49 protein-coding genes and 4 pseudogenes are annotated in these 55,966 nt (G+C 34.4%); 14 read left to right on the top strand and 39 right to left on the bottom strand.

Features of this window, described 5'->3' with window-relative positions; all coding sequences use genetic code 11:
• Positions 1 to 36: 36 nt before the first annotated feature.
• The 9 genes from AC3WJF_RS14650 to AC3WJF_RS14610 all read right to left on the bottom strand — a co-directional run bounded on the left by AC3WJF_RS14650 (position 37) and on the right by AC3WJF_RS14610 (position 11,369).
• Positions 37 to 600: an LOG family protein gene (locus tag AC3WJF_RS14650; RefSeq protein ID WP_492453424.1), complete on the bottom strand. Its 564-nt coding sequence runs from the start codon at positions 598 to 600 to the stop codon at positions 37 to 39.
• A gap of 686 nt (positions 601 to 1,286) precedes the next feature.
• A complete protein-coding gene (locus AC3WJF_RS14645; protein WP_492453422.1) occupies positions 1,287 to 2,258 on the bottom strand; it encodes an ABC transporter substrate-binding protein in 972 nt (323 codons plus the stop codon).
• Between the two features lie 589 nt (positions 2,259 to 2,847).
• Positions 2,848 to 3,690 carry an ABC transporter ATP-binding protein gene (locus AC3WJF_RS14640; RefSeq protein WP_492453420.1) on the bottom strand — a complete coding sequence of 281 codons (843 nt, stop codon included), beginning with the start codon at positions 3,688 to 3,690 and terminating at the stop codon, positions 2,848 to 2,850.
• An 80-nt stretch (positions 3,691 to 3,770) separates the two neighbouring features.
• Complete coding sequence (locus AC3WJF_RS14635; protein WP_492453418.1) at positions 3,771 to 4,805, bottom strand: FecCD family ABC transporter permease; 1,035 nt, start codon at positions 4,803 to 4,805, stop codon at positions 3,771 to 3,773.
• Positions 4,806 to 5,858 carry a FecCD family ABC transporter permease gene (locus AC3WJF_RS14630; RefSeq protein ID WP_492453416.1) on the bottom strand — a complete coding sequence of 351 codons (1,053 nt, stop codon included), beginning with the start codon at positions 5,856 to 5,858 and terminating at the stop codon, positions 4,806 to 4,808.
• Between the two features lie 295 nt (positions 5,859 to 6,153).
• Positions 6,154 to 7,149 carry an ABC transporter substrate-binding protein gene (locus AC3WJF_RS14625; RefSeq protein WP_492453414.1) on the bottom strand — a complete coding sequence of 332 codons (996 nt, stop codon included), beginning with the start codon at positions 7,147 to 7,149 and terminating at the stop codon, positions 6,154 to 6,156.
• A gap of 225 nt (positions 7,150 to 7,374) precedes the next feature.
• Positions 7,375 to 9,093 carry an ABC transporter ATP-binding protein gene (locus AC3WJF_RS14620; RefSeq protein WP_492453412.1) on the bottom strand — a complete coding sequence of 573 codons (1,719 nt, stop codon included), beginning with the start codon at positions 9,091 to 9,093 and terminating at the stop codon, positions 7,375 to 7,377.
• A gap of 116 nt (positions 9,094 to 9,209) precedes the next feature.
• A complete protein-coding gene (locus AC3WJF_RS14615) occupies positions 9,210 to 10,823 on the bottom strand; it encodes an AraC family transcriptional regulator (RefSeq protein ID WP_492453410.1) in 1,614 nt (537 codons plus the stop codon).
• Positions 10,824 to 10,901: 78 nt separating this feature from the next.
• Positions 10,902 to 11,369, bottom strand: a complete 468-nt coding sequence (locus AC3WJF_RS14610) for a flavodoxin (RefSeq protein ID WP_492453408.1) — start codon at positions 11,367 to 11,369, stop codon at positions 10,902 to 10,904.
• Positions 11,370 to 11,756: 387 nt separating this feature from the next.
• Here AC3WJF_RS14610 and AC3WJF_RS14605 point away from each other — a divergent pair, with 387 nt between their 5' ends.
• Both AC3WJF_RS14605 and AC3WJF_RS14600 read left to right on the top strand, forming a co-directional pair.
• Positions 11,757 to 12,167 carry a hypothetical protein gene (locus tag AC3WJF_RS14605; protein WP_492453406.1) on the top strand — a complete coding sequence of 137 codons (411 nt, stop codon included), beginning with the start codon at positions 11,757 to 11,759 and terminating at the stop codon, positions 12,165 to 12,167.
• A gap of 45 nt (positions 12,168 to 12,212) precedes the next feature.
• Positions 12,213 to 12,374 carry a Fur-regulated basic protein FbpA gene (locus tag AC3WJF_RS14600; RefSeq protein ID WP_492453404.1) on the top strand — a complete coding sequence of 54 codons (162 nt, stop codon included), beginning with the start codon at positions 12,213 to 12,215 and terminating at the stop codon, positions 12,372 to 12,374.
• Between the two features lie 273 nt (positions 12,375 to 12,647).
• Here the strand turns inward: AC3WJF_RS14600 and AC3WJF_RS14595 are convergent, their stop codons facing one another.
• The gene (locus AC3WJF_RS14595) at positions 12,648 to 13,628 is read right to left on the bottom strand and encodes a quinone oxidoreductase family protein (protein ID WP_492453402.1); all 981 of its coding nucleotides are present in this window, start codon (positions 13,626 to 13,628) and stop codon (positions 12,648 to 12,650) included.
• Between the two features lie 160 nt (positions 13,629 to 13,788).
• On the opposite strand from AC3WJF_RS14595, the gene AC3WJF_RS14590 reads away from it, so the two are divergent.
• Positions 13,789 to 14,238: a MarR family winged helix-turn-helix transcriptional regulator gene (locus tag AC3WJF_RS14590; RefSeq protein ID WP_492453400.1), complete on the top strand. Its 450-nt coding sequence runs from the start codon at positions 13,789 to 13,791 to the stop codon at positions 14,236 to 14,238.
• Positions 14,239 to 14,403: 165 nt separating this feature from the next.
• Here the strand turns inward: AC3WJF_RS14590 and AC3WJF_RS14585 are convergent.
• The 3 genes and pseudogenes from AC3WJF_RS14585 to AC3WJF_RS14575 all read right to left on the bottom strand — a co-directional run.
• Positions 14,404 to 14,721 (bottom strand): annotated as a pseudogene (locus AC3WJF_RS14585) (zinc ribbon domain-containing protein); the annotation flags it as partial.
• 334 nt (positions 14,722 to 15,055) lie between these two features.
• Positions 15,056 to 15,634 carry a class D sortase, LPxTATN-specific gene (gene srtD, locus AC3WJF_RS14580; RefSeq protein WP_492453398.1) on the bottom strand — a complete coding sequence of 193 codons (579 nt, stop codon included), beginning with the start codon at positions 15,632 to 15,634 and terminating at the stop codon, positions 15,056 to 15,058.
• Positions 15,627 to 18,752, bottom strand: coding sequence for an LPxTATN C-terminal sorting signal domain (locus tag AC3WJF_RS14575; protein WP_492453396.1), 3,126 nt, complete (start codon positions 18,750 to 18,752; stop codon positions 15,627 to 15,629). Before AC3WJF_RS14575 ends, srtD begins: the two co-directional genes overlap by 8 nt.
• 741 nt (positions 18,753 to 19,493) lie before the next feature.
• On the opposite strand from AC3WJF_RS14575, the gene AC3WJF_RS14570 reads away from it, so the two are divergent.
• The gene (locus AC3WJF_RS14570) at positions 19,494 to 20,033 is read left to right on the top strand and encodes a MerR family transcriptional regulator (RefSeq protein ID WP_492453394.1); all 540 of its coding nucleotides are present in this window, start codon (positions 19,494 to 19,496) and stop codon (positions 20,031 to 20,033) included.
• A gap of 186 nt (positions 20,034 to 20,219) precedes the next feature.
• Here AC3WJF_RS14570 and AC3WJF_RS14565 read toward each other — a convergent pair whose 3' ends face one another.
• Positions 20,220 to 20,810 carry a TetR/AcrR family transcriptional regulator gene (locus AC3WJF_RS14565; RefSeq protein WP_492453392.1) on the bottom strand — a complete coding sequence of 197 codons (591 nt, stop codon included), beginning with the start codon at positions 20,808 to 20,810 and terminating at the stop codon, positions 20,220 to 20,222.
• Positions 20,811 to 20,938: 128 nt separating this feature from the next.
• Between AC3WJF_RS14565 and AC3WJF_RS14560 the strand changes: the two genes are divergently transcribed.
• The gene (locus AC3WJF_RS14560; RefSeq protein ID WP_492453390.1) at positions 20,939 to 22,354 is read left to right on the top strand and encodes an MDR family MFS transporter; all 1,416 of its coding nucleotides are present in this window, start codon (positions 20,939 to 20,941) and stop codon (positions 22,352 to 22,354) included.
• Positions 22,355 to 22,591: 237 nt separating this feature from the next.
• Here the strand turns inward: AC3WJF_RS14560 and AC3WJF_RS14555 are convergent, their stop codons facing one another.
• From AC3WJF_RS14555 to AC3WJF_RS14545, 3 genes are all read right to left on the bottom strand, one after another.
• Positions 22,592 to 23,431, bottom strand: a complete 840-nt coding sequence (locus AC3WJF_RS14555; protein ID WP_492453388.1) for an oxidoreductase — start codon at positions 23,429 to 23,431, stop codon at positions 22,592 to 22,594.
• Positions 23,432 to 23,642: 211 nt separating this feature from the next.
• On the bottom strand, positions 23,643 to 24,320 hold the full coding sequence (locus AC3WJF_RS14550) for a TetR/AcrR family transcriptional regulator (RefSeq protein ID WP_492453386.1): 678 nt from the start codon (positions 24,318 to 24,320) through the stop codon (positions 23,643 to 23,645).
• An 871-nt stretch (positions 24,321 to 25,191) separates the two neighbouring features.
• Complete coding sequence (locus tag AC3WJF_RS14545; protein ID WP_492453384.1) at positions 25,192 to 25,788, bottom strand: TetR/AcrR family transcriptional regulator; 597 nt, start codon at positions 25,786 to 25,788, stop codon at positions 25,192 to 25,194.
• 281 nt (positions 25,789 to 26,069) lie between these two features.
• Between AC3WJF_RS14545 and AC3WJF_RS14540 the strand changes: the two genes are divergently transcribed.
• Positions 26,070 to 27,545 (top strand): MDR family MFS transporter, encoded by a 1,476-nt coding sequence (locus tag AC3WJF_RS14540; RefSeq protein ID WP_492453382.1) that lies wholly within the window; start codon positions 26,070 to 26,072, stop codon positions 27,543 to 27,545.
• A gap of 234 nt (positions 27,546 to 27,779) precedes the next feature.
• On the opposite strand, the gene AC3WJF_RS14535 is transcribed toward AC3WJF_RS14540, so the two are convergent.
• From AC3WJF_RS14535 to AC3WJF_RS14515, 5 genes are all read right to left on the bottom strand, one after another.
• The gene (locus AC3WJF_RS14535; RefSeq protein ID WP_492453380.1) at positions 27,780 to 28,826 is read right to left on the bottom strand and encodes a HAMP domain-containing sensor histidine kinase; all 1,047 of its coding nucleotides are present in this window, start codon (positions 28,824 to 28,826) and stop codon (positions 27,780 to 27,782) included.
• Positions 28,823 to 29,515 carry a response regulator transcription factor gene (locus tag AC3WJF_RS14530; RefSeq protein WP_492453377.1) on the bottom strand — a complete coding sequence of 231 codons (693 nt, stop codon included), beginning with the start codon at positions 29,513 to 29,515 and terminating at the stop codon, positions 28,823 to 28,825. The genes AC3WJF_RS14535 and AC3WJF_RS14530 overlap by 4 nt, the downstream gene beginning before the upstream one ends.
• Before the next feature lie 195 nt (positions 29,516 to 29,710).
• The gene (locus tag AC3WJF_RS14525) at positions 29,711 to 31,069 is read right to left on the bottom strand and encodes a transposase (protein WP_492453375.1); all 1,359 of its coding nucleotides are present in this window, start codon (positions 31,067 to 31,069) and stop codon (positions 29,711 to 29,713) included.
• Positions 31,070 to 31,197: 128 nt separating this feature from the next.
• Positions 31,198 to 31,623: a DoxX family membrane protein gene (locus AC3WJF_RS14520; protein WP_492453373.1), complete on the bottom strand. Its 426-nt coding sequence runs from the start codon at positions 31,621 to 31,623 to the stop codon at positions 31,198 to 31,200.
• A 29-nt stretch (positions 31,624 to 31,652) separates the two neighbouring features.
• On the bottom strand, positions 31,653 to 32,408 hold the full coding sequence (locus AC3WJF_RS14515) for a DM13 domain-containing protein (RefSeq protein WP_492453371.1): 756 nt from the start codon (positions 32,406 to 32,408) through the stop codon (positions 31,653 to 31,655).
• Positions 32,409 to 32,905: 497 nt separating this feature from the next.
• On the opposite strand from AC3WJF_RS14515, the gene AC3WJF_RS14510 reads away from it, so the two are divergent.
• The 4 genes from AC3WJF_RS14510 (at position 32,906) to AC3WJF_RS14495 (ending at position 34,850) form a co-directional block, all read left to right on the top strand.
• Positions 32,906 to 33,463 (top strand): hypothetical protein, encoded by a 558-nt coding sequence (locus AC3WJF_RS14510; RefSeq protein ID WP_492453369.1) that lies wholly within the window; start codon positions 32,906 to 32,908, stop codon positions 33,461 to 33,463.
• A 414-nt stretch (positions 33,464 to 33,877) separates the two neighbouring features.
• Entirely contained in the window at positions 33,878 to 34,033 is a 156-nt protein-coding gene (locus tag AC3WJF_RS14505; RefSeq protein WP_492453368.1) for a DUF1540 domain-containing protein, read from the top strand.
• A 295-nt stretch (positions 34,034 to 34,328) separates the two neighbouring features.
• Complete coding sequence (locus AC3WJF_RS14500) at positions 34,329 to 34,643, top strand: hypothetical protein (RefSeq protein ID WP_492453366.1); 315 nt, start codon at positions 34,329 to 34,331, stop codon at positions 34,641 to 34,643.
• Between the two features lie 36 nt (positions 34,644 to 34,679).
• Positions 34,680 to 34,850: a Fur-regulated basic protein FbpA gene (locus AC3WJF_RS14495; protein WP_492453364.1), complete on the top strand. Its 171-nt coding sequence runs from the start codon at positions 34,680 to 34,682 to the stop codon at positions 34,848 to 34,850.
• Between the two features lie 468 nt (positions 34,851 to 35,318).
• Here AC3WJF_RS14495 and AC3WJF_RS14490 read toward each other — a convergent pair whose 3' ends face one another.
• The 4 genes and pseudogenes from AC3WJF_RS14490 to AC3WJF_RS14475 form a co-directional block, all read right to left on the bottom strand.
• Positions 35,319 to 36,239: an iron-hydroxamate ABC transporter substrate-binding protein gene (locus tag AC3WJF_RS14490; RefSeq protein WP_492453362.1), complete on the bottom strand. Its 921-nt coding sequence runs from the start codon at positions 36,237 to 36,239 to the stop codon at positions 35,319 to 35,321.
• 379 nt (positions 36,240 to 36,618) lie between these two features.
• On the bottom strand, positions 36,619 to 37,113 hold the full coding sequence (locus AC3WJF_RS14485; RefSeq protein WP_492453360.1) for a VOC family protein: 495 nt from the start codon (positions 37,111 to 37,113) through the stop codon (positions 36,619 to 36,621).
• A gap of 41 nt (positions 37,114 to 37,154) precedes the next feature.
• Positions 37,155 to 37,871: pseudogene (locus tag AC3WJF_RS14480) on the bottom strand (SDR family NAD(P)-dependent oxidoreductase).
• A gap of 84 nt (positions 37,872 to 37,955) precedes the next feature.
• Positions 37,956 to 38,591 carry an FMN-dependent NADH-azoreductase gene (locus AC3WJF_RS14475; RefSeq protein ID WP_492453358.1) on the bottom strand — a complete coding sequence of 212 codons (636 nt, stop codon included), beginning with the start codon at positions 38,589 to 38,591 and terminating at the stop codon, positions 37,956 to 37,958.
• A gap of 165 nt (positions 38,592 to 38,756) precedes the next feature.
• On the opposite strand from AC3WJF_RS14475, the gene AC3WJF_RS14470 reads away from it, so the two are divergent.
• Complete coding sequence (locus AC3WJF_RS14470) at positions 38,757 to 39,329, top strand: TetR/AcrR family transcriptional regulator (RefSeq protein ID WP_492453356.1); 573 nt, start codon at positions 38,757 to 38,759, stop codon at positions 39,327 to 39,329.
• A 1,013-nt stretch (positions 39,330 to 40,342) separates the two neighbouring features.
• On the opposite strand, the gene AC3WJF_RS14465 is transcribed toward AC3WJF_RS14470, so the two are convergent.
• The gene (locus AC3WJF_RS14465) at positions 40,343 to 40,576 is read right to left on the bottom strand and encodes a hypothetical protein (RefSeq protein ID WP_492453354.1); all 234 of its coding nucleotides are present in this window, start codon (positions 40,574 to 40,576) and stop codon (positions 40,343 to 40,345) included.
• A 188-nt stretch (positions 40,577 to 40,764) separates the two neighbouring features.
• Here AC3WJF_RS14465 and AC3WJF_RS14460 point away from each other — a divergent pair, with 188 nt between their 5' ends.
• A complete protein-coding gene (locus AC3WJF_RS14460) occupies positions 40,765 to 40,944 on the top strand; it encodes a hypothetical protein (RefSeq protein WP_492453352.1) in 180 nt (59 codons plus the stop codon).
• An 893-nt stretch (positions 40,945 to 41,837) separates the two neighbouring features.
• On the opposite strand, the gene AC3WJF_RS14455 is transcribed toward AC3WJF_RS14460, so the two are convergent.
• The 4 genes from AC3WJF_RS14455 to AC3WJF_RS14440 form a co-directional block, all read right to left on the bottom strand.
• Positions 41,838 to 43,715 carry a hypothetical protein gene (locus AC3WJF_RS14455; RefSeq protein ID WP_492453350.1) on the bottom strand — a complete coding sequence of 626 codons (1,878 nt, stop codon included), beginning with the start codon at positions 43,713 to 43,715 and terminating at the stop codon, positions 41,838 to 41,840.
• A 2-nt stretch (positions 43,716 to 43,717) separates the two neighbouring features.
• Positions 43,718 to 43,909, bottom strand: coding sequence for an ATP-binding cassette domain-containing protein (locus AC3WJF_RS14450; RefSeq protein WP_492453348.1), 192 nt, complete (start codon positions 43,907 to 43,909; stop codon positions 43,718 to 43,720).
• Complete coding sequence (locus AC3WJF_RS14445; RefSeq protein WP_492453346.1) at positions 43,909 to 44,103, bottom strand: hypothetical protein; 195 nt, start codon at positions 44,101 to 44,103, stop codon at positions 43,909 to 43,911. Before AC3WJF_RS14445 ends, AC3WJF_RS14450 begins: the two co-directional genes overlap by 1 nt.
• A gap of 105 nt (positions 44,104 to 44,208) precedes the next feature.
• The gene (locus AC3WJF_RS14440) at positions 44,209 to 44,343 is read right to left on the bottom strand and encodes a hypothetical protein (protein WP_492453344.1); all 135 of its coding nucleotides are present in this window, start codon (positions 44,341 to 44,343) and stop codon (positions 44,209 to 44,211) included.
• A gap of 383 nt (positions 44,344 to 44,726) precedes the next feature.
• On the opposite strand from AC3WJF_RS14440, the pseudogene AC3WJF_RS14435 reads away from it, so the two are divergent.
• A pseudogene (locus AC3WJF_RS14435) lies at positions 44,727 to 45,868 on the top strand (IS110 family RNA-guided transposase).
• A gap of 364 nt (positions 45,869 to 46,232) precedes the next feature.
• On the opposite strand, the gene AC3WJF_RS14430 reads toward AC3WJF_RS14435, so the two are convergent.
• The 6 genes and pseudogenes from AC3WJF_RS14430 to AC3WJF_RS14405 form a co-directional block, all read right to left on the bottom strand.
• Positions 46,233 to 46,685: a YoqH family protein gene (locus AC3WJF_RS14430; RefSeq protein WP_492453342.1), complete on the bottom strand. Its 453-nt coding sequence runs from the start codon at positions 46,683 to 46,685 to the stop codon at positions 46,233 to 46,235.
• An 848-nt stretch (positions 46,686 to 47,533) separates the two neighbouring features.
• A pseudogene (locus AC3WJF_RS14425) lies at positions 47,534 to 47,713 on the bottom strand (recombinase family protein); the annotation flags it as partial.
• 116 nt (positions 47,714 to 47,829) lie between these two features.
• A complete protein-coding gene (locus AC3WJF_RS14420) occupies positions 47,830 to 48,492 on the bottom strand; it encodes an ABC transporter ATP-binding protein (protein WP_492453340.1) in 663 nt (220 codons plus the stop codon).
• Between the two features lie 14 nt (positions 48,493 to 48,506).
• Positions 48,507 to 49,286 (bottom strand): hypothetical protein, encoded by a 780-nt coding sequence (locus tag AC3WJF_RS14415; RefSeq protein WP_492453338.1) that lies wholly within the window; start codon positions 49,284 to 49,286, stop codon positions 48,507 to 48,509.
• A 795-nt stretch (positions 49,287 to 50,081) separates the two neighbouring features.
• Positions 50,082 to 50,846, bottom strand: coding sequence for a hypothetical protein (locus AC3WJF_RS14410; protein ID WP_492453336.1), 765 nt, complete (start codon positions 50,844 to 50,846; stop codon positions 50,082 to 50,084).
• A 61-nt stretch (positions 50,847 to 50,907) separates the two neighbouring features.
• A complete protein-coding gene (locus AC3WJF_RS14405; protein ID WP_492453334.1) occupies positions 50,908 to 51,309 on the bottom strand; it encodes a hypothetical protein in 402 nt (133 codons plus the stop codon).
• A 380-nt stretch (positions 51,310 to 51,689) separates the two neighbouring features.
• Between AC3WJF_RS14405 and AC3WJF_RS14400 the strand changes: the two genes are divergently transcribed.
• Positions 51,690 to 52,178 carry a hypothetical protein gene (locus AC3WJF_RS14400; RefSeq protein WP_492453333.1) on the top strand — a complete coding sequence of 163 codons (489 nt, stop codon included), beginning with the start codon at positions 51,690 to 51,692 and terminating at the stop codon, positions 52,176 to 52,178.
• 999 nt (positions 52,179 to 53,177) lie between these two features.
• On the opposite strand, the gene AC3WJF_RS14395 is transcribed toward AC3WJF_RS14400, so the two are convergent.
• Positions 53,178 to 53,624 (bottom strand): hypothetical protein, encoded by a 447-nt coding sequence (locus AC3WJF_RS14395; RefSeq protein ID WP_492453331.1) that lies wholly within the window; start codon positions 53,622 to 53,624, stop codon positions 53,178 to 53,180.
• Between the two features lie 315 nt (positions 53,625 to 53,939).
• Positions 53,940 to 55,966 (bottom strand): Eco57I restriction-modification methylase domain-containing protein (locus tag AC3WJF_RS14390; protein ID WP_492453329.1); only part of this gene is annotated, 2,027 nt, incomplete at its 5' end.

Genomic DNA, 55,966 nt, shown 5'->3' with positions numbered 1-55,966 from the left:
TTTCAGAAACGCAAGAACCGTCCCCTTGTTTCTTCATTACCATTTATGAATATATTTCCCTTGATAATTCAATAATTTTTCTAGAAGAATCTCTGAATTGTTATCTATTACAATCAGGTCCTTATAATCTTTTTTGACAAATCCTTGTTCGATCATATGATCAAATAATGTCATAATTGGAGAATAGTAATCATTGATATTAAGCAATGCACACGGCTTATCGTGATAGCCGAGCTGTGCCCATGTGAACACTTCAAACCATTCTTCCAGAGTACCTGTTCCTCCTGGAAGCGCTAGAAAGCCATCGGCATACTCGGCCATCAATGCCTTTCTTTCATGCATTGTCTTCACTACATGGAGTTCTGATAAATTCTGATGTGCAATTTCAACGTTCCGTAGTTTTTCCGGTATGACACCAATCACTTTTCCACCAGCATCCATAACAGCATCGGCAACTGCACCCATGCATCCGACTGTTGCTCCACCATAAACAAGGTCCAATCCGTTTTCAACTAAAAGCCGGCCGAGTTTCTTTACTTCCTGAACATAAATGGGATCCACACCTTCACTAGAACCACAATAAACAGCAATTGTTTTCATATTTATACCTCATCCTCATTTGAAGATTTTTTTCCTTGTCTATATTACCGCTATTATGCCAGATTGTCAGGTGAATTTCTAAAATTATGAAACAACATAGAACTCTGGTTATATTCCAGCATCCTCCACTCTTTAGGGATAATAGCAGTACTATCCACCATTAATTTTTTCTATAAAAAGTAAGTAGAGTATAAGGAAATAATTCGATATCTACCAGTATCTACTCCTATCCATTTGTAAATATATTGCAGTAAATATATCAACCACTAAACATCCAATTCTAAAATCTTCTGAAAAAATTAAAACGTATGGGGAATACATAATTGACATCGAAATTTATGTTAGGCAACATAAATAAGATAAAAGAGGAGCTAATTGATTATATTGAGAGGTCAATAGAAAATGAGTGGACAGAAGTAGAAATGAATTTTTTATAGGATGAAAATTTTAAAATAGGCATGGATACGTGTTATATCGTAAACACTCCATGCCTTTTCTTACGTCTCGTGTAGCTTTAAAAAATATAGATTGATAAAAAAACGTATTCAATCCATATATAACAACAAAGGAATACCGTTAATTTGAAAAAATTTTAATCAAAATGATGGTTTTTTATTTTAATAGATTTTAGTGTATCTAGACAAGTATACTTATATGTTTTTTTATATTTTCAATTGTAACCAACTTTATTTGGCTGTTATATTCTGAACTGCTTCATCTAATTGCTTTTTCATTGAGGTCGCATCCCCTAGTCCCCAAAAATTACTTACCTTGTAAACCTGATGATTTTTTACTGCAGGTAGGTTTCTCCAAATGTTGCTAGATTGAAGCTGGTTAGCCGTTTCCTTCGTCAACTTGCTATCATCATCCAATTCAATAAAGATATAATCAGCAGAAAAATCAGCTAGTGATTCCAAAGAAACCTGTTCAAATCCAAAATTTTCATCTTTATCTATAAGCTTTTGCAATTTTTGTGGAGGCATAAAACCAAGCTGTTTATAAAGTGTATAACCTCCATTACGAACTCCTGACACCCCTAAATCTTTGCCGGAAGCAATAAGAAGTAGCGCTGTTTTGTTTCCCTGAATATAAGGCTTAAGCTGCTCCTTCGCTGTTTTTGCAGATTTATTATAATTCTCCATCCATGTCTTTGCCTCTTTCTGTCTACCAAGTACATCAGCTAGAGAGTTCAAATGGGCAAATGGCTCATTTAACCAAAATTTTAATGAAACAGTTGGTGCAATCTTCGTTAACTGTTCCAATTCGGGCTTGTCACCTAAATCATCTGTAATAATAAGATCCGGCTGCAATGAAAGTAGCTTTTCTACATTAACCGGCCTATCGCCAATGTCCTGAGTACCTGCTAATTCATTTGGATAGGTATCCAACCAATATTTTGTCGTTGCTTCTGGCTTCACACCAAGTGCTAATAGATCGCCAATATATTGTATGGCGGCTATGTGCTTGGGTTGTGTTGGCAAGGTAATCTCTTTACCTGTATCATCCTTATATGTACGAGTCTTCGCCTCTGAACTTTCATGCTTCCCATTCTGTGTGTTGCTTGATTCTTCTTTATTTGACTGACAAGCTGCCAACATCAATATAAGCATTACAATAACAAGGCTAAATATCCCCGTTTTACTTTTTATCTTAATCATCATGGAACCTCACTTTTCAATTTATAATCATTATCAATAAAATAACTGTAATACACCTTCTTTTTAAGGAAAATGGACAATAGTTAATCTATTTTAAACAAATCGGTGCTTTGTTACATTTTTTATCCAATTTGATATGGAAAGCACAAAACTCCTACATTTTTGACAAACTGCTTTACCTTTTCAGCTCGCGTTATCGGACACACGTTCCTCTATTCTCTTGAAAACCTTTGTTTTCTCCCTGTTTGCGGACTCTCATTCTGCTATTGGGCAAAATCATCCAAAAATGTACCTCGTTTGCCTTAATAGCGGAACCTGGGTCCGATTAGCTCTTGAAAATCCACCTTTTGTCACAAATAAAGGATCTTCTGTCCGCATAGGGAATTACTCGAATTAACAAAGTGCCAAAGCAGAGCAGCTGCACAAGGCGCAAAAGCTAGACGTTAAACAAATTTTTCACAAAATTAAATTTTGCAATTTCCTTAACCCTTCCCAAGGTTAGATATTTGGAGCAATTTTCACTAAAAAAGTGAAGCTATCAATTTCTTTTCATCATCATTCAAGAACCTAGCAAAACTTATAAAGATCCTTATGAATAGGCGGCTACTCGTTCCCGTACCTTTGAGTTTGCATGATTTTCTACCTCATCCACCAGCTCATATGGAACGCATAGTGTACCACCTGTACGTGGATCTGTAATAATATCTGCTTCAATCGAAAATACCTCACGTAGTACCTCTGGAGTCACTACCTCCTTCGGTGTACCTGCACTCACCACGGTTCCAGATTTAATGGCTACGATATGATGAGCAAATCTTGTGGCGTGATTTAAATCATGAACCACCATAATAATTGTTCGATTTTCCTCTTCATTTAGCCTTTTCAACAGCTTCAGTACTTCAAGCTGGTGAGCCATATCTAGAAAAGTTGTTGGTTCATCCAGAAATAAGATACTTGTTTGCTGTGCAAGTGCCATCGCAATCCATGCCCGCTGGCGCTGCCCGCCTGACAATTGATCTACAGCACGATCATAGAAATCTCCCATCCCCGTTACTTTAATGGCCCAATGAATAATTTTACGATCTTCCTTTGTCATTGTGCCTAGTCCTTTCTGATGTGGATAGCGCCCGTACCCTACTAGCTCATACACGGTTAAACCATCTGGTGCCGTTGGATTCTGTGGTAAGATAGCCAACTCCTTCGCTACTTCTTTGGTTGACTTAGTATGAATCAATTCCCCGTCAAGCATGACACCACCATCCATTGGCTTCATAATTCGCGCCATTGTTTTCAAAATGGTGGACTTTCCTGACCCATTCGCACCTACTAAGGCCGTAATTTTCCCATTTGGTACCGTTAAATTTAATTTATCTACAATAATGTTCTCTCCATAGCCAATGGTTAGATCTTTTGTTAATAAACGATTAGTCATTTTTCCATTCCTCCTACGTATCTATCTTTAATCATGTGAAGCGAGGAAATACCGTTTGAAATAAACAGATTAAAGATAGATTAAGCTTTCGAACGAGCGAGCAGGTATAAAAAATAAGGTGCCCCTATCACTGCAACTACAATCCCTGCTGGTACCTCTGATGGCTGTAAAATAATCCGGCCAATTGTATCAGATAATAGAACGAGCAGAGCCCCAGCCAACGCAGACCCCGGAAGCAAATATTGATGTTTCGGTCCAATTAACCGACGAACAAGATGTGGGGCAATCAATCCGACAAATCCGATTCCTCCGCTAACAGAGACGGCGGACCCTGCCAATCCAACAGCTGCGGCAAGAAGAAGCAATCTCTCCCTTTCGATAGAGGATCCTAAACCAAGAGCAATCTGATCACCTAAATTTAATATATTTAAAACACGGGCCTTATAGCATACAATTGGCAATAAAATAATGATAAACGGAAGTAATGCGGTAACAAAACTCCAGTTGGATCCCCAAATACTTCCTGCCATCCATGTTGCCACAAATTGATACTGATCTGGAGTAAGACGCAAGGTCAACACGATGGTAAGTGCACTAATCCCAGCGGCAACCGCAATTCCTGTCATAATTAGCCGGGTAGGGGATAGACCTTCCCCTCTTTTTAGCGAAAGAACATATATTAACGCAGCAGTTAATCCCGAACCAATCCAAGCTAACAGTGGCAGCAACATAACTGAGCCAACCGTTGTCATAGGAGAAAAAGCAACATACAGCATGATGACTAACCCCGCTCCAGCATTAATCCCTAGTATCCCAGGATCTGCTAATGCATTTCTAGAAAGTCCTTGCATAATACATCCAGAAACTGCAAGCGCGGCTCCAACCAGAATCGAAATAACAATACGTGGTAGTCTGAAATCAAATAAAATTAATTGTTGCCTATCTGTACCCTGTCCGAATAGTGTTTTGATTAATTCAATCGGTGTTAAATGAATAAATCCTGTATTCATACTGATAATGAAAACGACAACAATTAAAACTGCAAAAAAAGTCATGGTCACGATACTTCTTTTTTTTCTCTTCGTTTCAGCAGGTGATAATTCAACTATTTCCATTTATAATCCTCTCCTTTCTTTCCGAGCAAGATAGAGGAAGGAAGGTACACCGAGTAATGCAATGAGAGCACCGATTGGTACTTCATACGGCGGACTAATCATTCTTGCAGCAAAATCCGCCCATAAAACTAATATACCCCCTAATACAGCTGAACAAGGGATAATATGCCGGTAATCTACTCCGACTAAATATCTCGTAATATGTGGAACAATCAGTCCAACAAATCCAACGGCACCAGCAACAGAAACAGACGATCCCGCTAAAATTAGTACAATAATGGTTCCTACAAGCTTAACTACTTTTGTTTTTTGTCCTAAACCGGACGCGATTTCCTCACCAAGACTTAGTAATGTAATCGATTTGGAAAGAAAAATGGCTGCAACTATCGAGACCATGCACCATGGAAGTATAATTTTCAACTCTCCCCACTTCGTCCCGGCAACTCCACCTGCATACCAAAAAGCCAGATCCTGCCCAATACGAAAGTATAAAGCGATACCTTCACTTAAAGCACTGAACAAAGCACTAACTGCCGCGCCTGCTAGCACAAGACGCAAAGGCGTTAACCCACCTTTTGCTAAGGAGCCAATACCAAACACAAGTCCTGCGCTACCTGCTGCACCAAGAAAGGAAAACATAATTAAGTACAAATATGGCAATCCTGGGAAAAAAGCAAAACAAAGCGCTAACGCAAATACACCTCCCGAATTCAAACCGAGTAATCCTGAATCTGCAAGTGGATTTCGAGTCATTCCCTGCATAATAGCGCCAGCAACTGCAAAGCTAGCACCCACTATTACGGCACCTAGTACCCTCGGAAGACGCAGTTCTCGGATGATCTGATGACTATTTAGATTCGGATTAAAATGGAAAACAGCATTCCAAACAGACGATAATTTAATATCTGCTGCACCAAAAGAAATAGCAAGAGCAATACTAAGGATTAAGACCGCTAATCCACCTGTCAGAATCAAAAAGGCAGCTAATGGACGTGAACGAATCTGAACTTCCTCTATCTCCATTTCTTCTAATTTAATTGCATTCATTCCCATTTTTTATTCACCTTTATATTTTGTATTGATGGAAATTTTACAGTATTTCGTTTCTGATAATGAATATGATTATCATTATCATTTGTATTTTTAATTATAAATGAAATGACTATTATTTTAAATACATCTACTTTGGTGAAATTTATTGCTTTTAGGAAAACAATGGACCGTTCCCTTCAACATCTATAATTGAGAAATATGACCATTATACAAACACTGAAACGTTTAAAAATAGAAAGAACATGTCTCTCTTTTTGAAACATGCTCTTCCTACATCATTAAAAAATTTCACCAACTACTCTCCAGTTACTGCCTTGACCACATCATCCATTTCCATGGATTCCGCAATTGGACCAGAAGACATCCAATGTCTAGCAGATACTTTGAATACGTGATTTTGCTTTACCGCAGGCATTGCTTTCCAAACCTGAAGCTTCTCGACTTCTGGCGCAGCAGCCTCTGCTTTTTGGTAATCCTCTTCAGTCGAAATAGAACCACCGTAAATGGTAAACACATAGTCAGCAGTAATGCTTGGTAGCATTTCCAAGGATGTATTGATTCCCCAATCGTCAGAAGACTCCTTTTGAAATTTCGCAATACTCTTATCCGGCTTTAATCCTAAATCGTGGTAGGCAAAATTGAAACTAGGGAAAAACACCTGCAGGTCTTTATCTGACGGACGCATGAAAATCATGGTTTTATCTGGACCAACTGCATTTATTATCTTTTCCTTCGCTTCCTTAGCCTTTTTATCACGTGCTTGAATTACATCTTCTGCCTTGCTTTCTATTCCTAAGACTTTTCCTAGCTCCTTAATGGTTGCTTTCCAAGCATCTGGTTCAAATGCGACCGTTGGGGCAATTTTGCTGAGTTCGTCATATCCTTTCTTATCAACGGAGTATGCCTGGACCAATATAAGATCCGGACTTGCTGCCAGGATTGCTTCTAGATTGGGTTTGAAGTCTGCACTATTGGACAATGAAATATTTAATTTTTTCAATCGATCATCCAAATAATATCCTTTAAAATCATACGCATACACCATTGGAATACCAAGTGATAGTGCGATATCCTCTAATCCAAAAACAGCAACACGTTTTGGGTGTCGTGGAATTTTAGTTTCTCCAAAAAAATGCTTTACAGTTGATGTCTGAGGCTCTTTTGATTGTGGAGACTTCTGAGTACTGCTTATATTTGAGTTGGCATTATTTCCACAAGCACCTAACAATACAGAAAATATTAATACAATTAGTAATAATCCCCGCAAATCAGCTAATTTATATACTTTCATGGTTACCTCCTTTAATTGAAAACGATTATCATTATCGATGAAAATATTATATATCATGATTACCTTGATAAGAATGTGAAATAATGCTTTTTTTATCGTAATATATAGCACAAAGTAATATCCCGATTAGGAATACCAAATAAAAAAACTTCAAGTTTTTTAAAAAGTATTTTCATACTCATTTTCAAACTTGAAGGTGTCTTTTTTATCGAATTTTTGAATCTACTATGATGAACCAAACTGTGCCTCATGAAGCGTATTATATACCCCTCCAGCTGCTATCAATTCTTGATGCTTTCCTTGTTCGGTGATGCCGTGTTCCGTCACGACCACGATCTTATCCGCATTCTTAATCGTCGTAAGCCGGTGCGCAATCACCAGTGTTGTTCGTCCAGCTGATAATTCAGCTAGTGATTGCTGTATCGCTTTTTCCGTCTCGGTATCGAGTGCAGAAGTAGCTTCATCCAATATGAGTATCGGTGGATTTTTAAGAAACATCCTGGCAATTGCGATCCGCTGCTTCTGTCCTCCTGATAGTTTCACCCCGCGTTCTCCAATGATCGTCTCGATTCCATCAGGTTGAGAACGGATAAATTTTTCCAACTGCGCCTGCCGAACGGCTTCCCATATTTCTGCATCCGATGCATTCAAATTGCCGTAAGCGATATTTTCACGGATAGTGCCTGAGAATAGGAAGACGTCCTGCTGCACAACGCCGATCTGCCCACGCAGGGAATCTAATTTCATTCGAGTAATATCGATACTGTCGACTGTAATCGTTCCGGAATCCGCTTCATAATAACGTGGGAGCATGCTGCATAAGGTTGTTTTACCAGCTCCAGAAGGGCCGACGAATGCGACGGTTTCTCCCGCTTGAATCTTCAAATCGATGTTTTTCAATACCTTGTCTTCATTTTCATAGCCGAACGTTACTTTGCTGAATTGGATCTCACCGCGTAGGGGACCCACTTCAATGGGGTTCGGGCAATCCTCGATATCCGGTTCAATCTCGAGCAGTTCCAGATAGCTTTTGAAGCCGGCCATTCCTTTGGGATAACTTTCGATCACGGAATTGATTTTGTTAATAGGACCTAAGAACACATTGGATAAAAGCAAGAATCCAACGAACTCTCCGCTCGTCATTCCCCCTTTTACTACAAACCAAGTACCGCAAACGAGCACGAATAAAATGACTAGCCGCATAAGAAAGTAGCTAGTGGACAAGTTTTGAGCTTGGATTTTATAGGAAATGAACTTAGTCTGCCGGTACTGTTCATTATTTTTGGTAAAACGCTCCGATTCGTATTTTTCGTTTGTAAAAGCTTGAACGACACGAATGCCGCCGATACTATCCTCCACTCTAGCATTAAATTCACCGATATCCTTGAACATCCGCACAAAAGCGGAGGTCATCTTCCGGTTGAAATAAAGAGACAGGTAAATGAGCCCTGGTATAATAACGACCGCAAGCAACGCCAGTTTCCAATTGATCAACAACATTAGAACAAAAGCACCGACAAGAGTCATTACAGCGATAAAAAAATCCTCTGGGCCGTGATGGGCAAGCTCCCCGATGTCCATCAAATTACTGGTCATACGAGCCATCAATTTCCCAGTTTTGTTATTGTCAAAGAAACGGAAAGACAACTTTTGTACGTGATTAAATAGCTTGCTTCTCATATCCGTTTCAATGTTAATGCCCAACTGATGCCCCCAATAAGTGACGATATATTGCAGTAGGCTATTGATAGCATATATCGCAAGTAGCCCTAAGCAGGCCCAAAAAATGAGCAGCCAATTCCCGCTCGGAAGAAGTTTATCTACAAACTTGTTGACCACAAGCGGGAAGAATAATTCCAATAGCCCTGATATAACAGCACAACAAAAATCAATCAAGAATAAAGTCTTATACGGTTTATAGTAAGAAAAGAATGTCCGTAGCACAAAGATACGCTCCTTCCTATATGAGTCGCAGGATTATTGATAATGATTATCATTGTTAAAAATTATATATTAGGCATGCAAGCGAAGGAATACGAAAAGATGCTGAGTTTTTCATTTTAAAAGGCACTAAATAATTGTTGCAATTCGTGCAACAATTGTTCATGCCGGTAAGCCGTGTACTCCATAATTGGTTCAGCGATCCATGCCGGACTTGATGTTTGATAGACATTGTGGTTACGGATAGACTTAAGATTTGTCCAAGCTCTGGATTTTTGAACTTGCATCCATAACTTCTGGGATTGAAGGTCCTTCATCACATGAACGAGCAGAACGTCCGCATCAAACTGTTCTAATTGCTCCACTTCTAAGAATTTGGTATATTCGATCTGTTCAACGCCTTTGGCGTATGCAACCTGCAAATCGTCATAAAGAACGGTTCCTGCCCTTCTTCCCCACACTCTAATTCCTTCGGGGCAAAAATTCAGAATAAGCAATGTGCCTTGTTTAACTGCAAAAGGAACACACTTGCGTACTGCTGCTACTTTTTCTTCGTAACGGGCCAGCCATTTTTCCCCTTCCTCTTCCCGATCGAGGAACTTTGCGGTCATTTGCAAATGCCTCCTCCAGTTGTCCTTATGCCAAGATAAGAACAATACTGGAGCAATCTGGCGAAGCTTCTCTTTCTCCTCTTCTGGTATCATCTCTTCCAAAGCAACAATCTTGTCCGGCTTCGCACGCCATAATGCCTCTCGGTTAAAATCATAGTCATGACTTAAAGGAACTTTGATATCGAAACGATATTTTTTTCTATATTCATCCGTCCATAATTGATCAATTGGAGCTGCATATGGGATAATTTGCAATGTCAGCAAATGACCAATATTAGGCCAACTATATGCGGCAATTTTGTCGTTTCGGTTCGCAATATAAATACTCGGAGAAATTCCAGTATATTTTTTAAACTGGCTGCTGAAATATTGTGAATCTTTATAACCGACTTTCTCCGCAATCTCGTATAGCGTACGTCCTTCCTCCAAGTATTGTTTCGCCCGGTTCATTCGGACCTCCTTGAGATATTCCATTGCGCTTTGCCCAAATCTTTCCTTAAAAGTTCTCATGAAGTAATAGCGGCTCATTCCCGCCATTCTCACTAGATTGTCGACTGTAAGAGCTTCTGGATAATGAAGCTCCATAAATTGGCGTACCTGATCAAGAGTATTCTCATTTTTCCTTTGTTTTTTGAATAACAAATGAAGCAGATCCTGAAATCCAGCTTCACTGGCAAATCGGTCTGCGGCATCGTCGGTGTACCAGTGATCGGTTATTTTCCGGCAAAGTGGTAGCAACCGCTCTGAGGAAAGAGTGGTGTTCATCTCCCATTCAATCCTGGAAAAATCTGGTTGAGAATCTGTTTCTTCCGACATTGAAAAATCAAAATAGAGCAAATACAATGTTTGCTCTTTAGCTGTGGGATACGTGAGCTCGACCCGCTGCCCAGGATGAATTATATATATCCTCTCTGGTGACAAGTTGTTCAAAATACCGTCTATCACAATATGTCCATGTCGGCTGGCTGAAGTAATCAGAATATATGCCGGACTTTCACTGTATAACAACTTATTACCATTGAAGTGCTCTTTCATCACAACAGCTTCTATCAGTCTGAAGCGTGTGTGTAGAAGAATGGATGATTCATATACTTTATTAGTAGTTTGTTGAGATTCGATCATTAAGCCGTCCTCCTTTAAGTTGTGATAATTTGACTTTGGTCCAGTTTATCACCTATTAATGTTGTAGCTAAGCCATCGCTAAATAAGCTCAGCTTCCTTCGTTTCTAACATCCATTCAAAAGCGGATTGGGCAAATTGCTGACACTCCATCACTTGTTCATCTGTTTCAGGAGTAAATTCCACTTTCAACTTTTGTACAAATACATGACAGCCTCTCTCCTCTAATTTTTCGGCAAATATATCTACTGCTCCGCAAAAATTAGGGTAAGCATAATCACCCGAACCAAAACATGCCACATATTTCTCCGTTAAATCTAAACTATCCAATTCTGCAAAAAAATCCTCCGCTTCATAAGGGAGATCTCCATCCCCCCATGTGTATGTCCCTATGAAAATACAGTCATAATCTAAAATGTTATTTCCTTCTATTTCATCAAGATATCCCATTTCTACTTCACACCCTGTCGAAAGGAGACCTTCTTTAAGGGTGTTTGCGATATCTTCTGTATTACCAGACATGCTTACAAATCCGATAAAAGCGTTCATCCTCATACCTCCCAATTGACAATCATTTTGATTTATATTTATAATAGTCGATAATGATAATCATTATCAATTAATTTCTATCTCCTTCTGAAGTTTTATCTGAGATTTGTTTACATACCGAAAAAAAGTAGGTGGTACAATAATGGAAATAACGATGATCGAGATATGTGACTGGTGTGGGTACATCAATGAAAAGATTCTTGTAGAAAATGATGATGACTATTATCAAACTACATGCCCTTGCTGTGGCCTGGACATTGTAGAAATCCATGAGATCTAGCGTTTAAATCCATTTTATTAAGGGGAAATAAGTTTAGAGAACAATAAGATAATTCTAGTAGAATCTCAATAACATTGCATTTCGCTTTTTTACGGGGAGGTAAAGGCATGATTCAGTATTTCATCGCACAAGAAACGTTTACACATCAAATTGACTGTTTTTGTCCTGGTAATATACACTTAACTACCTTAACTATTAATAAAATGGATATCATCGAAGTCACTAATGAACAAAGCTTCCCTTTTAATAACGGATGGTATGTTCTAGCTATAATCAATAACCAAGGGCATTTCTATATAGCCCTTGAAGATTTGGACCAATATTTTTGCCAAGGAAGACTCGTAACGGACTTTGACTTAGATTTGAAATTAAATTATTTGCAATTTCAAATAGATAAGGCTCTTGAAATAAGAGACGAAAAGCTATTTATAAATCATATAAAAGAATTAAAAGCATCTAATGAACTTAAGGTGAAATTGGAGAACTATTTAAATAACGAAGTCATGATTCAATATTAACAATTATCAGTTGTTCAAATTCACATATCTGAAGGAGCGATAAAGATGAACGATATTTCAGACAAAGTGATGGATAATGAAAAACAGCTAATTATTCGTCGGTTACTAAATGTGGAATTTTATAAATCATCTGATGATCGTCAGTTATATGAGCTAACATTGCAAAAATTAAAACATGAATTTTATAAATACGTGAAAAACATTTAGCAGGTAATTGAATTTAGAAATTCCTTAAATCGAAAATAAATTAATTATCCCTTTTCGAAAAAGCCAAAGATAGCGCTGTATCTTTGGCTTTTTCTCCTTTGGCAAGCTTTAATTCTGAACACATGATTATACGACCTGTAAATAATGAAGGAAATGATTAGGTACTTTATCATGTTCACCAGAAAAACTTTTTGGTGTTAAGATTTCCATATATTATTGCCGAGACTTTGCATTAAAATTAGTAATGAGCGTTTTAAATTCTCATTTATTTCATCAAATTGTAGGGACAAACACAATACGCTGGCTAGAATCAGCAGGCGCTTGCCAAGCTTCCTCAACTTTGGAAAGTGGGCATGGTACAGCGTTCACCTTTAGTTTGCCAGCTACAATAGCCTCAATAAGCGCCGGTAATTCACCTATATAATCAGCCGCTGAAACCGAACCGATGCCGCTGCCAATTAATTGCAGGTTAGTGGATCGGAGAGCGGCAGAAGGTATCTCAGCTGTAGAACCTGCTACTGAACCAATTTGGATCCAAGATAGAGCGCGACTTCGATCCGATCTTCTTGTCAATAATGAGACCATCGCATGTTCAGTTGGTTTCCCCCATAAATAGTCAATCACGACATCCACTTCAGATGCCACCTCTCCTAGACGATTGGCAGCCTCCTCTGGATCACCCTTAAGCGAGATGATATCGTCAGCACCTAACGTAGGAAGCATATTAAGGCGTTCCTGATCACGTCCAGCGCCGATGACTTGACTCGCACCGAGTAGTTTTGCAATTTGGACAGCCATCTGTCCTGAACTTCCTGTTGCCCCCAGTACAAGAACCTTTTGCCCTGGTTGGAAATTGATTCGACGGCGGAGAGCAACCCATGACGACATCGCTGGGTTCATCGCAGCCGCAATTAGAACCGCATCAGCCTCTTTCGGTACAGGTACGCTTCGTCGTAGGTCGATAACTGACTTCTCAGCCATTGTCCCATATGCAGTATCCAAATTGACGAAATAAACCATTTGCCCGTCTGAAAGCCGACCCACGCCATCAATTCCAGGAATCAGCGGTAACTGATCTGTACTTGTATAGTGAGAACCATTTGCCTTAGATCGAACAATAGGATGCAGTCCCGCAGCGAGAACATCAACAAGTCTTTCATTTTCTCCACACGGTTGTGGTGTGTCAAAAATATCATATTTTGGAGCTGCATCGAAAGAATGTACAACTGCTGCATACATATAAAAAACCTCCATTAGCGCCGTTGCGCATATAATTAGTACGTGATACAAACTATATTTTAGTTTGTATTACGTACTAAGTCAAGGACCAATGTGATACAATATCAAAAGAAAAAGGTGGAACGAGAGGATTAATGTCATTCGTTCAAATTTAGATAGATATGGAGTGAATCAATTGAACAGCGACCCTTTTAAAATACAAGATGATTTGACACTCGTGGATGGCTTGGTGCAACTGTCATTCTTAATTCATGAAATTCTAGGTCAAATGGGAGCTAAACATGATCTTTCAATTATTCAAATTCGATTACTAGGAATTTTGCGTGATCGTGAACCAAGCATGTTACAACTCGCACGTCATCTTAACCTCAACAAATCCAGTATTACGGGTCTCGTTGATCGTGCTGAACGCCACGGGCTTGTCGAGCGCATAGTCTCTCCAAATGACCGACGGGGATTTAATGTAAGAGTAACATCCAAAGGGCGTCAAATTATCCAAGTAGTTGGTGATGAGATCGAACAACAAATCCATGCTATCGTTGAAGGTTTAACTGAGAATGAGCGTTCCCAACTCATCTCCCTTGCCCGAAAGATCTTAGGCACTTTCACTACTTCTATTGACTGATCAAGTTGAGCAACTGATTTTAAAATTGGAAACATTGGATTCATGGAAGATAAAAAGCTTGCTGGATTAAAGCCAATGTTTCTATCGAATTGAACTACTCACCACTTAACACCCTTGATGGCTGTTTGAAGTGGGAGATTCCTAAGTACGGAAGCCTATCAGCTCCTAATGGATTAGGCTATCCCCGTTGTCCCCTAAGGTTAGAAGTCTTATAGCTTCATTTTTAAGATTTTGTTCTGCATTACTATCTCTATCATGATGTGTGCCACAAAAAGAGCAATCCCACTCACGAAGGTTAAGTTTCTTAACGTCTTTGTTTCGGTAACCACATCACGAACATTTCTGAGAACTGGCAAAGGTTTTAGACACAGCAACTACTGCTTTGCCATAACATTCTGCTTTGTACCCAAGCATGGTTCTGAATTGTGACCAAGATGCTTCACTAATCGCTTTGGCAAGATGCTGGTTTTTTAGCATATTCGATTGCCCCACTTTCCACAGGAATCTCTTACTTTCCGCTCCAATCAATAATTGACAAAATGAACAATGAGCTTTAACTTATCCAAATTTTTAATATAAATTCAATGAACTTCATTTTATTTTGCAGTTCTGAAATAAATACAATGTAAATTATTAATCATTGGAAGTCATATATAAAAATAGAACCCTTGCTATTGTAATTGTTAGCAAGGGTTCTTTTCGTTTTGGTTATAATAAAAAATCCAATGTTTTTCTTTATTATAGATAGATTAATTTAAACATCTCTTTTTTCAACAGCATTATTAAGATACTTTTTGATTAAGCAAAACGAGGCAGGCTATTTCTTCTTATAGGGCTTTGCAAAAATGATATACCGATCCGGAGCGTCACCAATATAACGAAATGGATAACACGTTGTAATAACGAGTTCCTCATTTGGTGAGGTCGAACGAATAATCGTTTTATCTGTTGCCTTTACAATTTTCGTTTTGTAACTTTTATAGATGAACGTTCCATACGGCAATTTCACGATAAAAAGGTCACCTATTTTTAAATTTGCAAATTTCCTAAAAACCGTATCTCGATGACCTGATAGTACAATTTGATTATGTTGGGTTGGAAAGGCAGATGATTGATAATGACCTACACCTTTTGCCAACTCGTTTGGATTAGCTCCCTCTATAATCGGTACCTCGATGTTAATACTTGGTATACTTAGCGTCCCAATTGCCTGACCGATTTTAGGGTTAAACCGAATGTTATCCTTGCTTTGAATCTTTTTAGAGTGCTGTAGAATATGTTGTGCTCGGTGGAGTGATTCCACTTCTATAACTTTATTTCGATAAATATTCCAACTGCTAATTCCTATAAAGATTATCCCTCCCACTAATAAAAGGAGGGACATTTTTTTAAGCATTTATAGATTTTTTCTTTCTCCAACTAACAACAAGTAAAGAAATTCCTGAAATTGCTAAAATGAAACCAAACAATAACATATTGTAATTGTTCGTTGCAGTATTAGGAAGTTGATTGTTACTCGCAGTCTTTCCTCCGTGACTTGGACTAACCTTTTCTCCACCATTACTTGAGCTATCGCTTCCACCTTTTACTGTGCTAGTATTTCCTCCGTTAGCTGGATTCGTATTTCCTCCATTACCTGGATTCGTGCTTCCTCCATTGCCTGGATCGGTACTTCCTCCATTGCCTGGATCGGTACTTTTAGTATCTAGTAATCGGACAGCATATGTGCTAAAGTGGTTTGTCATCGCTGTGATATTCCCATTCGAATATGAACTGTCGATTATTTCCCATTCATTGTTTTCATTATAATAATATACTGAAACTTTACTCGGATCTGTTACTTTCGTTGGATCAACTGAGAATGTCAAGGTTACAGGTGAATCAAAGTGTGAAATTACCTCACCGTTATTTGTAAGTGTAAAGTCATAAGTATTTCCTAATATTTCTTGATCCACTAAATCTGTGCGTTTTGTGATTGTAAGCTTAAGTTGTTCTGCCTTTACATTATCCATTGGCAATTTTAATTCTAGATCATCATTTTCAACAACAATGTTTGCATGCTTATTAATTAATTCTGAAACTTGATTTTTGGTAAGGTTTACCTCAATCGTTTTATTTCCCTTTGGGTTATCAATTTTGATATCCAATGAAGAATTTTCTTTAACTTGAGAAACCTGCTCATCATCTACTGTTATTATTGTTGTACCATCTGGATCGGTACTTCCTCCATTGCCTGGATCGGTGTTTCCTCCATTGCCTGGATCGGTGCTTCCTCCATTACCTGGATCGGTGCTTCCTCCATTACCTGGATCGGTGCTTCCTCCATTACCTGGAACCACTTCACTAAAATCATCCATTGAACGTGGTTTAAGTTGAAATGCATCTTTGAAAATCGATGAAATTCCAGTAATATTCACTTGGGTTCCTTCTGGATACTTTGCAATCCAGTTACTGTATCCAATTCCTGTGCGGCTATCGATACGAACATGCGTTCCTTGTTCTCCCTTAAACACATCGAATTCAAAGTTACCATTTTTATCAGGCTGTCCAACATTGCTAACCGTTACATTTTCTAAAGAAATTAATTGCCCTTGATTATCAGCTGAAACAGTTGATTGTACAGAAGGAGTTGGGACAGTAGCTTTTCCTTCATCTTCTATACTAACAATATCACTTAATTCCACTTCTCCACTATAAGTAGTTTTTATTGCTGATATTTTTATTTTATCCCCGATACTATAGTTTGGATCTTTTTGAAATACATACACACCTGCAGAATCATCTTGTAGATAGAAGCCTGCATCTCCCCACGCACCAGGCTTTGTAGTCACAACCCCTTCTACCGTTACCAAATCTCCATCTTTTGCATTTCTTGCTGCAGCAATTGAAACTTTATCTGGAACTGGTATTATATCTTTAGGAAGATCAACAGGATCTACATCACCAAGAGCAACAGTCTTTGTAAGAACATTATTACTACCTTGTTTTAGTCGTAAACTAGCTTCTACTGCTGCTGAATTCTTTACAATGACCTTTAAATCCTTAGTTGCATGTCCAGTTGCATCCGCTGTTACACTAAAATTACTGCTATAGCCAGGGGTCGTTGCTCCTTCAAACTGACCTACCTGTGTTCCTCCTGCTAAGTATAAACCTACTGAAAGACCAGATAATGTCGAATTAGGTAACAAGTTATCTACTACTACACGGATATTGAACTCTTTTCCGTTATTAGGAAGTTTATCCTGGTAAACCAATTTATATGTTGGATTTATTGCAGCTTGTTGCGTTGAACCAAATGATCCAGGTTTAAATGTTGAAGAATCATACCATTTATAGCCAGGGTCTGGAGCAGCCCAAGGTTCAGGTTGCGGTTCTGTTGAGTTTTCAGGTATTTCATAGTCATGTAGTTTAGTTTTTTCACTTAGTTCTAAATTAGGAATTTCATTGAATTTGGTATAATCTTCTTGTTTAGCTAACCATAATACAACATTTGTCAAATAGGTTGCATCTTGTCCTTCTGTCAAGAAACCATCAAATGTCGATTTCTTTTGACCATTATCTTCACGTAAATATTTTGGAGTTGAATCTTCTACTGGAGATGAATCGCCAATAAATGCAGCCTTCCCTTTCCCCACCTTAGAAATTGCCGCAAAAGCACCTTCAGCGATACCTCCATTATCGTAAACTCCATCATCAACTGCATTAGCCCATGCAGGTGGGTTCTCTGGTAAATATATTAATCCTTTTGCAATCGTAGGATCCATAATTGCAATAGTAGATCCTGCATGCATTTCAACCGTTGTAACACCTTTTGTAATACCGAAGGATTGTTCGGGACTTACAACCGTTTCTCCACTTGTAATATCACCGAGTGCATTATAACGAAAACGTACACCAAAGTTATCTGCTAACCAGTCTGAGCTAGTTACACCTTGCATTGCTGATGACGCTGCTTCTTCTGCGCTCATTCCTTTAGTTGGGTTATCCCATGCACCACGTCGATAGCCGTTAAATATCTCTCCTGCATCCCAGCGGTTCTTATTACGATCTGAGTTATAATGATCTGCTATAAAAAAGATACTACCGCCATTTTTCACATAATCAAGCATTGCTTGTTGTTCTGTTGCCTTAAAAGGAACATTCGATTCTCCTAAAACGAAAACATTATAATTTTTTAAATCATCGTAGGTAATTGGAGTTGTTTTTCTAAGTTCTTGAACGTCATATCCATTATCTGCTATTGCATTAGCAAAATCTGAAAAACCTCCATCAATAACCCAATCTGCTGCACCAGCTGTTTCCCCATGGGTATTGTCAAATAATACTTTCCCTTTTAATTCTGATCCTTTGTGCAGTATGAACGGAGCCGGGTCTGTTTGTGTTTCTGCCTTTACGTTGTTCCCAAGTATAGGGATAAACGTTTGGAACGGAATTCCTATCAATAGCACAAATAATATTTTCAACCATTTACTCGCTTTCAAATTCTCCCATCCTATCATTTTTAATTTAGGCATTATTTACCCTCATGTAGAATATCATGAATTAATAGTTTATTAATATAGTCTATGTAAAATTTTATTTAAGATTTTATTAATATTTTTATATAGTAAATTTTGGATGTGCTTTTATAAACAATTAAAAATACATCACTTTTCCCAAGCGTTTGTTACCGCTTTCATTTTTTCCCTGAAAAGGATTTGTTATGTAAATAAAATATATACAAAAAAGAGTTCTTCACATAGTATTTTTTTAAAATAGTTTCTTCTCCGTACTAATTAGTGACTTCCTTCCTCATGATTACTTTAATATTATGGATATTACCGAGTAAAATGGACGGAGTCGTCATTCAATCAGGTTCTAAAACTAGGTACTTATTCAAATATTAAAAGGAATGAACTCACATACATTAAAACTGCGAGCTATTCCTTTAAATATATTCTGCTAGTTTACTAGAAAGCAAATAAACGACAAAAGATACCGTTTAGGTGCTGGACCAACATTGTTTTCCACCTCTCTCCAACGGGAACATATATTCTATTTGTGCTGTATGGAAGAGAGTTTTGGCTACCGCCAACCGACATTCATCTCCCACTTATCGCCTGCGCTACACCCATCTCTCTATTGAAGAGGGAATCTTCTGTCGGAAAATGATAAACAAATGATAAAATATTTTTAAAAAACTATTGCACCTGACGTAACGTCAGGTTTTATAATTTACTTGTCGACAAACAAATCGTACGAAACGAGGTGAAAAGATGCCAAAAACCTCTTGGAAAATTGGTGAGCTTGCAAGCCAGTGTGGAATTACAGTAAGAACACTGCACCATTACCACCAAATTGGTCTATTAGTGCCATCTGAATATAGCGAAGTTGGTCATAGGCTTTACACAAAGGATGATGCATCAAAACTTCAGCAAATATTATCTCTAAAACAATTGGGATTTTCATTAGAAGAAATAAATAAATTTATAGTAAATCCTAATTATAATCCGAAACTCGAAATCATAAACGAACAGATAAAGGTAAAGGAAAAGCTGCGCAATGAACTTGAACAACTACAAACACTAATATCATTAAACCAAAATATAGATACAGACCAATTATTAAAAATAATGGAGTTGATCCGAATGAATGAAAGTAATTATTTAGCAACAGAGCTAATCGAAAAAATGCGAGCTTCCCTCAATAGCCTTACGGAAGAGAAAAAGTTAAAGCTGAAAAAGATGCTGCCACTCGTTGATGAGACAAAAAAACAGGCTTTACAGAAAATGCATGAAAGCGAATGTCATCAATAAAACGCTCCAAAAACCGGTCCAAAAAAGTGTAATTTTCGGACCGGTTTTTCTAATTCCCCCCCTAAAACTACTACATATAGTGGTTGACCTTCATCTTTTACCTTCTCAAACCAGGGGGCAGTTTCCAAAACTCCAGCGTAAATATTCAGAATACACAGATGAACGAACTAGAGAACCGTCCCCCGGTCATCCGTATAAATAAATTGGCATTAACACTTCATCTACCAATTGTATAATATACTCTTTCGTTACCTTTCCACCATTTGCAACATTCTCTACACGCAATACATCAAATGGCATAGTCATCTGTATTTTCGAAAACTCATGTTTAATTTCTCCACGTCTTTTTGCAAAATCTTGTACCTTCTTCATTATTTCAATGTTACCTTCTCGGGCTTGATTTATCCACGGTTGAAAGCCTTTATTGCTTTGACGTAATTCAAATAACACTGCACTTAAAACTTTTGAACCTACTGATTCAAAAAACTGTTGATAAAGCTCCATAGCAGCAACTAGATCAGCACGTAAACTACCCTTTTCTTCAAATAGGTCAACCAGTCTTCCTCCAATGGCTTGATTAGATTTGTACTTTACCAGTGCATGTAATAAATGAATAGGTGTTTCATAACGGCGATAGATGACCGTTCGACTTGTTTTTGCTAGTTTTGCAACGTTTTGAAATGTCATTTTCTCATATCCTGAAGTTTGAATAATTTCATTCGCAGCCTCTAGGATTGCAACTTCCAATTTTTCTCCCCGTTTTCGTTCATTCGCCACGACTATACCTCCAAATCTTTTCCTATAATTATTTTATCATATTTTAAGATACATATTGTACTTTAGTTATTTTGAGTGTATACTCAAAAATGAATTAAGATACAAAATGTACTTTATGGGAGGGGTTATTGAATATGAATGAAAAAGGTAAAGAGAAATTGCCAAAAGAACTAATAAATGTTGCACTCATTCTTGTACTCGGTGCAATTGCCCCAATGCTAGATACAACTATGGTGAATATAGCGGTGAACGCATTTGGAAAAGACTTTCATACATCACTTGATACTATTCAGTGGGTAATCACTGGATATGTCTTAGCAACAGGAATAGCAGTTCCTTTTTCCGGATGGTTAATCAATCGTTTTGATGGAAAGTATATTTATATTTTTGCACAATTTCTTTTTTTGATTAGTTCTATTCTCGCAGGGATTTCATGGAATATCGAAAGTCTTATTGTTTTTCGTCTTTTTCAAGGATTTAGTGCTGGACTAATTATTCCATTGTTAACAACACTATTAGTTCAGGCTGCTGGACAAAAAAACATGGGGAAATTGATGTCTATCGTTGGGATGCCAATTATTCTTGGACCTATACTTGGTCCAGTAATCGGGGGATTCTTTGTAGATTCTCTCTCTTGGCGATGGATTTTCTTTGTGAATGTTCCGATTGGATTGATTGCATTGTATTTCATCTACAAAAAGCTACCAAGTTATCCTCCTTCCAATAAACAGGCAAAACTTGATTGGATCGGCATATTATTGCTAGGTGGACTTTCAGGTAGCTTTATATATGGGATTACAAAAGCTGTATCGGGTTCTGGTTTCGATAATAATAAAACAATTGAATTTGTAGGTCTAGGGATTGTTTTATTAATTGCTTATGTCATTTACGCATTTACACATTCTAAAAAGGTTATTGTGCCTTTAAATTTATTTAGGTTCAAAAATTTCTCTGCATCTATTTGTGCATTATTCTTAGCAGGGATTGGGACTAATGGGCCTATGTTACTTTTACCTCTATTTTTTCAAAACATTCGAAACGATACAGTCATTCTTGCAGGTCTATCTCTAATACCTCAGGGATTAGGTCTGTTTATCGCAAGACCATTGATTGGAAAAATGATTGACAAAATCGGGGCAAAGATTGTTGTTATATTCGCTATTGTCATTACTTTTATTGGGACACTACCGTTTTTGTGGATTTCACAAAGCACAAACTATTGGGTGATTGCGATCGTTTTGCTCATTCGTGGAATTGGTGTAGGAGGTATTACTATTCCAGTGATGACAGATTCCTATACCGGCCTGTCTAAAAGTCAAATACCACAAGCTAGCATAGCAACTCGTATTATTCAAAATATCGGCGGAGCATTTGGATCAGCACTATTAGCAACTGTTGTAGCTAATCAAATGAATCATGCTGTTCCGAACATACCTAATCTGACATCAGCTTATCAATCCGGCTTTTTCGTTGCAACTGTTCTAACTGTTGTATTATTTATCCCAGCATTATTTCTAACCAATAAATTAAAAACAAAAATGTAATGAAAAATCCTAATTAATAAGTACGGAGGATCGGGAGGAATGCTGTGTACTGTGTTGCAGCTATTCCTCCCGATTTTATCTATAGAAAAGCATCCTCTAAGGCCCTCACAAACCCGTATTTTAGGGTAAATAAAAAGAATCTATTTTGAAAAAATGATCAAAATAGATTCTTTTTTTCTAGCATAATTAAGCTTCAGTTTTATAAAAAAGTTTGAACATTTTATATCGATTGCTCCTTTAATGTTGAACATCATCAAAATCGGCAGAAATACTGAGACTTTCCCAACGTTTTGTTTCATCAAGCTTTGCCCGATCGGTTGCATTGGCAAAGTTTACTGCATCAGAACCGAGCAAAAGGCGTAGCGGAGGATTTTCCTCATCAACAATTCTAATAATCGCTATTGCAGCCTTATCTGGGTCACCTTTCTCTTTGCCCGTATTTTGACGGATATGTGTCAACATACTACCTACGGTTTCTTTGTAATCCTCCTCAGGTTCCACCACTTTCATAGACGATCCGCCCCAATCTGTACGAAATCCTCCGGGCTCAATTAAGGTGACCTTCAATCCGATTGGAGCTACTTCTTTTGATAAAACTTCAGAGAAGCCTTCAACGGCAAACTTGGCGGTCTGATAAGGAGCCAAGCCTGGTGAACCGAAACGGCCGCCAATAGAGGAAAACTGTATAAAGTGACCGCTTCTCTGTTTGTGTAAAATAGGCAGAGCAGCTTTCGTAACGTTAATCACACCCCATAGGTTGGTTTCAATCTGGGTGCGGAAATCTTCAAAAGAGGTCTCTTCAATAGATGCTATATTGCTATACCCTGCATTGTTAACGACTACATCAAGTCTACCAAACGTTTTTATTGCAAAGTCAACAGCAGCTTTCGCTTGCTCCAAATTGGTCACATCTAGTTCAATGGTACGAACATTATCTCCGTAGCGTTCTACAAGATCATCAAGCTGTTCTGGATTCCTTGCAGTAGCAACCACCATGTCCCCATGTTTTAACACCGCTTCCGCGAGGCTACGGCCAAAACCACGTGAACTCCCTGTGATAAACCATACTTTTGACATGTAAATCTTCCTTTCACTTTTTTATATTTATCATTTCCCTTGTGATAACCCAGAGTTTTCATATTCAAATCCTGCCGTCATTATTAGTTTATAATTTCGGATTTATTCGATACATTTACATTTTTAAAACACATTGCTACATAATACTGAATATTTTTAATCGATTGTTCGATTAATTATAATTTTATAAAAAGGGCTTAGAGCCCTTTTATTATGTTTTAACTGCATTCCACGACATTTCAATCATCAAACGGATAGCATCCTCCGACATAGGGGCACCTTGTTTTACTAAAGTCTTTGCTAGGTGCGCAGCCGGGTGATAGCAATACGTGATAAGGATACTAGAAGCTGCTTGCCTGAGTTCTCCTTTCTTCACATAATTTGCGAAAATATCCCTTAATGGACCAAAAACGCTATCCAAATCTTCCTGACATAAATCATCAACTATTGGAGAATTTGAAAATTGCTCAATAAACAGAAAGTATTTCCTGTTTTCTTGTACAAAAGACACTACATTCCTAACTAGACAATCTACCACTTGCCGAGCAGGGAAATCTTGTTGAATACCTTGGATCATTGAAAGGTTTAATTTCTTCTTTACGTCTATATAGACTTTCTTTAACATGTCCTCCTTGTTCTCAAAATAAACGTAAATTGTTGAAGAAGAAACACCAGCCCTTTTCCCGATCTTCGACATTGTGATATTCGAAAATCCAATTTCATTCAGCAATTCAATTGTCGCCTCAAATATTGCTTCTTTTTTATTGTCGTCTCTCACTCTCATGAATTCTATAATAAACGAACATTCGATTAAAGTCAATCCTTTTTGACTTTCAGCTGCATCCCGTCGTTCTGAACGTTTGTTGAATATTCTTTCATCATTCACCATGACATCCCTCCATAAATTTAATTGCTAAACATTTACAAACAGGGAGTTCTCCGTTTATTTTAACTTATTGAAAAGGAGATTACATCATATGTCAAAGCAAAAACCAGCATCGCCCGTTATGGATTTACAAAATAGTGTTACCCCACATTTAGAAGAAGCGTTTATTCCTTATCAGAAGGCAATAAACGTATCCATGACTAAGAAGTGAATCGATCTGTGCGAAATAGTAACCCTTTCACTTGGAGATTCGTGGCACCGCTGTACATGGGGTCTACACCTAATCCAATCTACTTGTTACGTCGCTACAACTAATAATAAAAAAGACCGAAAGAATCAGGGTTTAACTTGATTTCCTTCGATCTAGCTAAAAATTTATTTGTTAACATAGATGTTGTATTAGACAAGACTTATTGGGATTTCCATAAGATTCATCTCTAGGCTTTAATCAATTATTTCGCAATACATTCACGGTACAACCGAGTTGTACGGAAACAATATCTGTTGGTTTGGAATAAAGTTCAATTAAAATCGTGCTACAAATGTTTATTTAACAACAGATGAAACCCATCCATTTTGAAAAAGTTTGACCAGATTGGGTGGGTATAATTTTGTGGAGGAAATATTTTTTATAAAAAAGTTTAATTAAAACTCACTAAGAATTCATTACCGAAAAAGAAAAAAACGGTACATCTATGGTTGTTGAATAACCTCACTGCATGTAAAATACTAGTATTGAATTTTAGAACAAGAGTTCTAAAAGTTTTTCCGTTTTTTTCTTTATATATATTAATGTCCCCTCTTCCAACATTATCAAACCAAATCTAAATATTACTCACGTGTCAGGCAGAAGGCCGAGCTTTGTCACTGTAAATTAGAAGTACTTTGCGAAATAATGTTCAAATAAATAGTCAATTTGGTCTTCTATAGGAATAGGGTTCCAAACAAGGGATACATTTTTTTTTAAAGCTATAAGAGACGGAAAAAAGATTGACGCATGAATTTGCATCATCATCATGGTGAGAATATCCGGATCTTTCTCACACGTAATTTCTGTTAACGTATCTTTAATTTTGGTGATTCCTATTGTTTTCATATAATTTTTATATTCAAATTGCGATTCAAATGTAATATTGCCCTTCCCAAGAAATTCTCGAGCGAGTTCAGGATACTTTATAACTGAATTTACAAATTGAACCATGAAGGTTTTTAACCTTTCCTTTGGAGGAATAGAAAGATTATCTAAAATGAGAAAAACTTCTCTATATGAAGCCAGTAACACTTTTAATGCTTCATTGATCAATTTATCCTTCGACCCAAAATAATAATTTATCAGTGCAAGATTTACGTTTGCTAATGCTGCGATTTTACGCGAAGTTACATTTTCTAAACCTTCTGTCTTGATTAATTCCAGTGCAGAATTCAGTATATTTCCTTTTGTTGTCAAGTCACATTCTGAGCTATTGGCCATCTTGCAACTCCCCTAATTCATATAATTAATAATGTTAAAGTAAATTTAAACTATGATTAATTTCACCATAATACGCTGTACTTTCTATGTCAAGTTTCCATTTTATTATTTTATGATTTGACATACCTATAATGAATTTTTTCTTGACAAATAGATGTTTAAGAAATAAATTATATTTAAACATTGTTTAAAACGATGTTTAAAACATCTTTTTAATTAATGCATGTATTACTATGATTCATTTTGATAACCAAAATATTATAAAAGGAGATTAATTTCGTATGTCAGAGGAATTTAATAATAATAATGAGACATTTTCCATTAAAACCATTATAGGACCACTTCTAGCTATCATTGTAGGTATGATAATGGTAATTCTTGATAGTACGGCGATGAATGTTGCGCTTCCTGGAATAGTGAAAGATTTTAAATCTGATGTTTCGACTATGCAATGGACCATAACAGGTTATACACTTGCATTATCAGCTGTCATTCCATTAGCTGGTTGGATGTCGGATCGATTTGGGGCAAAGAAGGTATTTTTAACTACCGTCACCTTGTTTACGCTTGGTTCCATTCTATGTTCTTTTGCACAAACCCCTGAACAGCTTATCATCTTTCGGATTATTCAAGGGCTAGGCGGAGGAATGGTTGCACCAATAGGAATGGCCATTATTTTCAAGCTTGCTCCTCCAGAAAAAATGGGGGCTGTCATGGGAACACTTGGACTTCCGATGTTATTAGCACCTGCACTTGGCCCTGTTTTATCAGGATATCTTGTAGAATACGTTACTTGGCACTGGATTTTCCTTATTAATTTACCAGTTGGAGTTATTGCAATTATTCTTGGAATGAAATTTTTACCGAAAGTAGATCGTAAGTCCGTTCCATCATTAGATTATTTAGGATTCATATTAGCACCTATTGCATTTGCAATGTTAGCCTATGGAGTGAGTGAAGGGGGCAAAAGTTGGTCTTCAAAGGAGACTCTTTCCGGATTAATTGTTGGTGGAGTTGCTCTCATTATTTTTATTTTCGTAGAACTTCGTCAAAAACAGCCTTTATTAGAGTTGAGAGTTTTTGGATCATCTCACTTTAGAAAAGGGATTGTGATTGCATGGATTTCCCAAATTGCTTTATTTGGGGTAATGATTGTTATCACGTTATTTTTACAAACAGTTAGAGGTTATGGTGCTTTTGATTCTGGATTAATTCTTCTTCCACAAGCTTTAGCATCAGGTGTTATGATGCCAATCGGAGGTCGTCTATACGATAAAATAGGTGCTCGTCCTTTAGCCGTAACTGGCTTATCTATTATTACTCTAGGTCTATTTATGCTTTCACGTATTTCTATGAATACAAGCACTGGATTTATCATTACATGTTTAGTGCTGATGGGTGCAGGAATGGGTCTATCTATGATGTCAATTAATACCCATGTCCTTCAATCCGCTCCAAGACATCTTGTTAGTCGTGTCACACCATTAACCACGTCGGCTCAACAAGTAATGGTTTCATTTGCGGTAGCAGGTATGACAGGGTTTCTAACTTCAAGAATAACTAATCATATGACCGAAACAGCTAACCCTATTGAAGCCTCCATTGCTGCATATAGCGATACTTTCCTTCTAGCTGCGGGAATCGCATTAGTTGGGGCACTTCTAGGAACCATCCTTAAAAGGCCAAACCAACAGCCTAATCAAGGGACAGATGATGAATCAAATAAAGAAAATGCCGCAATGATGACAGGGCATTAGTACTTTAACAAACGAGGGCGTTAAAGAAAGAGCAACAAAATAATCAAACATATTTATAAATAACAGTGTAATAAAAATTAAAAAAGCTATTATTTTGATCAATCTTTATTCAAAATAATAGCTTTTTAATATGCAGTAAATCAAGAGTTTAGTTTATATTCAAAAGTTTATTACTACTGTGTATCTAATAATACAAGACTTCACCAAAACGGAAATCCCCAAAATATATATTTCTTAACGAACTTCTTCTAACAATATAGGCAAACTAAGTGTAAATGTACTACCTTTTCCCACTTCACTATTAACAAAAATATCCCCTCCGAGTTTTTTTGCGACTTCTTGAGAAATAAAAAGCCCTAGACCTGTACCGCCGTATATAGGATTACGTGATTTTTCTACGCGATACATCCGTTCGTATATATTGCTCTGTTCTTCTTCTGGAATACCTATTCCAAAGTCTTGAATAGAAATTTGAAGACGTTCATTATCTATATTTCCGGTAATTTTTATCGGTGTTCCTGGAGGTGAATATTTCAAAGCATTTCCAATTAAATTATATAAAATACGATTGATACCTTCTTCGTCTGAATAAATAAAAGAAATTTTATCGTCTATTTCGATCAAAATATCTCTATTCTCATTTTTGAATTGCACTTGAAAACTATTTAATATTTCTACCAATATTTGGTCGATCCATATTTTATTTTGTGCAGATTTTATCTTTTGGTTTTCTTGTGTAATAGTTAAATCTAATAATTCATCCGTTAATCGATTTAAGCGCATTACTTGAGTGCGAATAGATTCTAAGTAGGTGGGCATTTCGATATCACTGACTAAATGATCCATAATAGCATCAATTTGTGAACGAATGGAGGTAATGGGCGTTTTAATATCATGTGATAATTGTGAAACCATCGTGTTTTTCTCGTTTTCAGATTTCTTTATTTGCTTGAATGATTTTTCTAGTTGTTCTGTCATATAATTAAAATCTTTAGCAAGTTCAGCTAATTCTTTGGGTGAATGAATATCTGTTATTTGTTCAAATTGACCTGTAGCTAGCTTATTGCTATGACTGCTTAATTTTCTAATGGAATGAAGAGTAGGTAAAAATAATAAGTAACTTACAATAAAAGAAAGGATGCACGCGACAATCATTATGAAAGTTACTATATAAGCGATATTTGATTTCAACACCATATATTTCACACTAAAAAACACGATGAAAATAACCAACATTAAAGCTAATCCATAGGACAACATAATGATAGAACGTAATTTCAAGGTCCACCCACCTCTAGCTTATACCCCAGCCCCCAAATAGTTTTAATAATGGGATATGGTTTGCCACCTGATGCTTTTTCAAGCTTTTCCCGCAAATGATGGATATGGACATTCAATGTATTGGCATCTTCATAGTAATCGGAGCCCCAAACTTTTCCAAAAAGCTCTGATTTAGAATAAACTCTTTCCTGGTCAATTGCCAATATCCATAAAATATCAAATTCTTTAAGGGTTAAATCCAGTGTATTTTCAAATAGAGTAGCTGCACGTTTTTCATAATCGATCTGTAATGAACCTCTATTAATGATAGAATTGCTGCCCTTATTGATTCGGCGTAAAATATTTTTGACTCTCAAAACTAATTCTCGTGGGCTGAAGGGCTTTGTGATATAATCTTCAGCACCAAGTGTCAAGGAATATAAACGGTCTTTCTCCTGTGTTTTTGCGCTGATAAATAAGAATGGAATTTCTTGATCTGAATCTAGTATTTTTAATATAAAATCATACCCGTCCACTTCAGGCATCATAATATCTGTTATAACTAGGTGAATTTGATACTGTTGACAAATGTCAAATGCTTCAGCACCATTTGTTGCGATTAACACTGTGAAATTCTCTTTTTCAAGATAACGCTTTGATACATCTAAAATGGTAGGCTCGTCGTCTACAATAAGAATTGTTCTTTTCATTAGGTTCACCTCTGTTGATCCAACATACTATCCTTTCAGTTGAAAGGGGTGAAACAGATTTATGAAAAAATAGTTCTGTTTCACCCTGATGATTCATCTAACACAATTATGCACTTTTTTATTAACTGAGTTACTTTCATAATTGTCTTTTTGAATTATTAATCTGACAGAATTTTTAACACCATTTTTTTAAAATTAGGCAGCCAATTTCATTTCTTTCATTTGTTTGTTGATTCGATCTACAGCCAGTTTTGTTGAATTGTATATAAGAGTAATTAAATCAAAATGAACTTTTGCCTTTTTGCCAGTTCGGTATCGAACATTTTTTAATTGGAAGAATTCTTTTAAATACGCATTCACTCGTTCAACTGCAGTTCTTTGTTTATATAGTTTCTTCCAAGTTTCAGAGCCACGTCCTGGAGCTGAATATCTTCGAATATCGGTATCAATCTTTACCTTATAAACCTTCTGGCAAAGAGAATCATTTGCTAAGGGGCAAGTTTCACACTCTTTTGGTCTGACATACTTTAATGATCGATACTTTTCATCGAAACTATCATATCGATAGGAATGTTCTCTCACACAAGTCGGGGCAAAATGCTCATCAAAGCCAATCTCTTCACCTTCATTACGCTTATTATAGGCAATGATTCCATAAGCTTTCATATTCAGAAGTTGTTGATAGATTGGCACATAATCATAACCAGCGTCCATAAGACCGTAACGAATGGGTAGAGAAGGAAGCCTTTCTTGAATCCCTTTAAGGAGTGGAATGGCTGCTTTTCCATCGTTCAAACTAGCAGAAGTCATCATGGATTGTAAGATATACTGACTGTTTGTTCCCACTGCTAGATGTGCCTTGAAGCCGAACCAAAAGGTATTTTTACCTTCGCTATTTTTCTTAATGCCCCAATTAGGCTCCAACGGAGCCTCAGTTCGTAAGGTCTTTAAGCTAATGGGTAATTGGGCTTCTATCGTCTTTTCGTAAATTGATTTTTGACTTTCTCTTTCTTGTACTTCTAATTGAAAGGCTTCTTGTTCAGCCTTTGGTTTGCGTCCACGCTTTTTGGGTTCATGAGTTGGCTTCTTTTCTTGTGGAGTGGAACGATCTCTAGATTCAAAATGAGTCGCATCTATTGCCACAGTTTCATCGCAAACAAACCCTTCTTGAATGGCTTGAAGGAGTAAAGAATTCTGAACCGACTCAAGGGCAGTAGAATCACTTAATTTAGTAGTAAGACGAGAAAAGGAAGCTTCGGACGGAATTCGATCCGAAAATAGAAAGCCACAATCCAAACGAAACATAAAATCCTGAGTAAGGCGTTTAATTAAATCTTTAATTGTTGGTATTCTTTCAAGAATACGAGCTACCAGTGCATAAATCATGGCAGGATAATTAAGTTCTGTCGGTGCACCGTAAACAGACTTCTTATTAACTGCAAATAATAATGGTTCAATGTGAAGAGTAGAAAAGACCGCTTCAAAACGTTTAGATGGTTCCAATTCATAAAAATCCTGCATGTCAAACAGGCTTCCTTGTCGTATAATAGACATGGGAGTCAACCTCATTTCCATTCTTGTTTTTGTTTGTTTGGTCACTTACATTATACAAGAATTTGGGGAGGTACTCCTTTTTTCATGCCCTGAATCGCATGAGGGACAAGGGATTGGAATTATGAAATTCATTCAACTAAATAAAAATATAAGTTTGTTACACTGAAATAGGAAGTATATTTATTTCCTAACAATAAGATGATCGCTATAGATAGCTGAACTGGATAAATATAAATCATATTAGATAGCCAGTAGTTAAGATTCATAAAGATGGCACATAAAATAGCTGGAAGTGTTAATATCCCTAAAATTAAGCCTATACCAGCTAATGTTTCACCCCAAGGAATCAAAAGATTAAAAAGGCTCATGTTTCGTTCCACGAAATGCACCATAAAGAATTTAAACCACTCAGGTGTTAAAGTATTACTTACTACAGCTTCTGGGAGTCCAGACATGGTAAAATGAGCTTGTAATTTAAAGACACCTTGTTGTAGCCAACTAACTCCAAGTCCTATTCTGATCAGTAAAAAGAGATACTTGAATAATTTGTTCAATTTACATTTCCTCGCATAAAAATCAAATTTTACATTAATTTAGCAGAGCCAAATATTACATGGGCTTTGTTACAATAAATAACCACCGTATTAAACCCTGTTGTATCGATGCCATTTAATGAGAAAGTTTGATCTGTATTTTCTAAATCAATTTTTGCAATTGATTTACCCGAGGCAATATCACCGTCTTTTGTTAAATATACATGTAGATCTGGACCTTTATCTGTTTTAAAGTTTGATAACATTAATTTTCCATTATTGATGGTGGCTGTTCCTGAAACCATTTTTTCATTTTCTCCACTAAACTGCCCAGTTACAGACATCATAGCTTGGTCCTTAATCATTGCTTGACCGAAAGTAACTTGAGCTTTGTTACAATAGATGACCACAGTATTATACCCTGTTGTATCAATATCATTTAATGAAAAAGTTTGATCTGTATTTTCTAAATCAATTTTTGCAATTGATTTACCCAAGGCAATATCACCGTCTTTTGTTAAATATATATGTAGATCTGGACCTTTATCTGTTTTAAAGTTTGATAACATTAGCTTTCCATTACTTATGGTGGCTGTTCCTGAAACCATTTTTCCGTTTTCCCCCATAAAACTACCTGAAAGTGTAGAAGTTGAGTCATTCTTTGAAATACTTGTTGTCATAGTCATGGATGAAGTCTCTTGCTTAGTTTTCCCAGAGCTAATTGTCATCTCATTATTCCCACAAGCTGCTAAAGCAAAAGCCATTGTTAAAACGAGTAATAACATGCCTAAAAATTTTTTCTTCATTTAAATCACTCCTAATTTATTATTAATGATTATTACGGTTATCAATATAACAAATAGAGTTAATCCCATAATTATTTATTTCTTAAGTAAGTCTTAAGTATCTCGTAATTCGTATTAAGAAAACGGAAAAGTTGTAGGAATATCAATTGACAAATCAGCTTATTCTAAAGAAAAAAACGAAAGTAAATTCAACGAAATAATTGATTTGATTATATGAGCGATAAAAAAAAGACACTCACAAAGAATGTCTTTTATTCATCATTTAACATATTGTGGCGTGATATATTTCTTAATATGTGTGCCATCAAGTTTAATCAAGTTCAGGAAAATGTAGATAAAAAGGATGCTTTCATCAAAAAATCATTTATCGGTTATTAGTTGATACCTTTTGAGGGAATTGTAAAATGCCGTATTAAAACCGACAACCATCGAAAATGGATAATATTCATTTAAAGGGTAAAAATAGAATGATATTCTAAAAAAGGAAAGGGATCATTATGATTACTGATAAACAAATACTTAACAAGGCGGAAGACCTAAATGGGTTAATTGAAGCCCAATGGATTAATCAAATTTTCCTATCCCCGGCTTGGATATTCCAAATAGTTTTTATTCTCCTCACATATATCTTGTTTTTCTATCTTGTAGACAAAAAACGAATTACTGAAATACTTCTATATGGCTCTTTAGTTGCTGTCGCATTTGTTGTATATGATTCTGTTGGCGAACAATTTAATTACTGGGCAACCCTGAAGGATGTATTACCCATAAATGTTAACTTTTTTTTGGGTGACGCTACAATTGTTCCCTTATACGCCATGTTGGTTTATCAATACACTTTCTCTTGGAAACGTTATTTAATTTGGATTGCGGTTTGGGGAGGGGTGTTAGCTTTTGGATATTATAACTTGGTGTTAAAATATCTTAACGTATTTGTTTACATAAAGAAATTTTCTGTAGCAATTGATTTTTCCCTTTTTCTAATTGTGGGTATTATTGCTAGGTGGATTGTAGTTTCTCTTTTAAATTTAGAAAAAAGAAGGAGAGTAAGTTAAGATTTTGCAACAATCTGTCCCGATTGTGGAATAAGAAAAAATCCTGCATTAAAAAATTAACACAGGATTTTCAATCAAACTTTATTATAAATTGTCAATCTTTATTTTAAATAATCAAATTTCGAAATTATATATCAAAAAAGTTCTTTACTTATATCTCATACATCTACTTATACGTAGAACTAACAAATTAACAAATTCGTTTTATTAAAAGCCCATAGTTAGTTCTTACGAGGGGGTCTGTTTTGGTGTATAGTTCTTTGATTTATATCCCACTATATCTAGTAATCTATGAAAATGCTGATTGTTAGATTTTTTTAAGCCGGCTTGTATCGAATTTGTTTGCTTTTTCTAATAAAGTTTGTATCAACTTTATTTACTTTGTTAAAGCTATTTTCTAGGAGGTGATTAATTTTGGCTAAGGATGTTTTATGCGAAGTAAACAATTGTAAATTTTGGGATAATGGGAACAAATGCACAGCAGATGCCATTTATGTAGTCAGTCATAAAGGAAAACATGCTTCTAATACTGAAGAAACCGACTGCAAGACATTTATTCCCGAAGCGTAGTTTTTTATTGAATCTGAAGGGATAATCAACATAGGGATTATCCCTTTACTATTTATAGTATTGATAATAATTATCAATTTCATTCAATATTTTTTAATATGAAAAACAGATAATTATTTTCTATTTTCTACCCATTTATAAAGACATTCAAGTTGATTCTCAAAAACTTGCATTACGCTTTATTCCGAGGAGGTAAAGGCATGATTCAATATTTCATCGCACAAGAACGTTTACACATCAAATTGACTGTTTTTGTCCAGGTAATATACACTCAACTACCTTAACTATTAATAAAATGGATATAATCGAAGTCACTAATGAACAAAGTTTCCCTTTTAATAACGGATGGTATCTTCTAGCTATAATCAATAACCAAGGGCATTTTTATATAGCCCTTGAAGATTTAGACCAATATTTTTGCCCAGGGAGACCTGTAACGGACTTTGACTTAGATTTGAAATTAAATTATTTACAATATCAAATAGATAAGGCTCTTGAAGTAAGAGACGAAGAACAATTTATAAATCATACAAAAAAATTAAAAGAATCTAGTGACCTTAAGGTGAAATTGGAGAACTATATAAATAACGAAGTCATGAATCACTATTAACAATTATCAGGTGTTCAAAATCACATATCTGAAGGAGTGATAAAGATAAACAATATTTTAGACAAAGTGATGGATAATGAAAAACAGCTACTTATTCAGCCGTTACTAAATGTGGAATTTTATAAATCATCTGATGATCGTCAGTTATATGAATTAACATTGCAAGAATTAAAACGTGAATTCAATAAATACTTGAAAAACATTTAGTAGGCAATTGAATTTGTAAAATTCCTTAATCGAAAATACATTAATATCCCTTTTCGAAAAAGCCAAAGACAGCGCTGTATCTTTTACTTTTTCTCCTTTGGAAAGTGTAAATTCTGAACACATGATTTTACGACCAGTTAATAATGAAGGAGATTACGGTTGACAGAAAAGTAAATATTTTGGATTGTAATTTAAAATAAAGTTTTATTATAAATACCTCACAAGAAAAAAAGTTAGATTAAAATGGATTCTTTTTTAGTATATTTAAGTTTCGTTTTTATAAAAAAAGTTGAAAACTTAATAAAACTTATTTGAAATATCTTTTTAATACTCACTTTTTTAATAATAAATTGAGAAAGGAATTTAATCCTCTCTCAATCCTTATTCATCAATTTATCGAATTTCTTTTAATGCACCGCTCCATAAAATCAGTTGATCTAACATATCATTTACAACACGATTATGTACCTATTGTAAAAAATGTTCTTTGAAGAAATTTAATTGATAGTCTAAAGTTAATGGATCATTAAACATAAATGTATAACCATTTGCTTCAAATGCATGATTGTTCTTCACGGCAGGTATGTCTTTATAGGATTTAGTATTTTGATACGAGTTATCTTGATCACTATATTTACTAATAACTAAATAGTCACCAACATATTTAGGTAATACTTCTGTAGAAATCATACTATATCCTTCTTTACTTGTAGCTTTTTTAACATTATCAGGCATTTTTAACTTCATTGCTTGATAAAGAACCTCTGTTCCTCTTCCCCAACCACTACCAAGGATACCCATACTTTTATCATAGCTTTCCATTACTGTAACAGTTGCATTTGTACCAATTTTTGCTTTTATTTCTTCACCAATCGTATTAGCGCGTTTTTTAAAATTAGTAACCCAATTTTGAGCTTCTGTTTCTTTGTTTACTAGTTTACCAATTTCTAAAATCTGCGTTAGGTAATCCACTTTATTATAAGTGAATGTAACTGTAGGAGCTATTTGTTTAAATTTGTCTAAATTTTTATTGTCACTTGATCCAATGATTAAATCTGGCTTTAATTCAATAACCTTTTCTACATTTTCATCAGAAACAGTAGGTACATCTTTTAACTTTTCGTTTAATAACGGACTCTTCTTTGACCATTCCTCAACCCCAACAATATTCACACCAAAGGATAATAAATCTCCTGCATAGTCAGACAATAAAACTACTCTTTTAGGATGAGCGGGAACTTTAATAGGGCCATTTTCTGACTGGTATGTAATCATTTCATTTCCGCCCTTTTTACTTTCTCCTCCAACTGTCTTTTCCGTTTCCTGCTTTGCACATGCACTAATAATTAATGAAATCAACAGAATAATTGGAATTATAACTTTCTTCATTTTTTTGTACCTCCTTTAATAGAAATTCGCAATTAAATGAGATTGATAATCATTTTCAATTATTAAATTACCTTGTTATTATTTTTTTGTCAATACCTCTACATAAAAACTCCCTAATCTCACTTTCTGTAGTAAAACCATTTTAAAAAATATATGGGGCATTTTTGGCAAATGCCTTCTGAAATAATGTACCCCCATCAGTAGTCAAGCCAGTTATTATTCTGATCCTTTCTATTGAACATGGGATTGAAAGGTTGTTGAGAAAAAAGGAAAAAGACCAGCCTCATATTAAAGCCAGCCTAGGTTAAGAATTATTTTTGTTCAACTAAAGCTATCAGTTTGTATAAGATGAAAGGATCTGCAATTGTTTTTAGTGCCTTCACGAAATTGAGAGTCTACTACTCAGGATTTTGAATATATTTGCTAACTCAGTTGAATGAAGAGGGATATGACCAATTAACTCTTCCGGTGTTAAATCTCGTGTGAACTCTATTAGATTTCCATCAGGATCATAAATGTAGAAAGATTCGTTTACCATATGATCTGCAATCATACTAATTGGATAGTTATTGTCAACAACGACACGAAAATGTTTAGATAATTCCTGACGAGTGGGCACTAGAATGGCGTAATGATCTAGTCCAGTCTCGTTCTTTGCACGTTTTATTGCATGTTCTATTTCGGTTAGTATTAGCAAAGGATGATTTTCAGGTGTCCCAAGAATTGCAGACTTCTCATACCTTTTTAAAATTGAAAAGCCTACTATAGAATGATAAAACTTAATTGCTTGTTCAAGGTTTCCGGTATTTAACGAAACATAGCCGATATGTTTATTCTGACCTATTGTTTCATAAGATGAACTTTTATGTTGCATAGACCATCACTCCTTTTGTCAGGAACAATTAAACATATATATTAGTGTTTACGTTCCACCAAATAATGTAAAGGTTCATCCGAAGCAGCAGTGTCCCCAAGAATAAGCTCAGATGAATACTCTCCGATATTCTCTGGATTAAACCAATTATTTCGAGCAATTCCATATTTAATTCTTTCACGAGTACGAATTGGTCCAATAATAATTTCGTAAATACGAGGACCTTGTTGTGATTGTTCAGATGCTAAAGTTAATATAAGTGATTTTTTTGCTGCTTTTGTTAAACCAATCAAACCTGCTCCGGGATAGGGACGATCTGCACTTAGTCCACTTAGATGGATCAAAGCTCCACTTTCTTTTAGAAGAGGAACCAATATCCTCATGGCACGAAAATGACTAGTAAGATTATCTTTAATAGCTTGATCCCACATTTCATCTGTAATGTTGATGAGTGGAATCCCGGTTTTACCCCAAGCTCCAGTAGTAATAATTGCACCATCGAATTGCCCAAACTGATTTGCAAGCTGATTTTGTATTATTTTACTCTCTTTATCAGGTTGATCTATGTTAACAGCTTAAGGAATAAACTCACCATTTTGGATATCAGACACATAGTTAGCTAATCCCTTTGCCTTTTCTTCTGTCCTACTAAGAGCTACAACGGTTGCACCATTTTGAAGCAATTGTCTTGTAATTCCTTCACCAATCCCCCCTGTTGCTCCTAGTACAATTATCTTTTTACCAGTAAGATCTTTCATAAAGACTCATCCTTTCTATAATAAAGTTTATATTTAAAAGCAAGTACATAAAGGGGGCGAAGTATACCCCCGCATTATCAATAATTAAAAATTTAGCTTCACTAGGTCATCTGCTGCTTCTGATACCTTTTTTAGTCCTTCTTCGATAATTTCTTCACTTTTATCACGCATTGCATTATGCCCTTCAATGATGACTTCATCCATAATCTCCATACCAAACATACCGTTAAACGTATTTTTCATATATGTTACTGCCATTTCAATCGGTGCTCTTTCTGGTGTGCTGTAAATTCCTCCACGTGCATTTAATAAGATTACTTTTTTGTCGGTCATAAGTTGAATTAACTTACCCTCCGGACTGTATTTAAAAGAAAAGCCTGCCGCAGCAACATAGTCAACAAATGTTTGTAACTTGGCTGGAATGGTAAAATTCCATAATGGAAATGCAAATACGATTACCATCGCTTCTTCAAGGGCATCCATTGCTTTTTGTTTAGCAACTAGAATACGCTGTTCAATATCCGATAATTCAATACCATTTTGTTTTTTATGCACTGCACTGAAGAAATCTTGCCCAAAAGAGGGCATATCTTCTTCAAACACATCGTAAACTTTTATATTTAAATGATCAGCATCCTTGATTCTTTCTATAAAGGTCTCATACATTTTGCTTGATATACCTTCTGGTCGATTATTTGCTTTCACGACTAAAATATTCATTTTAATTCCTCCTAATTTTCTATGCGCGTGTATTCTATACAACACTTGTTGTATAATTGAATTGTATTCTTCAATTAAATTTCATTCAACCGATTAATTTTTAAATTCGTTGGATATCCAACAGATGAAGAAAATTGTCTAAAAACTAGTAAAAGGAGAGTCAACATGGGAGGAACAAAACTTGATCCACGAATTATTAGAACACGTAAATTAATTATGGATGCCTTTATCCTATTATCACAAATAAAAGATTTTGATAACATTACGGTTAAGGATATTACGGAAAAAGCTACGGTAAATCGAGCGACCTTCTATTATCATTTCACAGATAAGTATGATCTTTTAGAGCAAGTAATAAATGAAGACATGATACCAAAAGTTATCGGACAAATTAGCGATCACACTGAAATTAACGAAGAAACAATTATAAAAATTTTCATTTCAATTACTGAATTTCAAAACTCTACTAAATCTCAATGTATGAAAAGCTTTGAAGCCTTCAAATCCAATATAGAAATAACGATAAAAAAAGAACTAGAACAATTTTTCTACAAGCGATTATTAGAAAAAAAGATAGGTTACAGTGAAGAAGAATTAAAAATAGTAGCTGTTATGTTAAGTTGGGGGATATATGGAGCAACAATTAATTGGCAATATCATAGTAATGCGACTGCAGAAGAATATATAAGAAAAGCGTTACCATTCATTACGAAGGGAATGGGGGTTTATAGTAAATAGTTGAGGCAATAGCAGAAGACAGAGTACGCTAGATATGAAGGGTATTAGAATTCGATTAGCGTTAATACAAGGATAATATCCAACTTTGTATTATTAGTTTTTTTGGCTAACATTCGGAAATTCTTTCTCGTAATATGCCTAAAAATGTTGATTTTCTATGTAGCTTTATAAAAAGATTGAACAAAAATAGCCCTGTAATCGCTAATTTATTAATGCAACTAGCTTTTTGTTTTTGCAAAAAAGATTGATCAAATTGGTTGCTTTTCAGAAGAATTAAGTTTCGTTTTTATAAAAAAGTTTGATCATTTCATAATAGAGTTTCTCACCAATCACGCCCGATCAATAAGAACAACTTCAAAATTATGTATAAATATTAGTTTTTATCCAGATTGTTTTTGAAAAATTATTCAAAAACATTAATAAACATGCTGCCAACATACATTAGTTAAATGCCAGAAACTTCTATTCCTCCTTTTAAAGTAAAAGTAATCCTTCATTTATAGCTAATGTGTTTTCAGTTAAGGTAACTGATGTTTTGTTCACTTCTAAATTCTCAATTGTATCAATTAATATCTCTAAATTCTTAATAGTTAATTTGGACGCAACATTTTCATTACCATGCATAACCTGATTACGTATTTTTCTATATGCATTTAAGTAGTTGGTTAAGTTTTGACTGGTATAATTTTTATAAACTGTATGAATGCTAGTGGTTGTTGTATCACTAGTATGATATCTAATTAAGCACTCAAAAGTAATAAACAGGTGCATAAAACTGCTCAAGATGTTATTCCCTTTAAACAATAAATAACTTAAATATAATGATTGTTTCCAAAAAGGAGCTGTATTTAGACAACCTGTAATTCTTAATTCTGCAACAAAAGGATTTGTGTCTGCAATAATATCTATATCTATTGGTTCTCCATCTATTACAAAGTTATAGTTTATATAATAATTAAAAGGTTCTATCGTGAGTGATTCAATTGTTAAGTTTGTATAATTTTGACCAGTACTTAAACACTCTCAATATTATATTCCTCTTCTTCTACCAAAAAGCCATACCTTGGAGTACATTCGACCTCATCAATAAACAATAAGTTGGAAAGTTTTATTTTTTCAGTCCATTTAAATCTAAAGTCATTATAACGAATAAATTTTTCATAACCGTATATGTCCATATAAAACTTATGGACTTTTTCTACAGTTTCTAAGAGAGATAGTAATTCTTTAAACTTTTTTGATAACATTTTTTAGCTTCCCATTTAAATTATATGAAATATTCGTTTAAAGAGATGGTGAATGATTTTAACATCTTGTATTCAAAAAAAATCCAAATATATATTATAATGGAAACTAGCGATAACTGATTCCGCCCCAAATGTACAGAATATTCAAAGACAACTAGAGGGATATAGCTAATATAAGGAGGAATACAATGAAATATGTTAAATTTGCAATTCTTACAATCATTGTTATGGCCATTAAATTTAAAATTTCTTTTGTTGTTGCAAATAAATTCAACATACATTTAATTGATTCAATTTTTATTGTAGGGTACTTTTCTTCTTTTTTTCTATCTTTTTCTCAAGCACAGGAGGAATATTTACAAATTTAAGCGATATGAAAGTTGCAACGAGTTTATCAGGAATAGAGAACAAATATAAATTCAAAAGAACATTTGGCTCGTTAAGTGTAAATTGCTTTAATCTTGGTTCCATTTTATTTTTCCTAATCGGGTTGGTTGTAGCGTTTAGTCTTTAGAACATTAGGATAATAAAAAAATGCGTTGATTCAAAAATAGAACTCTATTTATCAATATCCCTCTTTAAATAGATAAAATTCAGATACATTATTCAGGTTTCGTGATAAGAAATGAAATCAACACTTTACACGTAGAAACGTGTTACTTTATCTTTTATAAATAATATCTTCCCAAGTATAGACTCTTTTCGCTATCACAATTTGGTGGGCTATAAAAATTTCTGTAACCTTTAATTGTCTACTTTTTCATTAAATTCTATTTTTTCCATAAACGTGCGCAACTTAGAATGCCATCTTGAATGTAAACTTCAGGGACTAAGTTTCGAAAAGACACTAAGATTATTACAGATTTAAAGTTTCCTTAATGCTTTTATTTTGTCATCCATACTTTTGAATGTCCTGCAGAGAAACAAGGCCATCAAGAAAATCCTGAACACTCTCTGTTTAAATAGAGCGTTCAGGTTTCTTTGGATTTTAATATTTTAGAAATCAAAATTCCATTGATAATACCAATAAATCACCAGTATAGTAGCAAATCTTTTTACAGCAACATCAGTAATTATAAAATTAGCTGCGTTTTGCGATCGTCTCGCAGTCATAATGAAAGATAGAATATCTTAACGGTATATACAAGACGGCTTCATCGCTTTTCACGTAATATTTCTACAGCTAACACTATACAAAAGGTACTACTAAAAGGAAATACTTTCAGGTATTTTTGCAAATAGAGAACTGTTTAGTCTCAACTTAAGCATGCTTCTCTCTTCTTCTAAGTACTAACTCTCCAATCGCCAACAAAAACACAATGAAAGTTAATAGCACAATTACTCCATGAATCCAGTTTAATTGAGTCTGCTCTAAAATGATCGCTAATTCCCCATTGATAATTTTAAACGGATTGAAGTACGTAAACGGAGACAGGTAGGCAAGTTGATTTACAAGCTGTGTACTTGTAAAATATCCAGCTAGGATGACTGTAGTTGTGACTGCATAAACAGACAAGATATTTTTACAAAATAGCGCAACTACATTTACTAAAATAATGGTAAAAATCATCACGAGTGTAAATAGCAGTGCTGATTGCAATAAGTATTTCCCCAAGGGAATAAACTGAAATCCTCTTCCTTTCTCTACATACTGAAGAATGGGATATTGCCAATCACCGAATCGGTTGCAAATGGTACCAGTCAACACCAATAAGCACATCATTCCAAAGGAACCGAGACTAGAGAACACTAAACCTTGAATCAGTTTACCTGAAAAAATTTGCCTAACCGAAAGTGGCTGCGTTCTTAGAAACTGTAATGTGTTCTTCTTCCCACATTCACCAGCAAGACCTGCCCCGAATAGGAAGAGAGCTAGTGCTATTAACACTAAATCTAGATGATATTGAAAAAAATGATATAAAGTAAATAAGCCGCTGTTATCCAGCTTTTCATTGGCTTTTAACCACTTCTCCCCTGACTGATTTTTGCCCAAGTAGGAGTAGATGGTAGGCACATAGTCTCCTGATATAACCGGTTGGATGTGGCGCTTTAGGAGCCACTTCTTTTCCGCAATCCCAATTTCGACTGACAATGTTCCTAAATCCTTTCTAGTATCATTCACGATCATTTCGGAGTCAAACTCTTGATTGGCCCAGCGATTTTGGAAGAGTTGATAGGATAATAGCAATTGCCATTCTCCGTTGGTAAATGCTGACTTAGCTGCTTTCGCTTTTTCAAGCCCCTCTTTTAAAAAGGACAAACTCTTACTAAGTTGATGATCATCCGTTTGATTTGACTTCTTTGTCTCATCCATTGCCATTTGTAAGGATGGAATAGCCTCTTTTTCTGTGTTCATAATATACTGATTCAATTCTTTAACATAATGTTGTTTCTTTTCTGCGGTCTGTACAGACAACATGTAATACCCAATGACAATCATTAGACAAAGGAGCACCAGTGTATATCGTAGCAAGCCCCTGCGCCAGCTCTTCTGTACCTCAAACACAATAATTTCCCATACGAGTGATAGTTTCACTCTGCGTACTGGATAGCCGAAGGGCTTTTTATAATCGGAAAATGAAAAGCCCGCCAAGGATGTGGAAGGCACCCAAATGGTTAGACCTACCAAAGCAAGTCCGCACAACAAAGGAGCTAAAGTTACTGCCCCTGTTGAGTGTAAGAGCCATTCTTGGAACTGAAGTACGCTAAAGGGATTCCATGAACTGCTACCGTTTGTGAAGGTTCCAACAAATACAACTAAACTGGTCATAACTAATGCAAGGAAGGTATTTTTCAGCCACTTACTCACAAATAGCAGGATGCCAAATACGAAAATCATTACCGTAGCAAAAAGCGCACAAGATCTGTATATATAGGAAGCAGTTGTAATGATTGACCATTTCTCACTTATTTTAATCATTTGAGGGTAATTCCATAACCAAGCATGTGACCCAAAAGCCCATGAACCGAGCAGAGACAGTACGATGACGACTGCTATGTAAACAACAGCAACTGTTAGTAAGCTTGCATACTTACCAACTAGTATTTTCCACTCTGCCAATGGCTGCGTGTGAAGAAATCGCCACGTTTGATGCTCGTGTTCCATTGTAAAAGAGTGACCAAACAGAAAGACCAACAATCCTAGACCCGCAAATGCACTTCTCCCTTGTCAGGCTTGATTAGGTTGGTAATGATGTTGAGTAGCGTGGATTTTCCTGAACCATTGGGTCCCACGAGAGCTACAATTCCGGGGGTTACCATTTCAAATGTGACCCCTTTTAGCACCTTATCACGTTTGTAAGATTTATGTATCTGGTTGACTGATAAAATCATTAGTTCACATCCTCTTGGTAAACGTATTCGTCAAAGATAAAAAAGTTTATATGGTCCATCTTTTTAATAATAAATCGATTGCCTTCATATTCTCCGCATCTAATGTTTAAAGAAACGATAAATTCATAAATTCCATCATAGTAATCTTGGTCAGAAATCTCATCTTCTAAAAATGAATCTATAAAATTTTTCATTTTATTTCTCTCCCTAATACTTGCACGTCTTTTCTAAATATTTCACTATAATTGCAAAAAATCCTTCTTTCACTAACCTCCCGTTTGTACAATATGGATCTCGAATTATTTATTAGCTAATAAAGATAATAAATCAATTACATCATCAAGCCTAAAGGCAATCCATCCTAAACTAATTGCTATAATTACCAAAGTAAGTGTTTTAATATTTTCTAAGACATTTTTATCATTTAAATTCATAATAACCCCTTAATGAAAAAGAAATATTTTATAGATTAAATGATAATTCTCAAAGGTGTAATAAATTTCCTTCTTCAACAAGCTTGCCCCTTTACTTCAATAAGAAACACTCATGATTTTACACTCACACCCCGGCATGAAAATAATTTCAATGCTGGGGTTTTTATTTTTGTCCATTTTTCCATACTGGTTAATGCTATGGAAAGTAATGTTTACGTGGCTTTTTGTGGTGGTTCAACCCTGTATAAGAAACTGTTTGGAATTTGCCTTGTGGACACCCCTATGTCGACTCTTCAACTCCTGAAGATGATCACGTACAGAAAAATGCTGTTTGACCAAGCTTATTCCACTTTCCGTAGACATTATTTTGGAGGTTTTTCTATATGGACATTTTATTAACTCATTGTGCTGGAATGGATGTTCATCAAAAAGAGATTGTTGTTTGTGCCTTAACTGGCTCTAATGATGAAGTCATCCAAAAAGAAATCAAGACTTTTTCAACCCTAACCAAAAGTCTTTTTGAATTATTGAAATGGTTAGAGGAAAGAGAAATCACTCACATTGCCATGGAAAGTACGGGCATCTATTGGAAACCAGTCTTTAATATCCTTGAAGGATATTTTGACATTACCATTGCCAATGCCCAACGAATCAAAAATGTTCCTGGTCGTAAGACTGATGTTTCCGATGCGGAATGGATTGCCAAACTTCTTCGTCATGGTTTAATTGAGAAAAGTTTTGTTCCCTCGCAAGACCTTCGAGAGTTACGTGATTTAACTCGATTACGAAAGAAATGGATTGGTAACTTAACTGCGGAAAAAAACAGAATTTCGAAAGTACTTGAGTGTTCTAACATAAAACTTGGCTCCGTTATCTCTGATATCTTTGGAGTCTCAGGTCGTAGACTTTTAAATCAGCTGGTGGAAAAAGGGTATCTTGATAAAACAGATGTCGATGATAATATACATCATTCACTTCGGAAAAAAGCAGATACTATATCTGAATCCCTTTTTGGAACTCTAAATGAACATCAAATGTTTATGATCAAAAGCTCATGGAATCATATAGAGTACATGGAAAAATCTATACAAGAACTGGAAACCCGCATTGAGACAATTCTAAGTTCTTACCAAGGAGAAAAAGAAATTCTATTATCCATACCTGGTGTTAAAGACCATACGGCAGCTTGTATTATTGCAGAAATCGGAACAGACATGAGCCAATTTCCTTCGTCTAGACATTTAGCTTCTTGGGCCGGTGTATCACCCGGAAATAATGAAAGTGCTGGTAAAAAAAAAGTTCTAAAAGTGTGCCGGGAAACCCACATATAAAATCAGCCCTATGTGAGGTCGCCTGGGCAATATCAAGGTCGAAAAACACCTCAATGGCGAATGTTTTTTGGTCTCTTTCTGCAAGGCGGGGTAAGAAAAAAGCTTTACAGGCTATAGCACACAAAATTCTAAGAATTATTTATACCTTATTTCTCAATAAGCAACACTTCTCTGAACCATCTATTGCCAGTTAGTCATCCAACATTACAATATTCCTCAAGGTTATGATTTTTTTAAAAGTAGAGATCCTACCCTCTATTTAGTGTTGTCTTTTTTCTAAAAAATCACGTTTAAGAAGCTTCTCAAGCTCCAAATCTCATGTTCGCCCATTTAATTTGCACACGTATCGTATCTACTCAAAACCCTTTACCAGTACTCGCCCATTTTATTTTCACAGAAAAAAGCCACCAAATTGACAGCTGGATCTTTAAGTGTAAATCTTCACAAAGTTTTCTTAGTAGAAACCTTTCTTGAAAAGTTGGTGTAATGCTAGTTCTAATAATAAAAAAACATTACCTCATTGTTGAAGTAATGTACCTTTGTACCTTAGCTTTAATGTTACTTACACTTATTGATATTGCCTTTTAATATAGGTGGTCCCAATTTTTCATTCTTTGTATTTGAGAGACGAACTTGCACTTTTATATTTTCCATCTTTGCTGTTATTTCATCAAATCTTCCTGCCCAAGTCGGACTATCTATTTCTGGAGTAGGATAAAGTCTAAAACGCCAACTTATTTCACTTGGCTTAAAGGCGAATCCTTCATAACTTTCGTAATCACCAAAAGAAGATGGTTCAGGAAGGTGAACTCCTAGAATACTTATGTTAGTTCGTTCGAAACTGGGCGGACGCAACCGTACCTTATAAATTAATGCTGTGCCCTTTGCATTTTCAAGTTTCTTATCTAATGTTTCTAAGACCATACTACAAGGAAAAACTGCTGCTTTTGATTGTAAAGGATAAATACAAAAAGCTGAGACGATAAATATGCCTAAAATAAATTGTTTCATATTGCACCTCCTACAATTCTTTTTAGTTAATTTCCCCTCTTTATCAACTAAATATTATGAATGCTAATTGAACAAAACTACCCTATAGTTACAGAAAAAAATTCTGCAAAAACAGGATTTAAATCAGACATAGTTGGAAATAACCAAACTTTGTTTTAAATGGTCAATCTTTTTCATAAAACTACATGTGACACATTATATAATAGTTAATCTATGCTTTTTTTAGTATGTTTTACACCATTTGTATTTAATAACTTATACGAAAGAAAAAATTAATGCATATTACCATTGTTAAACGAACAATATTGAATCAGTAGACTAATTATATTATTTAAATACACTAATAATATTTAACCGTTTATAAAAAACACTGATATTCTTTTCCCCTGATTTATAAAAAAGGCCGAAGGGCATCCGGGCTTTCACCTGGTTTTCCTTCGACCTATTTCAAACCTTTTTATTTAAGGATTTACATAGATGTTTCAGTACATTGATTTTAAATTTACAGTAGTGAACTTTAATGTAAAGTAGTGAACTTTAATGTATCTAGACAACTACAATATCTGTGTGAAGATAATAAAGTTGTTTAATTTTGATACGTTGAATGCGCATGGATTTGTTAGTAAATGCAAAACGTTTTAAAATATAGTTGTTTAAATTTACTTCAATAATTAATCTCAACTCAGAATTTTTGATAATAAAGTTGTTTAAAAAAATGTAATCTGTTACTTTTACTCCAAATCGTACTCATTGAGTATTTAAAAACAGCTAATATAGGGTTAATATCAGCTTCCATACAACCAGTGGCAAAGTAATCTACCAACATTCGTTACTCTTGCCCTTATCGATTACTTGGTAGCCCCATTATCTTTTAATTTCCGGTACAATGTCATTCTTGAGATTACGGCTTTTTCTGAAGATTCCGTGCGACTCAGCCCTTAATCCATAAGATATAAAGCGTAACTAACCTTTTCTTCGTCGGTTTTTGGCCCACCCGGATGTTTTCCTCGTTTTCTCGCTTTTACTATGAGATATAAAATTCAGATAAACGCAAGAAAGAAATTAAAGTGATATATTGTTTTTGGTGTACGTTATAAAAAAACTCGTGTAGTCAGCTTTAGGAACCACTGCATAAAGAATAATTCTATTTAACATCTTGACGTGGAGACGCTTGTAAATCAATAGAACCATTATCCATTTTATAAACATAATCGCAGAGTAGATTAATATCTTCCGAATTATGACTGGATAATAAAAAGGTTACTCCCTTTGAATTTAATTCTAATATTAGTTTTCTAATATCGACTACTCCTTGTTCGTCAAGTCCATTCATCGGTTCATCTAATATAACTAGTTTTGGATTTTCCATTATAGCTTGTGCGATTCCTAATCTTTGTTTCATACCTAAAGAATATTTCTTTACTGGTTTACTATCATTAGGATCTAACCCAACTAACTTAATAACGTTTTTTACTTCTTCATCAGAAATAAGATTTTTAATTGAGGATAACATCTTTAAATTTTTAAACCCAGTATAATGAGGCAGAAAACCAGGAGTATCTAATAAAATTCCAAAATCTTTAGGAAAAGAACCATTTATAATATCCTCTCCAAACACCTGAATTTTGCCTTTTGTTGGAGAAATTAAACCACTTATTACTTTAAATAAAATACTTTTACCAGAACCATTTCTGCCTATTATTCCATAAACTTTGCCACTTTCAACTTCTAAATTTATGTTGTTTAGAATCGGTGTGCTTTTTGCAATCTTCGTTACATTTTTTAAAATAACGATTGAATTGTTCATAAAAAAACCTCATTTCATATATTTTGTTCTGACCAAAGGTTTTCAATTTGTCTCTTTACTGTAATTTTTAAAATAAATATTAATAACGTAGATAAAACAATGCAATATAAATATGAAAATAGCAAGTTGAAATCTTTTGTGTTTTGTATTATCATCCCTTGAGTTAAAGGTAACCATTTTGTGAGTTCTGATGTTAGATTTGTTAATGATACGGATAAACAAATTATTATTAATAAAATTGTAAAAGAGATAGTAGACGATTTAAAAATTAAAGTCAGTAATATGTTAATTAGTACCCCTTGAAATGTTGATAAAATAATTAAGAAAAAAATATTTAATAGCAAAGTATTGTCATTATATGTAATAAGTAAATTAAGTTGATCCATATTAATTGTATGTACACTTGGAAATAAAATTATTAAGCATTGAGTAGTTATAAAACCAATAAAATAATAAACAAAAATTAAAATAAATAATGATGAAGTAATTCCAAACAACCATAAGCTTGTATTTTCAATTCTAGGTAATAACATATATAAGGAATGTTTTATTTCTCTATCTAAATATAAGCCAGTCATAAAAATTACAGGTGCCTGATGTAATAACCATCTTAAAAAGCTAATTCCTAGATCATTAGGTCCATAGAAGTAAAGAATAAGAGTTTGAATTGGAGTTTTAGCTTGAAAAGAATTTGATGTTATAAAATGAATTATAAATATGGATATCATAATGACTAAATTTCGAAAAGATAATACACTTGAAATATTGAGTTTTATTATCCGAATAAGTTTCATTTAGCGCTCCAAAAATAGGACGCATATTTTTGGCGTCTATAACCAACTAAAATAAGTAGTCCTATAATAATTATCCAATAGCAAACAGAGTAACATTCAGTTACAAGTAGGTCATTTGTAATAAGGGCATTATCTGAGACAAGTACATTGGGAGTAAATGTTATGTGTTGAGTAAAACCCAGATTATTTAAAGTCAATATGATATTAAGAATATTGAATATTAACACGCTTATAAAACTTATTACTGTATTATTAAAAAAGACAGTGCTGATATAAAAAATGGTGCCTATAGCAATAAGATAAAAGTAAATTAGAATTACATTGCATAGAACAATAATAAAAGGCGAGTGGAGTTTGGATAGAAGTAATATACCCGTATTTGTTTGATATGAGTACTCGCTCCAATTATTTTGTAATTTTAGTGTAATAATTGATTCTAGGAAAAACAACAAACCCCAACCCAAAAGAAATAAAAACCCTAATGTAAAAATGGATAAAATATTAGAGAAATATAGGCTTTTTCGATTGTTGAATTTTAAAATCAGTGAATTCCTAAATTCAGTTAACTTAAAAAAATTATATATTATTATTAGAAAAAACAACGATAATATGTAAAACACAAAGAAAAAGTCATTAAAATTAAACAAATATAGATCAAAAATATTTTTATCTGAATTATGAGAATTAGTGAATTCATAAAATTTAATCAAACCTAACAAACAACATGTCCCAATAAATAAACATAGGAATCTAAAACTCAGTGTTATTTTTATTAGTTTAAAACTGTTAATATTATTATATAATTTTTTCACGATTTCTATTCGCTCCTACTACGAGAATAGCTGCACTCAAAATGAACAAAGAAAAATCATATATTATTACATTGGAAAAAGTTAAATCTCCATAATGATTCAGATCATATATTATTGCTGCATTAAAAAATCTATTAATTTGCAAAAGAAAAGTACCCGATAAGATATAGAACAAAAAAGGAGCAATTATAGCAAAATATCTATTTAGAATGAATGTAGATAAGCCTAAACCAACAGTGGAGAAAATAGCTCCACACACAAAAGAGTTCACAATTATAATAAGTACATAATAGATTGGATTATAGTGATAAATATCATTGAAAACTATAATAGTACTATTTATGAAAGAGGTATTTATCCCTTTGATAGTAGCAAAAGCAAAAAATGAGACTAGTAATGAAACAGAAATCACACAGCCACCAACAAGACAGTTAATTATTAATCTAATAATAATATATTTAATCCTTCCAATTCTTAAATAGACATAGTTAATAAATCCGGATTGTACATCTTGAACATAAGAAGATGCGAATGGTATACATACAATAACGGGAAATACTATTCCTAACACGGCATTGGTGCCCTCACTGTAAGACAACATAAATAAGTTAAAAGCGTTATTACGTTCATCTGTAAACATAGACTCAGCAGAACCAACAAAAATACAAATAATGCATAGTAAAACACTAATTAGTGTTTTTTTGGATGCGAAAGCTCTATAAAATTCCTCAAAAAAGTAATTTTTCACAAAAAACACCTCGCTTTATGATTTAGGATAAGAAGATGCCCCCAGAAAGGAGGCACTACTTTTAATATTTATCTGGAGCCCAATGACCGGTTGTTGTTACAGTGTTAAAGGTAGTAGCAGAAGTAGATATATTTAAATGTACCTTTGAACCCATTACACTACTAACATTGTTGTAATCAATTTGCATATCTGCTGGCATTGAATATGAAAGTTTTTCAGAAACATTATCGCCGTTAGTTTTTTCTATCCAGGCAACCAATTTTCCACCCTTTACAGTAGTCGCTTCAAGAAAAGCGGAACTACTACTATCTTTAGTTCTATCTGCTGTTTCTGAGTCGCTAAATACTGGAACTGTAAATGAATATTGAGTTAGTGTTGTTGACGCTTTTATAAATCCTGACGACATTATTATTGCTACGCAAACTCCAAGAACAGCCCCCATTTTTATTAAACTGCTTCTCATCGTTATCACCTCCTCACTACTCTATATAATTTGACAAAAAAGGAAATTACCCTTCAAACTTTTACATTATTTTTAATTTTTTTGTTTTTTAACCTATTAAATGAATTGACCTTCTAGTTTAACTTTAAAAGTAACCTTATCTCTTCCTTAAACACCATTTATAAGGTGTAACATTAATTTTTAACTACTAATGAATTTTCTTTATCTCTTTTCTTTGCCACCACTTCGAAACAATTCAGAACATTATTACCTTTTAAAGATAAGTTAATGTAATATGCTTAAATTACAATAAGGAAAAAACACTTATAAAAAAAGCAGGGAATTTAATTTGTTTAGGGAATATTTACGGTTATTAAAACGAATTGGAGGTGGACCATATTATGAAAAAAAGAAACTGGTTAGTTTATATTTCTTTATTGATGCTAATTTTAGGTATATTTAGTTTATCAAAATCAGATTCAGTCCAAAAAAAATACGAGCAAAATCGTAATAGCCTGTTAAATAAAATAGATGCAAACAATCTTTCTACACAACAAATTAATGAGATTGGTAATATTGTAAAAGAGATAAATAATCGATTTCATACTAGTGAATATGTTGAAGTTTATCAAGGGCGGGAAGGTAATGTTGCAAAGAATGCTAATTATTCGTTCCCAAAAAATTCTTCAATAAAGAATAACTTTTTAACCGAGGCTTTTTATCCTATTGAAACATTTAAAGGAAAAAATTTTTATGTAGTACATCAGTACTTTCCAGATTGGTATTTTCTGTTCCCAATATTCCTATTTAGTCTTTCAGCTATTTTCTTAATAATTTGGACTGTACTCCAAGTGAAAGATTTATTAAACTTGAAATTCGGTTTTAAGTAATTTCGACTATTGGCGAATGTGAACCAATGTAAACCCCATTAAAAGAACTGGGGGTACCGCCAACAAAACGAGGTATCTGTACTATAAAAATCAGGAATATTTAAGTATCCTAAGAAGGGAAATTGAGTGAAAGTTTCTTTGAACACTTGATATCTTAACTTAGTAAGCAAATGTATTCAATGTAGCGATTAGCGATGCTTGAAAATGAGAATGCATCAAATAACACTGTTAGATAAATAATCGCACCTTTTTCACACGCTAATCCATTTTCACGTAAAAATCCAGATTCCTGTATGCTAAAAGGAATCCGGCTTTCACTGTTTAAATGCTTAATACATTTAAATTAGTCAATTGTTCACTATCAAAATGTGACGAAAATGCTCTACGAAATTTAAGGCAAATAATGAGTACAATTTCAGCTTGACAAAAATTCACTTAATGGGGAGGAATTACTGGACATGATGCTTATCATACAGGGCAGATAAAGGTGACACAGAAATCCTCATGTCCTTTATTCATAATAAGGACATGAGGATCTTGTTTTACATGCTTATCTAATTTATTTTAAGCTTTGTTCATGCTTTCCTTCAGTTCATGAATAAGCATTTTTTGCTTCAAGAGGCTTACAAAGTGCTTCATAATGTTTTCCCCTACTTTGTTCAAAAAGCGGATATCCTCTGGATCAACCACAATAAAAGATACATCTCCATGTTTAATTAGTTTGTTAGCAACTGAATAACAGTTATTATTAATCATTACTAATATAAATTAAATATCTTTTAAGTAAGTAGTTCCTCTGACTTTTTCTAAACTCCTGTCAGAAAAGTTTCATTAGTACTAAAGTGTCCAACTTAGATGACGTATTTTTTATTGATTTTTAACAAAATGTAGAAATATTGTTATTACTGTGTAAAAGCCAAATACCCTTGGGGTTATTTGGCTTAATTGTTTAAACTATTCATACTATACTACAGGTTTATAAAGACTCAGTAGGATTTATTATTTCTTTTTCATTACAATCACTACTTCCAATAAATAAGGAATTAGTTCTTTTTGTTGACTGCTTGGATTTATTTTTCTAGCTTTTCTAATTTCCTCAATTTCAAAATTATGATTACTAGCAATCTTTGAAATTATTTTGTCAGTTTCGATTTCAACACCATAATAAGCGGAGTTTGCCACATTGAAGTAGATCTTCCCTGATCTTTTTACTTTCCTTGATAATCCTTCAAATAAAACATCCATATCTACAAAGTAACCTTTAATCATTTCTAACAAAGACTTATTCCAAAATTTCTCTTTATGGTTTTCTAATTTTATAAGGGCTTCTTTTAATTCATTTATATCAAGTAGAGGAAGTTCTCCCCAAGCAACCTGTACATGAGAGCGAATAGTTTTCCTTCTTAGATCTCTCAATTCTTCATATCCTTTTATCAAATCCAGCATCCATAACTCTATCATATAAGTGTCAGTATAGTCTCTAGAATTTAAATATCCAGCATAAGATATAAAACGCCACAAGCTATTGAAGAAGAATCTATAAAAATTGCTTAATACTTAACTTTTTAGTGTCCAAAATATTGACGTAGATCCAGACCTTGAAAATGACTTATCTTTTTGTAAACCTCATCTAACCTAACGTGTAGAGATAATAAAGTTGTTTAATTTTTGGCTCAAAAATGCAGTAACCTCCTACTATTTAATTTGATAGGAGGTTATTAAAGTTGTTTAAAATATATATTGAATCTTACTTTTTATAATTTATGGATTGTAAAGATAACTTTCAATTACATTAATATCTTTCTCATTCAAATTATATATTTTATATACTAATTTATTTAATTCCGTTTCTTCTAATAATACTTCTATACCTTTCTGGGATTTTTTTATTATCTTGTCAACTATAGAAACTAACTCTTTAAATTGCTTACTAGTGTTATCTAACATTACTATAGGATAACTTTGCATAATAGGGGACTGAAAACGATACTTTTTAGATTGCAAATGAACTGGATTTAGTTGTTTATGGTAAAACAAAGTAAGATTACTATTTAGAATTCCTAATACATATTTATAATCAGCTAAGCTGAACTCATCCTTTAAAAGGATAGAGTATACTGTTCCATTAAAAAAGGCACCTGTTGTATCAAGGGAAAATCTACATTCTGAAGCTAAATCAGGAGTTAAAATTTTCGTTTGTTTAAAAGTCGCATGTGTACGAGGCACCCATATGTCATACCAGTCTTTTTTGCTATTCTCTTTTATATACGCTCTACTTTCTAAAACTTCCCTATTTTCCATCAAATATTTCTCTACATTTGGATAATGCTCCAATTGTATTCTTTTTGTACCATCAGTAGTCTGAATATAAGGATATAATAAATAAGTGTCTGAACCTTCTTTGTTGCCAGTCCAACAATAATGCCATCTTTTTAAATTTGTACCTCTTAGTAATGGAAAAATTAATTCTTTCTCAAATTTATTTTTTTTTACAAAATCACATGTTAATTTTTTACAAAAAACATCATCAGCAGTAGTCTGCACTCCAACCAAAATATTTTTACTTATTTCCTTCAATTTCTTCACTTCAGAATGATCATTAATCTTATTAAATACTTTTTCAGTTATATGATTTACATATCTCCATGTATCACCGAGGTTTACAACACCTATTTCATCAACTTTTAAATCCCCTTTATCATAAACCACCTTTTTCCAGGATGGTACTTTCTTAGGATTTGGTCGAAAATTATCAAAAAAATAGACTCCAGCTAGAACAGCTGCTTTAAAGGAAAAAACATTACCTAAATCATAAACTTTTATTAGATTTGAATTTTCAACAATAAAATCTCTCACTATTTTCCCATATGATGCAGTCATAAATTTATCCGAACATACGATGACGACTTTACCATCAATTTTCCGAGCTAAACGAATTGCCTTTTCAATAAATAAAGTATACAAATCAAATTTACCTTTTGCAGTATAAAATTTCTGTTTAAGTTGTGTTCGTAAATCATTATTTATTCCATGATATCTTAAATAAGGGGGGTTAGTTGCAACTAAATCATATTGGTTGTAAATCAATACATCTTTGTCTTTATCCAACAAACTGTCTAATTGAAAAACTGGAAACGTTTTATCCGAATAAGATTGACAAGAAAATTCCACAATAACCATTAATAATCTAATTTTAGTAATCAAGCATGGTATTGCTTGGATATCGATTCCAGTTATAATTTTTCTAGAAAAAACTTTTTGAATTATAGTATCTATTTTGATTTTATTATTTCTATAATGTGATAGTAAATTGAATAGATAAACAACTAGAAAATTGCCTGATCCACACGCTGGATCAATAACACTGTACTCCACTTTTTTTTCCGAATTATACTCATTAAAAATAAGACTAATTAGATCCATGCGTGTATAATGCTCACCTAATTTTTTTCTCTTTTTTTCTTCAGAAAGCAACAAATATAGTGTTCCTAAAATATCTTCAGTGGTATTGGGTGGATGATTTTTATTTAGCCAATTAAGTATTTTTAATCCCGACGGTGATTCAGAATTTAATGAATCAAAGATATCTTTATTCAACTTAAGCATTGCTTCTATTTTTAGCTGAGCAAGGTCTATATTATTTATACGATTATTATCCAATGTTTCTAACTTAATATATTTTTGACAGTATTTAATTCCGTATAACAAAAAAAAGGTTTCTATATCTTGAGGATTCATTTCCTTCAAAAATTTATATGCATCAATTATGTACGATTTTACCTCTTTAC

It is taken from the genome of Heyndrickxia sp. FW510-T9 (genome assembly GCF_058781025.1).
The sequence above is the reverse complement of the archived record's forward strand: the minus strand, read 5'-3'. Positions and strand labels throughout refer to the sequence as shown.

Bases quoted from the DNA above. Each gene is read 5' to 3' on its own strand.
- AC3WJF_RS14550 (WP_492453386.1), bottom strand. From the start codon at position 24,320: ATGGTGAATGATGAAAGAATATTCAACAAACGTTCAGAACGACGGGAT.
- AC3WJF_RS14415 (WP_492453338.1), bottom strand. From the start codon at position 49,286: ATGAAACTTATTCGGATAATAAAACTCAATATTTCAAGTGTATTATCT.
- AC3WJF_RS14400 (WP_492453333.1), top strand. From the start codon at position 51,690: ATGAAAAAAAGAAACTGGTTAGTTTATATTTCTTTATTGATGCTAATT.
- AC3WJF_RS14525 (WP_492453375.1), bottom strand. From the start codon at position 31,069: ATGTCTATTATACGACAAGGAAGCCTGTTTGACATGCAGGATTTTTAT.
- AC3WJF_RS14630 (WP_492453416.1), bottom strand. From the start codon at position 5,858: ATGGGAATGAATGCAATTAAATTAGAAGAAATGGAGATAGAGGAAGTT.
- AC3WJF_RS14470 (WP_492453356.1), top strand. From the start codon at position 38,757: ATGGGAGGAACAAAACTTGATCCACGAATTATTAGAACACGTAAATTA.
- AC3WJF_RS14595 (WP_492453402.1), bottom strand. From the start codon at position 13,628: ATGGAGGTTTTTTATATGTATGCAGCAGTTGTACATTCTTTCGATGCA.
- AC3WJF_RS14600 (WP_492453404.1), top strand. From the start codon at position 12,213: ATGAACGATATTTCAGACAAAGTGATGGATAATGAAAAACAGCTAATT.
- AC3WJF_RS14405 (WP_492453334.1), bottom strand. From the start codon at position 51,309: ATGAGAAGCAGTTTAATAAAAATGGGGGCTGTTCTTGGAGTTTGCGTA.
- AC3WJF_RS14465 (WP_492453354.1), bottom strand. From the start codon at position 40,576: ATGTTATCAAAAAAGTTTAAAGAATTACTATCTCTCTTAGAAACTGTA.
- AC3WJF_RS14420 (WP_492453340.1), bottom strand. From the start codon at position 48,492: ATGAACAATTCAATCGTTATTTTAAAAAATGTAACGAAGATTGCAAAA.
- AC3WJF_RS14555 (WP_492453388.1), bottom strand. From the start codon at position 23,431: ATGTCAAAAGTATGGTTTATCACAGGGAGTTCACGTGGTTTTGGCCGT.
- AC3WJF_RS14440 (WP_492453344.1), bottom strand. From the start codon at position 44,343: ATGAATTTAAATGATAAAAATGTCTTAGAAAATATTAAAACACTTACT.
- AC3WJF_RS14515 (WP_492453371.1), bottom strand. From the start codon at position 32,408: ATGAAGAAAAAATTTTTAGGCATGTTATTACTCGTTTTAACAATGGCT.
- AC3WJF_RS14450 (WP_492453348.1), bottom strand. From the start codon at position 43,909: ATGATTTTATCAGTCAACCAGATACATAAATCTTACAAACGTGATAAG.
- AC3WJF_RS14625 (WP_492453414.1), bottom strand. From the start codon at position 7,149: ATGAAAGTATATAAATTAGCTGATTTGCGGGGATTATTACTAATTGTA.
- AC3WJF_RS14570 (WP_492453394.1), top strand. From the start codon at position 19,494: ATGCCAAAAACCTCTTGGAAAATTGGTGAGCTTGCAAGCCAGTGTGGA.
- AC3WJF_RS14540 (WP_492453382.1), top strand. From the start codon at position 26,070: ATGTCAGAGGAATTTAATAATAATAATGAGACATTTTCCATTAAAACC.
- srtD (WP_492453398.1), bottom strand. From the start codon at position 15,634: ATGCTTAAAAAAATGTCCCTCCTTTTATTAGTGGGAGGGATAATCTTT.
- AC3WJF_RS14545 (WP_492453384.1), bottom strand. From the start codon at position 25,788: ATGGCCAATAGCTCAGAATGTGACTTGACAACAAAAGGAAATATACTG.
- AC3WJF_RS14575 (WP_492453396.1), bottom strand. From the start codon at position 18,752: ATGCCTAAATTAAAAATGATAGGATGGGAGAATTTGAAAGCGAGTAAA.
- AC3WJF_RS14475 (WP_492453358.1), bottom strand. From the start codon at position 38,591: ATGAATATTTTAGTCGTGAAAGCAAATAATCGACCAGAAGGTATATCA.
- AC3WJF_RS14615 (WP_492453410.1), bottom strand. From the start codon at position 10,823: ATGATCGAATCTCAACAAACTACTAATAAAGTATATGAATCATCCATT.
- AC3WJF_RS14490 (WP_492453362.1), bottom strand. From the start codon at position 36,239: ATGAAGAAAGTTATAATTCCAATTATTCTGTTGATTTCATTAATTATT.
- AC3WJF_RS14510 (WP_492453369.1), top strand. From the start codon at position 32,906: ATGATTACTGATAAACAAATACTTAACAAGGCGGAAGACCTAAATGGG.
- AC3WJF_RS14500 (WP_492453366.1), top strand. From the start codon at position 34,329: ATGGATATAATCGAAGTCACTAATGAACAAAGTTTCCCTTTTAATAAC.
- AC3WJF_RS14650 (WP_492453424.1), bottom strand. From the start codon at position 600: ATGAAAACAATTGCTGTTTATTGTGGTTCTAGTGAAGGTGTGGATCCC.
- AC3WJF_RS14430 (WP_492453342.1), bottom strand. From the start codon at position 46,685: ATGAAACAATTTATTTTAGGCATATTTATCGTCTCAGCTTTTTGTATT.
- AC3WJF_RS14605 (WP_492453406.1), top strand. From the start codon at position 11,757: ATGATTCAGTATTTCATCGCACAAGAAACGTTTACACATCAAATTGAC.
- AC3WJF_RS14445 (WP_492453346.1), bottom strand. From the start codon at position 44,103: ATGAAAAATTTTATAGATTCATTTTTAGAAGATGAGATTTCTGACCAA.
- AC3WJF_RS14635 (WP_492453418.1), bottom strand. From the start codon at position 4,805: ATGGAAATAGTTGAATTATCACCTGCTGAAACGAAGAGAAAAAAAAGA.
- AC3WJF_RS14485 (WP_492453360.1), bottom strand. From the start codon at position 37,113: ATGCAACATAAAAGTTCATCTTATGAAACAATAGGTCAGAATAAACAT.
- AC3WJF_RS14395 (WP_492453331.1), bottom strand. From the start codon at position 53,624: ATGCTGGATTTGATAAAAGGATATGAAGAATTGAGAGATCTAAGAAGG.
- AC3WJF_RS14610 (WP_492453408.1), bottom strand. From the start codon at position 11,369: ATGAACGCTTTTATCGGATTTGTAAGCATGTCTGGTAATACAGAAGAT.
- AC3WJF_RS14460 (WP_492453352.1), top strand. From the start codon at position 40,765: ATGAAATATGTTAAATTTGCAATTCTTACAATCATTGTTATGGCCATT.
- AC3WJF_RS14640 (WP_492453420.1), bottom strand. From the start codon at position 3,690: ATGACTAATCGTTTATTAACAAAAGATCTAACCATTGGCTATGGAGAG.
- AC3WJF_RS14645 (WP_492453422.1), bottom strand. From the start codon at position 2,258: ATGATTAAGATAAAAAGTAAAACGGGGATATTTAGCCTTGTTATTGTA.
- AC3WJF_RS14530 (WP_492453377.1), bottom strand. From the start codon at position 29,515: ATGAAAAGAACAATTCTTATTGTAGACGACGAGCCTACCATTTTAGAT.